The 48,528-nt window shown below is 63.6% G+C and carries 44 protein-coding genes and 1 pseudogene; 17 read left to right on the plus strand and 28 right to left on the minus strand.

The window, feature by feature from the left end:
• The 6 genes from V6M61_RS04605 to V6M61_RS04630 form a co-directional block, all read right to left on the minus strand.
• A partial coding sequence (locus V6M61_RS04605; RefSeq protein ID WP_332775391.1) for a CHASE3 domain-containing protein occupies nucleotides 1-1,326 on the minus strand: 1,326 nt, incomplete at its 3' end.
• Nucleotides 1,327-1,354: 28 nt separating this feature from the next.
• On the minus strand, nucleotides 1,355-1,903 hold the full coding sequence (locus V6M61_RS04610) for a chemotaxis protein CheW (protein ID WP_332775392.1): 549 nt from the start codon (nucleotides 1,901-1,903) through the stop codon (nucleotides 1,355-1,357).
• On the minus strand, nucleotides 1,900-3,399 hold the full coding sequence (locus tag V6M61_RS04615) for a CheR family methyltransferase (protein ID WP_332775393.1): 1,500 nt from the start codon (nucleotides 3,397-3,399) through the stop codon (nucleotides 1,900-1,902). Before V6M61_RS04615 ends, V6M61_RS04610 begins: the two co-directional genes overlap by 4 nt.
• Nucleotides 3,396-3,857, minus strand: coding sequence for a chemotaxis protein CheW (locus V6M61_RS04620; protein WP_332775394.1), 462 nt, complete (start codon nucleotides 3,855-3,857; stop codon nucleotides 3,396-3,398). The genes V6M61_RS04615 and V6M61_RS04620 overlap by 4 nt, the downstream gene beginning before the upstream one ends.
• 207 nt (nucleotides 3,858-4,064) lie before the next feature.
• Entirely contained in the window at nucleotides 4,065-4,532 is a 468-nt protein-coding gene (locus V6M61_RS04625; RefSeq protein WP_332775395.1) for a YbhB/YbcL family Raf kinase inhibitor-like protein, read from the minus strand.
• A gap of 361 nt (nucleotides 4,533-4,893) precedes the next feature.
• On the minus strand, nucleotides 4,894-5,679 hold the full coding sequence (locus tag V6M61_RS04630; RefSeq protein WP_332775396.1) for a sulfite exporter TauE/SafE family protein: 786 nt from the start codon (nucleotides 5,677-5,679) through the stop codon (nucleotides 4,894-4,896).
• Nucleotides 5,680-6,102: 423 nt separating this feature from the next.
• Between V6M61_RS04630 and urtA the strand changes: the two genes are divergently transcribed.
• From urtA to urtE, 5 genes are all read left to right on the plus strand, one after another.
• The gene (gene urtA / locus V6M61_RS04635; protein ID WP_332775397.1) at nucleotides 6,103-7,377 is read left to right on the plus strand and encodes an urea ABC transporter substrate-binding protein; all 1,275 of its coding nucleotides are present in this window, start codon (nucleotides 6,103-6,105) and stop codon (nucleotides 7,375-7,377) included.
• A gap of 133 nt (nucleotides 7,378-7,510) precedes the next feature.
• Nucleotides 7,511-9,097 (plus strand): urea ABC transporter permease subunit UrtB, encoded by a 1,587-nt coding sequence (gene urtB, locus V6M61_RS04640; RefSeq protein ID WP_332775398.1) that lies wholly within the window; start codon nucleotides 7,511-7,513, stop codon nucleotides 9,095-9,097.
• Nucleotides 9,094-10,314: an urea ABC transporter permease subunit UrtC gene (urtC, locus tag V6M61_RS04645; protein ID WP_332775399.1), complete on the plus strand. Its 1,221-nt coding sequence runs from the start codon at nucleotides 9,094-9,096 to the stop codon at nucleotides 10,312-10,314. Before urtB ends, urtC begins: the two co-directional genes overlap by 4 nt.
• A complete protein-coding gene (urtD, locus tag V6M61_RS04650) occupies nucleotides 10,311-11,192 on the plus strand; it encodes an urea ABC transporter ATP-binding protein UrtD (RefSeq protein WP_332775400.1) in 882 nt (293 codons plus the stop codon). The genes urtC and urtD overlap by 4 nt, the downstream gene beginning before the upstream one ends.
• Before the next feature lie 143 nt (nucleotides 11,193-11,335).
• Nucleotides 11,336-12,028, plus strand: a complete 693-nt coding sequence (gene urtE, locus V6M61_RS04655) for an urea ABC transporter ATP-binding subunit UrtE (protein ID WP_332775401.1) — start codon at nucleotides 11,336-11,338, stop codon at nucleotides 12,026-12,028.
• A gap of 66 nt (nucleotides 12,029-12,094) precedes the next feature.
• On the opposite strand, the gene V6M61_RS04660 is transcribed toward urtE, so the two are convergent.
• Nucleotides 12,095-13,129 carry a saccharopine dehydrogenase family protein gene (locus V6M61_RS04660; RefSeq protein WP_332775402.1) on the minus strand — a complete coding sequence of 345 codons (1,035 nt, stop codon included), beginning with the start codon at nucleotides 13,127-13,129 and terminating at the stop codon, nucleotides 12,095-12,097.
• Between the two features lie 113 nt (nucleotides 13,130-13,242).
• Here V6M61_RS04660 and V6M61_RS04665 point away from each other — a divergent pair, with 113 nt between their 5' ends.
• Both V6M61_RS04665 and alaC read left to right on the plus strand, forming a co-directional pair.
• Nucleotides 13,243-13,854, plus strand: a complete 612-nt coding sequence (locus V6M61_RS04665) for a TetR/AcrR family transcriptional regulator (protein WP_332775403.1) — start codon at nucleotides 13,243-13,245, stop codon at nucleotides 13,852-13,854.
• 203 nt (nucleotides 13,855-14,057) lie between these two features.
• On the plus strand, nucleotides 14,058-15,269 hold the full coding sequence (gene alaC / locus V6M61_RS04670) for an alanine transaminase (protein ID WP_332775404.1): 1,212 nt from the start codon (nucleotides 14,058-14,060) through the stop codon (nucleotides 15,267-15,269).
• 1 nt (nucleotide 15,270) lies between these two features.
• Here the strand turns inward: alaC and V6M61_RS04675 are convergent, their stop codons facing one another.
• From V6M61_RS04675 to gcl, 9 genes and pseudogenes are all read right to left on the minus strand, one after another.
• On the minus strand, nucleotides 15,271-15,732 hold the full coding sequence (locus tag V6M61_RS04675) for a hypothetical protein (RefSeq protein ID WP_332775405.1): 462 nt from the start codon (nucleotides 15,730-15,732) through the stop codon (nucleotides 15,271-15,273).
• A 188-nt stretch (nucleotides 15,733-15,920) separates the two neighbouring features.
• Nucleotides 15,921-16,751, minus strand: a complete 831-nt coding sequence (locus V6M61_RS04680) for an urease accessory protein UreD (protein ID WP_332775406.1) — start codon at nucleotides 16,749-16,751, stop codon at nucleotides 15,921-15,923.
• 123 nt (nucleotides 16,752-16,874) lie between these two features.
• Nucleotides 16,875-17,642, minus strand: coding sequence for an ABC transporter permease (locus V6M61_RS04685; protein ID WP_332775407.1), 768 nt, complete (start codon nucleotides 17,640-17,642; stop codon nucleotides 16,875-16,877).
• A 13-nt stretch (nucleotides 17,643-17,655) separates the two neighbouring features.
• Nucleotides 17,656-18,504 carry an ABC transporter ATP-binding protein gene (locus V6M61_RS04690; RefSeq protein WP_332775408.1) on the minus strand — a complete coding sequence of 283 codons (849 nt, stop codon included), beginning with the start codon at nucleotides 18,502-18,504 and terminating at the stop codon, nucleotides 17,656-17,658.
• A 71-nt stretch (nucleotides 18,505-18,575) separates the two neighbouring features.
• Entirely contained in the window at nucleotides 18,576-19,604 is a 1,029-nt protein-coding gene (locus tag V6M61_RS04695; protein WP_332775409.1) for an ABC transporter substrate-binding protein, read from the minus strand.
• Between the two features lie 164 nt (nucleotides 19,605-19,768).
• Nucleotides 19,769-20,059, minus strand: a pseudogene (locus V6M61_RS04700) (ionic transporter y4hA); the annotation flags it as partial.
• 222 nt (nucleotides 20,060-20,281) lie between these two features.
• Entirely contained in the window at nucleotides 20,282-21,184 is a 903-nt protein-coding gene (gene glxR, locus V6M61_RS04705; RefSeq protein ID WP_332775410.1) for a 2-hydroxy-3-oxopropionate reductase, read from the minus strand.
• Nucleotides 21,185-21,225: 41 nt separating this feature from the next.
• On the minus strand, nucleotides 21,226-22,002 hold the full coding sequence (gene hyi / locus V6M61_RS04710; protein ID WP_332775411.1) for a hydroxypyruvate isomerase: 777 nt from the start codon (nucleotides 22,000-22,002) through the stop codon (nucleotides 21,226-21,228).
• A 92-nt stretch (nucleotides 22,003-22,094) separates the two neighbouring features.
• Nucleotides 22,095-23,888: a glyoxylate carboligase gene (gcl, locus tag V6M61_RS04715; RefSeq protein ID WP_332775412.1), complete on the minus strand. Its 1,794-nt coding sequence runs from the start codon at nucleotides 23,886-23,888 to the stop codon at nucleotides 22,095-22,097.
• 111 nt (nucleotides 23,889-23,999) lie between these two features.
• Here gcl and V6M61_RS04720 point away from each other — a divergent pair, with 111 nt between their 5' ends.
• Complete coding sequence (locus tag V6M61_RS04720) at nucleotides 24,000-24,914, plus strand: LysR family transcriptional regulator (RefSeq protein WP_332775413.1); 915 nt, start codon at nucleotides 24,000-24,002, stop codon at nucleotides 24,912-24,914.
• Between the two features lie 208 nt (nucleotides 24,915-25,122).
• Here the strand turns inward: V6M61_RS04720 and V6M61_RS04725 are convergent, their stop codons facing one another.
• From V6M61_RS04725 to V6M61_RS04740, 4 genes are all read right to left on the minus strand, one after another.
• Nucleotides 25,123-26,346, minus strand: coding sequence for a M20 family metallopeptidase (locus V6M61_RS04725; RefSeq protein WP_332775414.1), 1,224 nt, complete (start codon nucleotides 26,344-26,346; stop codon nucleotides 25,123-25,125).
• The gene (uraD, locus tag V6M61_RS04730) at nucleotides 26,343-28,142 is read right to left on the minus strand and encodes a 2-oxo-4-hydroxy-4-carboxy-5-ureidoimidazoline decarboxylase (RefSeq protein ID WP_332775415.1); all 1,800 of its coding nucleotides are present in this window, start codon (nucleotides 28,140-28,142) and stop codon (nucleotides 26,343-26,345) included. Before uraD ends, V6M61_RS04725 begins: the two co-directional genes overlap by 4 nt.
• A 2-nt stretch (nucleotides 28,143-28,144) precedes the next feature.
• A complete protein-coding gene (gene puuE, locus V6M61_RS04735) occupies nucleotides 28,145-29,083 on the minus strand; it encodes an allantoinase PuuE (RefSeq protein WP_442957728.1) in 939 nt (312 codons plus the stop codon).
• A gap of 107 nt (nucleotides 29,084-29,190) precedes the next feature.
• Nucleotides 29,191-29,856: a GntR family transcriptional regulator gene (locus V6M61_RS04740; RefSeq protein WP_332775416.1), complete on the minus strand. Its 666-nt coding sequence runs from the start codon at nucleotides 29,854-29,856 to the stop codon at nucleotides 29,191-29,193.
• A gap of 73 nt (nucleotides 29,857-29,929) precedes the next feature.
• On the opposite strand from V6M61_RS04740, the gene uraH reads away from it, so the two are divergent.
• Together uraH and V6M61_RS04750 are read left to right on the plus strand one after the other, a co-directional pair.
• The gene (uraH, locus tag V6M61_RS04745; protein WP_332775417.1) at nucleotides 29,930-30,283 is read left to right on the plus strand and encodes a hydroxyisourate hydrolase; all 354 of its coding nucleotides are present in this window, start codon (nucleotides 29,930-29,932) and stop codon (nucleotides 30,281-30,283) included.
• An 84-nt stretch (nucleotides 30,284-30,367) separates the two neighbouring features.
• Nucleotides 30,368-31,363: a tripartite tricarboxylate transporter substrate binding protein gene (locus V6M61_RS04750; RefSeq protein ID WP_332775418.1), complete on the plus strand. Its 996-nt coding sequence runs from the start codon at nucleotides 30,368-30,370 to the stop codon at nucleotides 31,361-31,363.
• Between the two features lie 273 nt (nucleotides 31,364-31,636).
• On the opposite strand, the gene V6M61_RS04755 is transcribed toward V6M61_RS04750, so the two are convergent.
• A complete protein-coding gene (locus V6M61_RS04755) occupies nucleotides 31,637-32,143 on the minus strand; it encodes a hypothetical protein (protein ID WP_332775419.1) in 507 nt (168 codons plus the stop codon).
• A gap of 161 nt (nucleotides 32,144-32,304) precedes the next feature.
• Between V6M61_RS04755 and xdhC the strand changes: the two genes are divergently transcribed.
• Nucleotides 32,305-33,108, plus strand: coding sequence for a xanthine dehydrogenase accessory protein XdhC (xdhC, locus tag V6M61_RS04760; RefSeq protein WP_332775420.1), 804 nt, complete (start codon nucleotides 32,305-32,307; stop codon nucleotides 33,106-33,108).
• Nucleotides 33,109-33,376: 268 nt separating this feature from the next.
• Nucleotides 33,377-34,609, plus strand: coding sequence for a urate hydroxylase PuuD (locus V6M61_RS04765; RefSeq protein ID WP_332775421.1), 1,233 nt, complete (start codon nucleotides 33,377-33,379; stop codon nucleotides 34,607-34,609).
• Nucleotides 34,610-34,640: 31 nt separating this feature from the next.
• Here the strand turns inward: V6M61_RS04765 and V6M61_RS04770 are convergent, their stop codons facing one another.
• A complete protein-coding gene (locus V6M61_RS04770) occupies nucleotides 34,641-35,576 on the minus strand; it encodes a LysR family transcriptional regulator (protein WP_332775422.1) in 936 nt (311 codons plus the stop codon).
• 102 nt (nucleotides 35,577-35,678) lie between these two features.
• Here V6M61_RS04770 and V6M61_RS04775 point away from each other — a divergent pair, with 102 nt between their 5' ends.
• The 4 genes from V6M61_RS04775 (at nucleotide 35,679) to V6M61_RS04790 (ending at nucleotide 40,687) form a co-directional block, all read left to right on the plus strand.
• Nucleotides 35,679-36,770: a tartrate dehydrogenase gene (locus tag V6M61_RS04775; protein WP_332775423.1), complete on the plus strand. Its 1,092-nt coding sequence runs from the start codon at nucleotides 35,679-35,681 to the stop codon at nucleotides 36,768-36,770.
• A 52-nt stretch (nucleotides 36,771-36,822) separates the two neighbouring features.
• The gene (locus V6M61_RS04780) at nucleotides 36,823-37,815 is read left to right on the plus strand and encodes a tripartite tricarboxylate transporter substrate binding protein (protein ID WP_442957729.1); all 993 of its coding nucleotides are present in this window, start codon (nucleotides 36,823-36,825) and stop codon (nucleotides 37,813-37,815) included.
• Between the two features lie 77 nt (nucleotides 37,816-37,892).
• On the plus strand, nucleotides 37,893-39,218 hold the full coding sequence (locus V6M61_RS04785) for a glycerate kinase type-2 family protein (protein WP_332775425.1): 1,326 nt from the start codon (nucleotides 37,893-37,895) through the stop codon (nucleotides 39,216-39,218).
• 428 nt (nucleotides 39,219-39,646) lie between these two features.
• Nucleotides 39,647-40,687: a hypothetical protein gene (locus tag V6M61_RS04790; RefSeq protein ID WP_332775426.1), complete on the plus strand. Its 1,041-nt coding sequence runs from the start codon at nucleotides 39,647-39,649 to the stop codon at nucleotides 40,685-40,687.
• 117 nt (nucleotides 40,688-40,804) lie between these two features.
• Here the strand turns inward: V6M61_RS04790 and V6M61_RS04795 are convergent, their stop codons facing one another.
• The 4 genes from V6M61_RS04795 to mdlC form a co-directional block, all read right to left on the minus strand.
• Nucleotides 40,805-41,218, minus strand: a complete 414-nt coding sequence (locus V6M61_RS04795; RefSeq protein WP_332775427.1) for an acyl-CoA thioesterase — start codon at nucleotides 41,216-41,218, stop codon at nucleotides 40,805-40,807.
• Nucleotides 41,219-41,430: 212 nt separating this feature from the next.
• Nucleotides 41,431-42,429 carry a Bug family tripartite tricarboxylate transporter substrate binding protein gene (locus V6M61_RS04800; protein WP_332775428.1) on the minus strand — a complete coding sequence of 333 codons (999 nt, stop codon included), beginning with the start codon at nucleotides 42,427-42,429 and terminating at the stop codon, nucleotides 41,431-41,433.
• Between the two features lie 37 nt (nucleotides 42,430-42,466).
• Nucleotides 42,467-43,918, minus strand: coding sequence for an aldehyde dehydrogenase (locus tag V6M61_RS04805; protein WP_332775429.1), 1,452 nt, complete (start codon nucleotides 43,916-43,918; stop codon nucleotides 42,467-42,469).
• Nucleotides 43,919-43,969: 51 nt separating this feature from the next.
• A complete protein-coding gene (gene mdlC, locus V6M61_RS04810; protein ID WP_332775430.1) occupies nucleotides 43,970-45,592 on the minus strand; it encodes a benzoylformate decarboxylase in 1,623 nt (540 codons plus the stop codon).
• 111 nt (nucleotides 45,593-45,703) lie between these two features.
• Here mdlC and V6M61_RS04815 point away from each other — a divergent pair, with 111 nt between their 5' ends.
• Complete coding sequence (locus tag V6M61_RS04815) at nucleotides 45,704-46,597, plus strand: LysR family transcriptional regulator (protein ID WP_332775431.1); 894 nt, start codon at nucleotides 45,704-45,706, stop codon at nucleotides 46,595-46,597.
• Nucleotides 46,598-46,609: 12 nt separating this feature from the next.
• Here the strand turns inward: V6M61_RS04815 and V6M61_RS04820 are convergent, their stop codons facing one another.
• Entirely contained in the window at nucleotides 46,610-46,831 is a 222-nt protein-coding gene (locus tag V6M61_RS04820; protein ID WP_332775432.1) for an oxidoreductase-like domain-containing protein, read from the minus strand.
• Between the two features lie 182 nt (nucleotides 46,832-47,013).
• Nucleotides 47,014-48,528, minus strand: a 1,515-nt coding sequence (xdhB, locus tag V6M61_RS04825; protein WP_332775433.1) for a xanthine dehydrogenase molybdopterin binding subunit, incomplete at its 5' end; no start/stop codon positions are given.

Genomic DNA, 48,528 nt, shown 5'->3' on the forward strand with positions numbered 1-48,528 from the left:
CACGCCAAAGCCCTTGCCGTGCTCGCCCGCCTTGGCCGCCTCGATGGCGGCATTGACGGCCAGCAGGTTCGACTGGGCGGCCAGGTCCTCCACGCTCGCCATGATCCGGCCAATGGCCTGGCTTTGTTCGGACAGCCGCACCATGCTGGCGGCAATGGCCTCCATCTGCTGGCGGATGCGGCTCATGCCGGCGCCCACGTCCTCGGTGGACTTGCGCCCGCTCTGGGAGCTCTGGGCCGCCTTCTGCGCGCTGTCGGAGACCAGCCTGGCCTTCTGGCTGGCCACCTGGGCGGTTTGCCTAACCTCTTCGACCGTGGTCGTGGTCTCGCTCACCGCCGCGGCCGACTCGCTGGCGCTGGCGGCCAGTTGGGAGGTCGAGGCAACGATCTCGCTGGCGGCCGAGCCCAGCACGTTCGCCCCTTCCGTCAGCCCGCGAATCTGCTCGCGCAGACTCTCCGACATACGCGCAAAGGCGTTGCCCAGGATGTCTTCGGGGGATTGGGGCTGGATGGCCGCGCGCAGGTCGCCGGCGGCGATCTGCGCAGCCGCGCCAGCCATCGCACGCAGAGACTGGGTCATGCGGTCAAACGTCCGTGCCAGCGCTCCCACCTCGTCACTGCGCGTATCAACCGACACGTTGACACTCAGGTCGCCCACGGTGATCCGCTGCGCGATGGCCGTGAGGTCCTGCAGAGGCCGGGCGATGTTGCGCGTGATGGCGAATCCGGCCAGCGCGGCGAGCACCAGGGCGGCGAGGGTGCCCAGCACGATGGCCGATTTGGCGTTGTCGGCATCATTTTGCGCGGCTTCCACGCGCTGTCGGAGCAACGCTTCCTCGTCGCGCTCTATCTCGCCCAGGACCTTGTGGATTTCATCCGTGAGCGCCTTGCCCTTGCCGCTCTTGATTAACTGGGCGGCCGCCTCCAGCCCCTTGGCCCGGCGAAGCTCAATACTTTCCCTGGCAAAAGCGAGCCGGCTCTTGACGAGCGGCTCCAGCGCGTCCAGGCGTCGCTGCTGTTGCGGGTTGCCCGCCGTCAGTCTTCTAACCTCCTGGAGGCTTTTGTCAATTTTTCCCACCGCGGCTTGGTACGACTCAAGGAAATTCTCTTCCCCGGTGATGATGTAGCCGCGCTGGCCGGTCTCGATGTCTCCCAACTGTGACGGCACCCCGGCCAGGTCTGTGAGTAGTTGGTAGGTGCGCTTGCGCAGGTCCGATGCCTCGATCAACTGCACCGTGCTGCTATAGGAGAGCGCCCCGACAACCACAAAAATGGCCAGCGTCAGGCCGAACCCGGCTCCGATCTTGGTTCCGACATTCCATTTCATGGCACCGCCCTCCATTTTTGTTGGGCTTTTAGCTTTCCACGTCCTCTTGCACAATGATCTTCGGGTCCGCGAGAATGCGCTCCAGGTCGAGCACCACCAAGCGCTCGGCCGTCACGCCCTTCAGGTAGTCGGCCCGGATACCTGTGAGCGTCGGCAGCGAGGGCTGCAAATCCTCCAGCGCAACGCTGTGCACGCCCACGATGACGTCTGCCAGCAGGCCGAATTCAATATCGTCGCCGCGCACGAGAATGACGCGGTGCAAATCGGTCAAGCCCTGGTCGGGCAGGTCGAAGAATTTCTTGATGTCGATCACCGGCGTGATGCGGCCCCGTACATTCACAATCCCCAGCACAAATGGCGGGGTGCAGGGCAGCGGCGTCAGGTCTTTCAGCGGATACACCTCGCTGACATAGCGGGTCTCCAGCGCATAACGCTCCTGGGCCAGGCGGAACTCGAGAAGCTCGAGCGAGGTTTGCGCATCCGGCGTGTGCTCCGGGGGGCGGGCCAGCGCCTGCGCCCGCTCGCGCAGGATGTGCGCTGCATCGGGCCCGGGCGAAGGGAGGTTGTTTGGTTTCATGAAACGCTCTCCAAGGCGTTCAGGGCCGTGATGGTTTCGGTGAGCCGGCCGGCGCTCAGGCCGTCCGATTCCGGCAATAGATCGTCCGGTTGATAGCGCTGCAGCAGATGCAATGCGTTGGCGAAATGCCGGTCGGCCTCAGTGGTCTTTCCCTGGCTCCGCGCGAGGTGGCCCAGGGAGAAATGGGCCAGCACAAAGTCGGCTTGAAGATAAACCGCCCGCTGCAAGGAAGCGCGGGCTTGTTCGGGGTCGCCGCGCTCCTGCAGGATGATCGCGCGCAGGTAGTGGCCGGCAGGGTCCAGCTTGTCGGCGGCGATCCAGCGCTCGCACCAGGCCAGCGCGTCGGCCAGCTTGCCCTGATTGGCCAGGGCGCGCGCCAGCAGGTGGAGCAGGGCCGGTTCGGGCGAGCGTTGTGTCAGCGCGGCCAGCAGCGTGTCGGCCGCCTCTTCGTAGCGGCCCTGCTCGAAAAGCGTTTGCGCGCCGGCCAGGGGGCTGGGCAATGGTTCTGCCGCAACCGGCTCTGGTTGCCACGCCGTGGGATCGGGATCGGCCGGCAGGATGCCTGGCAAAGGCGCTTCGAGCACCGGAACCGGGAATGGCGGCACTGGCGCAACTGCCACCTCGACCGGTTGGGCGGGAGACGATGCACTGTTTTTCTGAAACAGGATTGCACCCGGGAAATTCACCGCGCTGAACCGGGGATACAAGGCCTGCGATGCCTCGGTTGGGCTGACCGCCAGCCACCCCCCTTCGACCAGCGCGTGGCTGAGGTTGCCGATGACCTTGGCGACCTGATGCGGCGTGAAGTACATCAGCACATTGCGGCAGAAAACCACGTCCATCGCGTTCGTGTTGCTCGCCAGTGAGGGATAGGCGTCCTCCACCAGATTCAGGCAGGCAAAGCTCACCAGCTTCCTGATCTCCGGAACAAGGGCGTAGCGGCCGTCGGCGCAGCGGTTGAAGTAGCGCAGCTTGAACCAGGCCGGTGCATTGCGGAACGACCACTCGCCGTAGAGGCCCGCGACGGCCTTGCGCAGAAAATTAACGTTGATATCGGAGGCCGTGATCGTCACGTCCCAATCCTGCAGGTCAGGCAATAGTTGATGCAACAAAATCGCCAGTGAATACGGCTCTTCGCCGCTGCAGCAAGCCGCGCTCCAGATGCGCAGGCGTTGCTCGCGGCCTCGCCGACGGCGGATCAGCTCGGGCAGGATGCTGCCGGCCAGTGCCTCCAGCATGGGCGGGTCACGAAAGAAGTAGGTTTCACCGACGGTGAGATGGCTTGCCAGCACCTGCAGCTGCGCCTGGGTCGGCGGCGCCGACAACAGCCAGTCAATGCATGCTGCGGTATCGTCAAAGCCAAACTCCTGCGCTGCGCCAAACAGGCCACGCTTCAGATCGTCCCAGCGCTCGCGCGGAAAATGCAGTCCCATCGCCGCGGCAATGAACTCGCTCAACTGCGACCACTGCGTCTGCAGGACTTGGCCGTGCATCATGGGGCCTGCTCCATGGCCGCATCCAGCGCGTGTGCCTCGTCCAGCGAGAGGAACTTTTCCAGGTCGTGAATCAGCACCAGGCCATCGTCGAGCTTGACCACGCCCTGGAACTGCTCAAGACCGGGTGTGATCAGGTGCGAGCTGACGACATCGGAGGCGTCCCGCTCGACCAGACCCTGAGCCTCATCGACCACCAAGGCCACCGATCGCTGCCGGGTTTGCGCGATCAGGAATTGGTCTGTGACACCGATTTGCCGTTGCGGCAACTGAAAACGCTGCCGGACATCGAGCACCGGGATCACGTCCCCCTGCAGGTTGAGGGCGCCGAACACGATGGCAGGCGCGTTCGGAATGGGGGTGACCTCTGCGGCGCAAACAATGCGCGTGACGCTGGACAACGGGAGGGCATAGCGCTGCCCGTCGAGGAAGAAAACAACCAGTCGTACAAGCTCACTCATTGCAAAACTATGGCCTCACATTTTTCTTGTTACTACCCAGAGTTCTGATGCGAGAAAACGGTAACACATATACATTTTTTTGCAAAGCCTAAGACTACTCGCCCCATTGAGGCGGCCAAAGGTCATTTCCTGCAGAAATAAGTGGCTTGGGTCATGTGTGAAAGCCTGGCGCCAGGCGTCGGTCGGACTTTCCCCGATAGCGCATACTCATGGGCGGCTCTTCTGGTAGGTGCCCACCAGTTCCGCCCGGGCCAGCACATGGCCCTGCATGGCTTGCTCGATGGCCGCCTTGGTCGGTTGATGGAGCGCGGGCAGCGTTGTATCGAGGGCGTACAGCTTGAAGAAATAGCGATGCCGCCCGATCGGCGGGCAAGGCCCGCCGTAGCCCTGGCGGTGCCAGTCGTTGAGACCTGCGCGAGTGCCGGCAGGCAGTGGATGGCCGCCCTCGGGCAATCCGGCTGCGCCCGGCGGAATGTCGACGAGCACCCAGTGCACCCAGGTTCGTTGCGGTGCGGCCGGGTCGGGTGCATCGGGGTCGTCCACGATCAGTACCAGACTGCGAGTGGCGTCCGGAACGCCACCCCAGAGCAGCGGCGGAGCGATGTCTTCGCCCTCGCAGGTATGGCGTCGCGGGATATCGCCCTGCGGCGCAAAAGCGGTTGAGGTCAGTTCCATGGGCGATCTCCTGAAATGGTGTGGTCAGCGCAGAGAGAGGGTAGAGCCTGTTCACAATCTACAGGGGGTCGCGTTGGGACGCAATCGGTTGCCCCAATGGGGATGCAAACGTGACCGCGTTTGCGTCGCCCCAACCCGAAGGGCAGGTGCCTTTTCGGGCGCTCTGCGGCGTTGCACTGCTTGCCAATAGCCGGGCTATTGGCGGCGCACGGCGCCTTGGCAAGCCCATCCCGAAAAGACACCTGCGCGACCCCAAATAAAGCGTTGAATCGACCATCAGTCCAATAGATTCGGGTGGGAGTCGCTATTGAATATGTAGCGCTCGACTTGCCGTCAATGCAAGATGGGAGGCCTGACCCCCTCAGAGCAAGATGCGTATGCCGGCGATGGCGAGGAACACTGAGAAAGCGCGCTTGAGTGCATCCACCGGGAGCTTGTGCGAGATCCATGTGCCCAGAGGCGTGAAGGCGAGACTGCAAACCGATATGCCCAGCCACGCCGGCCAATAGATGTAGCCTGCGCTGTAAGCGGGGAGGTCGGCCCGGCCCCAGCCCGCCGCCAGAAAGCCGATCATGCCGGCCAGGGCCAGTGGCGCACCGCAGGCAGAGGCGGTGCCCACGGCGGACTTGATATTCACGTTGCACCAGGCGAGAAAGGGCACGACCATGCTGCCGCCGCCTACACCGACGATGGCCGATGTCCAGCCGATCAAGCCCGCCGTGGCCGTGGTTCCCGGCGAACCGGGCAACGCTCGTTGAGGTGAAGGCCGCAGGGAGAAGGCCATCTGCACCGCCAGGATCAGCAGGAAAACGCCGAAGGCCGCCCGCAAAACCCGGGCTGAAAACAGTCCCGACATGAGGCCGCCGATCACCGCGCCGATCACGATGCCGGGAACCAGCTTGCGCACAAGAGCCCAATTGACCGATCCACGGCGGTTGTGGGAAATTGCCGATGAGATGGAGGTGACGACGATGGTGGCGAGGGAGGTTCCCAACGCCATATGGACTGCAACCCCGGGATCGAAGCCCTTGAGGTGAAAGATGTAGAGAAGCCCGGGCACCACCACCTGGCCGCCGCCGACCCCGAGCATTCCCGACAGCAAGCCCGCACCTGCGCCGAGCAGCACATAAAACGACAATACCTCCATTGACGACCTTCTCTGTTTTGACAGCATCAAATCGTTGGCATCCGGGTGGACTGTCGCCCCTCGCAACCCGCTCATGAGCTCGCCCTGCCATTGCAAAAAGTCTACGTTTGAAACGTTTCAAGATGAAGGCAACTAATGCGCAGGAGCTTGCTGACGCCGCACTTACTCAGCAGTCCGAAACGAAGGCGACACCATCCATGCTGTCATTCTGAGCAACGCGAAGAATCTTGCCAGCATACCGAGATCCTTCGCTACGCTCAGGATGACAAAGCATGTCGCACTATTTTCGAACTGCTGAGTAACCCCATACGCCACCCGGCGTATTCCCCAATTCCCCTCCGGTCCCCAGAATCGGTTCATCGCTGCGTAAAAGCCTCTTGTGCGCAGCGAAATGCGAACCACCACCCTACCGGAGAAGCACTCATGCAACGTCGTTTTACCCTCAAGGCGCTTACCGCTGCCGTCGCCCTGGCAGGCATTTCCGTTCTGCCAGCCCATGCCCAGTCGGGTGGCACCATCAAGGTTGGCATTCTGCACAGCCTGTCGGGCACCATGGCGATTTCTGAAACCGTGTTGAAAGACACCGTTCTCATGGCCATTGACGAGATCAACGCCAAGGGCGGCGTGATGGGCAAGAAGCTGGAGCCGGTGATTGTGGACCCGGCCTCCAACTGGCCGCTGTTTGCCGAAAAAACCAAGCAGCTGCTGGGCCAGGACAAAGTCTCCGTGATCTTCGGTTGCTGGACTTCGGTGTCCCGCAAGTCGGTGCTGCCCGTGGTTGAAGAAATGAACGGCCTGCTGTTCTACCCCGTGCAGTACGAGGGTGAAGAGCTCTCCAAAAACGTGTTTTACACCGGCGCCGCTCCCAACCAGCAGGCCATTCCTGCGGTGGACTACCTGATGAGCAAGGCCGGCGGCGGTGCCAAGCGCTGGGTGCTGCTGGGCACCGACTATGTGTACCCCCGCACCACCAACAAGATCCTGCGTGCCTACCTCAAGAGCAAAGGCGTGGCCGACAAGGACATCGACGAGAAATACACCCCGTTTGGCCATTCGGACTACCAGACCATCGTGGCTGATGTGAAGAAATTCTCTGCCGGCGGTAAAACGGCGGTGGTGTCCACCATCAACGGCGACTCCAACGTGCCTTTCTACAAAGAGCTGGGCAATGCGGGTCTGAAGGCCAAAGACGTGCCGGTGGTGGCCTTCTCGGTCGGTGAGGAAGAGCTGCGCGGTGTGGACACCAAGCCGCTGGTGGGCCACCTGGCCGCCTGGAACTACTTCCAGTCGATCAAGAACCCGGCCAATGACGAGTTCCTTAAAAAATGGGCCACCTATGCCAAGGCCAAGGGTATTGCCGGCCACAAAGACAAGCCTTTGACCAACGACCCGATGGAAGCCACCTACATCGGCATCAACATGTGGAAGCAGGCGGTTGAAAAAGCCAAGTCCACCGACACCGACAAGGTCATCGCCGCCATGGCCGGCCAGACCTTCAAGGCCCCGTCGGGCATCGTCTCGAAGATGGACGAGAAGAACCACCATCTGCACAAGTCGGTGTTCATCGGTGAGGTCAAGGCCGACGGCCAGTTCAACGTGGTGTGGAAGACCCCCGGCCCGGTGAAGGCCAAGCCATGGAGCCCGTACATCGAAGGCAACGACAAGAAGCCTGATGAGCCGGTCAAAGGCAAGGTATGAGCGTCGTGACGAAGTAAGTGCTTAATGGCACGGAAGGATGGGCCGCTGGCTGCCTATCCTGCCGTGCTGTCAATACTCCAGAGAGTTGCAGTTTGGGTGCAGCTGGCTGTGCCCAATCTACAGGTTCTTTTCCATGCTGATTCGCTGTTTACTGTTAATTGCTACTATTTTCATAGCTGCCAGCGCGCATGCATTAAGCCTGGAAGAGGTCAAAGGCATGACGCTGGGCGAGACTGAAAGCCGTGTCGAGGCCTTGACCAAGGCGGCGGCGAATGCGAGCGACAAGGCCGATGAAAAAACCATCGCCTTCATCCAGGCGCTGGCCGATGACGCGGTCAAGACGGCGGGCGGCAAGGTGTTTGTCGTCAAGGATGGCAAGGCCTTTGACCCGGTGACGGGCGCAGAGCAGACCCTGCCAGCCGATGCCGAAGACGTGATCAATCCCAACCTGATGCGCAGCGAGCTGGATACCGCGCTGGCGGCGCTCAAGTTGTTTTCCAAGGACGAGAAGGTACGCCGAGACGCCATCAAGACCCTGGGCGGTGAAAGCGACGAGTCGCGCCTGCCGTTGATTGAGAAAGCCTACGCGGCCGAGACTGTGCCGCAACTCAAAAGCCAGCTGGCGCTGGTGCGCGCGGCCATCCTGTTGGGCAGCAGCGATAAAGGCAAGCGACTGGAGGCGGCAGCCTTGCTGGCTGCGAGCCACAACCCAAATACCAAGACCGTGTTGATCGAACGTCTGGGCACCGAGACCGATGCCGAGGTCAAGATTGCCCTGCAGGCTTCGCTGCACAAGGTGGAGGCCTCGCTGGCCTGGGGCGACAGGCTGGGCGCCGTGTTCAGCGGCATCAGCCTGGGCAGCATTTTGCTGCTGGTGGCACTGGGCCTGGCCATTACCTACGGCCTGATGGGTGTCATCAACATGGCGCACGGCGAGCTGATGATGATTGGCGCTTACGCCACTTATGTGGTGCAGGGCCTGTTTCAAAGCTACCTGCCGGGCGCGTTTGACTGGTACCTGCTGGCGGCGGTGCCGGTGGCTTTCATGGCGTCGGCGCTCATGGGGGCGGTGCTGGAGCGTGGTGTGATCCGCTTTCTGTACGGCCGCCCGCTGGAGACCTTGCTCGCCACCTGGGGTATCAGCCTGATGCTGCAGCAGCTGGTGCGCTCGGTGTTTGGTGCGCAAAACGTCGGGGTGGAGAACCCGGTGTGGATGAGCGGCGGCGTGCAGGTGCTGGGCAACCTTTCGCTGCCGTATAACCGGCTTGTCATCATCGTCTTCGCCGTCGCCGTGCTGCTGGGCATGGCCTGGCTGATCGGCAAAACGCGCCTGGGCCTGTTTGTGCGCGGTGTCACGCAAAACCGGCCGATTGCCTCGTGCATGGGGGTGAACACGGCACGGGTCGACACCTATGCGTTTGCGCTGGGCTCCGGCATTGCGGGCCTGGCAGGTTGTGCGCTCAGCCAGGTGGGCAACGTGGGGCCGGACCTGGGGCAGGGTTATATCGTCGATTCCTTCATGGTGGTGGTGCTGGGCGGCGTGGGCCAGCTGGCCGGCACCGTGTATGCGGCGCTGGGTCTGGGTATCCTGAACAAATTCCTCGAAGGCTGGACCGGAGCGGTGCTTGCCAAGATTGCCGTGCTGGTGCTCATCATCATCTTCATCCAGAAGCGGCCGCAGGGCATTTTTGCGATGAAGGGCCGGAGTGCGGAGATATGAGCGCCGTGCTGCCGCCGATCGAAGAAGGCTCCTTCTCCCGCTTGCGGGAGAAGGCGGGGGATGAGGGTGTTGCGCGCCCCGACCCTCACCCCAGCCCTCTCCCGCTAGCGGGAGAGGGAGTCAGATTGCCCGCGCGCGCGCCGCTGCTCACCCGCACGGGATGGTCCACCTTCCTGGTCACCCTGATCCTGGTCTGCGCGGTCGCACCCGTGCTCAACCTGCTGGTGCCGGACGGCAGCGCGTTCCACATGAGCGACTACGCTGTCGCCCTGATCGGCAAGATCATGTGCTACGCCATCTGCGCGTTGGCCATGGATTTGATCTGGGGCTATACCGGCATCCTGTCACTGGGCCATGGCGTGTTTTTCGCGCTGGGCGGCTATGCCATGGGCATGTATTTGATGCGCCAGATTGGCCGCGACGGCAACTACAAAAGCGACTTGCCGGATTTCATGGTGTTCCTCGACTGGAAAACGCTGCCCTGGCACTGGACCTTCAGCGACAGCTTCATCGCCACGCTGATCCTGATCGTGGCGGTGCCGGGCCTGGTGGCCTTCGTCTTCGGCTACTTCGCTTTCCGCTCGCGTATCAAGGGGGTTTATTTTTCCATCATCACGCAGGCCATGACGTTTGCGGCCATGCTGCTGTTTTTTCGCAATGAAACCGGCTTTGGCGGCAACAACGGCTTTACCGACTTCAAGCGGATTTTGAACATCCCCATCGCCACACCGTCCATGCGCATGGTGCTGTTTGTGCTGACTGGCCTGACGCTGCTGGGCTTCTTCCTCTTTGCCAGATGGCTGGTGGGCAGCAAGTTTGGCCGCGTGCTGCAGGCCATACGCGATGCCGAGACGCGCGTGATGTTCTCGGGCTACAACCCGCTGGGCTACAAGCTCACGATCTGGGTGATTTCTGCGGTCATGTGCGGCGTGGCCGGCGCGCTGTATGTACCGCAGGTGGGCATCATCAACCCCGGTGAAATGAGCCCGGCCAACTCGATTGAAATCGCCATCTGGGCCGCGGTGGGCGGCCGCGCCAGCCTGATTGGTCCCATCGTCGGCGCCTTTATCGTCAACGGCGCCAAGAGCTGGCTGACGGTGGCCTATCCCGAGTTCTGGCTTTACTTTCTGGGCACGCTGTTCATTGCCGTCACGTTGTTCCTGCCGAATGGGGTGGTTGGTCTTGTGAAGAAACTCGGGAAGGGGGGCAAGCAATGACCCCGGACCTTTTGGAGCAGGGCGCGCAACGCATTGAAAAACGCATGGCGGCGCTGGCTGCCAACCGGGGGAATACCGAGTCGGGAGGGCGTTCGGCCGGAATGGGCCGCATCGCCACAGCCGGTGAGGTGGATGTCACGCACGGCCGCATCCTCTACCTGGAAGACGTGAGCGTGAGCTTCGACGGCTTCAAGGCCATCAACAAGCTCTCGCTGGACATCGCACCCGGCGAGCTGCGCTGCATCATCGGGCCCAACGGCGCGGGCAAGACCACGATGATGGACATCATCACCGGCAAGACCCGGCCCGACGAGGGCACGGTGTTTTTCGGCAGCACCATCGACCTGCTGCGCCACAAGGAGGCCGAGATCGCACAGCTGGGCATCGGCCGCAAGTTCCAGAAGCCTACGGTATTCGAGCAGCTCACGGTGTTCGAGAACCTCGAGCTTGCGCTCAAGACCAACAAGGGCGTGAAGGCCTCGATGTTTTTCCGTCTTGACTCGGTGCAAAGCGACCGACTGGCCGAAATTCTGCACACGATTCACCTGGCCGACAGCGTCAGCGCACAAGCCGGCAACCTGAGCCATGGGCAGAAACAGTGGCTGGAAATCGGCATGCTGCTGATGCAGGACCCGAAACTGCTGCTGCTCGACGAGCCGGTCGCCGGCATGACCGATGAAGAGACCGCCCGCACCGCCGAGCTGTTTCTTGCGCTCAAGGGCAAGCATTCACTGATGGTGGTGGAGCACGACATGAGCTTCATCAAGAGCATCTCGGACATCGTCACCGTGCTGTGCGATGGCGCGGTGCTGGCGCAGGGCACGCTGGACCAGGTGCAGGCGGATGAGCGCGTCATCGAGGTTTATCTTGGAAGATAAGGCTCCCCCCCGAAACGCCTTCGGCGCCTCCCCCTCGAGGGGGCGCACCCAGCGGTCCGGCAAAGCCGGTCCCGCGGGTGCCCTGGCATTGGCCCAGCGGGTTCGAGCACCGCGGGTGTCGCGTGGTGAAGTGGATCACTGAGATGCTGAACGTCAAAAACATCAACCAGTACTACGGCGGCTCCCACATCCTGCGTGATGTGAGCTTGCAAGCGCACCTGGGCAAGGTCACGGTGCTGCTGGGCCGCAACGGCGTTGGCAAGACCACGCTGCTCAAGTCGCTGATGGGGCTGGTGCCCATCAAGACCGGCAGCATCGAGTTCGACGGCAAGCCGGTTCACAGCGCGACGCCTTACGAGCGTGCCCGCGCCGGCATTGGTTTTGTGCCACAGGGCCGGGAGATCTTTGCACGCCTGACGGTCGAAGAAAACCTGCGTATGGGCCTGGCCTACAAGCGCGCGAGCACGCCGATTCCCGCCGAGCTGTATGAGTTGTTTCCGGTGCTCAAGCAGATGCTGAACCGGCGCGGCGGCGATTTGTCCGGCGGGCAGCAGCAGCAGCTGGCCATCGCCCGTGCGCTGGCGGCCAAACCCAAGCTGCTGATCCTCGACGAGCCCACCGAGGGCATTCAGCCCAGCATCATCAAGGACATCGGCCGCGTGATCCGCATGCTGGCCGACCGGGGCAATATGGCGATCCTGCTGGTCGAGCAGTACTACGACTTCGCGCAAGAGCTGGCCGACGACTACCTGGTAATGGAGCGCGGCGAGTTCATTGCGCGCGGCCAGGGCAAGGACATGGAAGCGCAGGGGGTGCGGCAGCTGGTGGCGATATGAGTGCCGTTGGCGTCGGGCCGCGCAGGAAGGGATCGAGCCTGTCATTTCAGCGGGCTCGAAGAAAACTCATCGTATTTCCAATGAGAGATGCTCAGGACAGAGCGACGCCAGGAAGTCGCGCGCGTCAAATGCCTCTCCAGCGGTAAAGACGCCGGCTGTTTTGACCTGGCCGCTGACGACTCGCGCCATCGCCTCCACGACGAGAGGGGCGCTGAACGCATAAATGTCTCGCCCGCTGGCAACTGCCCGGCGCTCCTCGCCTCCTCGGCGCGCAAGCACTTCAACCAGAAATGTTTGTGACGACCGACCGCTTTCGTCGCTTGCCGTCGGCGCCAGCTGATTCGGATCGGTCAGGTCCTTGACTGCTGCGACCGTCATGTACGAGCGAATCTCGGGCGTCTTCAGGTGACGCGAGATCGTCACGGTGTCGGCCATGGTGAATTCTGCGATGACCGGCTGCTTTCCCATCGGCGCGGGAAACGTCCAGTCAACGACCGGCGCTGCCCCCGTGATATACGATAGTTTTCCGTTCGCGAAGACAACCCGGCGGCCGTCCCGGCGTTGCTTCGAAACCTGCCCTGCGATCAATGTCCCGGGCGTCGGCCTCCAGCTGTCAAGTCCATAGGCGATGGAAATTTCATCGGCCGAAGTCCAGTCGCCCATCGCCGCGGTCGCCAACAGATCACCCAGCCCCCCGTAGAACGCCATGGCGTGCACCACCACAATGCCTTCTTCGCGTGCGCGATCAGCGAACAGCTCGAAGGTGTCAATGTTGGCTTCTATTTCCGCCGCAACGTCCAGATAGGGAATCCGGGCGCGCAATGCGGCTTCGATCAGGGGTGCGGAGGTGCTGGCAAAGGGGCCGGCACAGTTGATGACCGCCACGGCACCCACCAGCGCACGATCGAGCGAGGCAGGCTCATCGACCGATGCGGGCCGCACCGCGAGCCCGGGATGTTCCGCCCCGATGGCGCTCAGCTTCTCGGGATCGCGTCCGGAGAGGATGGGCGTCCAGCCGCGCCTGCGCAACTCCGAAACCACGAACCGCCCGGTGTGCCCATAGGCGCCATACACGGCCACAGCTTGTTTTTTTGATGTCATCACGGAAATCCCTTCAATGGAGAGCCATCCGTTGCAAGACGCTACAGATCTGTACTCTTTCAATGAGTGTAGAGTACAGATCTGTAGCGTGTCAAGAGTTTAGAGGAAATGCAATGAAAAAGCGTACTGCCGAGACCACCAAAGTGAGTGATGAGCGTGGCGCACCGAGCGTGCGGGAACGCGTCCTTGAGACCGCGGCGACGCTGTTCTACCAGGAAGGCGTCAGAGCCGTCGGCGTCGATCTTGTGGTCGAACGATCCGGCGTCGCCAAGACCAGCCTCTACCGGCACTTCGCCACCAAGGACGATCTCGTGGTTGCATTTCTCGAGCGCGAGGATGCCGAGTATTGGAGTGACTGGGAAAGTGCCGCGGCGCAAGGCAAGGATGATGCCGAAGCGGAACTTCAGGCGCTTCTGCGCTGGATCGCCGAGCATATCGCCGGGCCGAAGTACCGCGGCTGCCCGTTTCTCAATGTGGCGACCGAGTTCCCGGCTCCAGCCCATCCCGCCCGCGCAGTCGCCAGAAGGAACAAGGTGGAACTGCATCGCCGTCTCGGCGTGCTGGCCAGGAAAATGGGGGCTCGCAAGCCTGACGAGCTGGCCGACCAGCTTGTGCTTCTCATCGATGGCGCCTATATGAACGGTCCGCTTCTCGGCAAGAAGGGGCCGGCGCACTCGCTCGTGGCGGCGGGACTGGCGTTGGTCCTTGCTGCTCAACGTCGCTGATGTTCGAGGCAACAACCGAACGCACCGCACTGCCGCAATGGGCCCGTTGTTGACCGCCACGAACGACCGCTGACTGGCAAGTCAACCATTAAAATTCAACAACCAGATAACCGGCATCGCTGTCGGTTACGATGGCGGTGGGCCGGCCTCATTGGCGGGCCACGTCGCTCGGACGGTTCCGGGCGCTTACGTGAAAGTTCAACATGACCGCTTCCTCCTCCGGCAAGCGCCGCTTTGCGCGCATTGACCGCCTGCCTCCCTACGTCTTCAACATCACAGCCGAGCTCAAGCTGGCGGCGCGCCGGCGTGGCGAAGACATCATCGACATGAGCATGGGCAACCCCGATGGCGCGACGCCACCGCACATCGTGGCCAAGCTCACCGAGGTCGCGCAGCGGCCCGACACGCACGGCTACTCGGCCAGCAAGGGCATTCCACGCCTGCGCCGCGCCATCGCGCACTGGTACCAGAGCCGCTACCAGGTGGCGATCGACCCCGACACCGAGGCCATCGTCACCATCGGCTCCAAGGAAGGCCTGGCGCATCTGATGCTGGCCACGCTGGACCGCGGCGACACCGTGCTGGTGCCCGACCCGAGCTACCCGATCCACATCTACGGCGCGGTGATCGCGGGGGCCGACATCCGCTCGGTGCCGCTGACGCCCGACACGGATTTTTTCGCGGAGCTGGAGAAGGCGATTCGAGGCAGCTACCCCAAGCCCAAGATGATGGTGCTGGGTTTTCCGTCCAACCCCACGGCGCAGTGCGTGGAGCTGGAGTTCTTCGAGAAGGTGATCGCGCTGGCACGCAAGCACGACATTTTTGTGGTGCACGACCTGGCCTATGCCGACATCGTGTTCGACGGCTGGAAAGCACCTTCGATCATGCAGGTGCCGGGTGCCAAGGACATTGCGGTCGAGTTCTTCACGCTGTCCAAGAGCTACAACATGGCGGGCTGGCGCGTGGGCTTCATGGTGGGCAACCCCGACCTGGTGGCCGCGTTGGCCCGCATCAAGAGCTACCACGACTACGGCACCTTCACGCCGCTGCAGGTGGCAGCCATCGCCGCGCTGGAAGGCGACCAGAGTTGCGTACAGGAAATCGCCGCGCAGTACCAGAGCCGGCGCGATGTGCTGTACAAGGGCCTGACCGACGCCGGCTGGCCGGTGGACTGCCCCAAGGCCTCGATGTACATCTGGGCCCGCATCCCCGAGGCCTATCGCAAGCTGGGTTCGTTGGAGTTTGCCAAGCAGTTGCTTGAAAAAGCCAAAGTCTGCGTGTCACCCGGCATTGGCTTTGGCGACCATGGCGACGACCATGTGCGCTTTGCGCTGATCGAAAACGAAGCCCGCATCCGCCAGGCCGTGCGCGGCATCAAGGCCATGTTCAAGGCCGACGGGCTGGTCAGGTCCTGACTTACTGCTGCTGCGGCTGCGGCTGCGGCTGCGGCTGCGGCTCGAGGGTGACCGGGGTCGCGTCGGGTGCGGTGACCACCGTCTCGATTTCACGGAGCACGCCACCACCGGCCACGCTGCCATCAATCTTGCCGCGGCCTGTAACTCGTGCCTGGCAGGCGGCTTTGTCGTCATCGCCTTTGAACACGTCGCAGCGTTTCAAGGCGTTGGCCGCGAACTGGGCGCTCGTGTTGTCGAGTTTGCCGGCGCGCTTGTCGGCGGCGGCGTTCCTGGTCTCTGTCAGGCAAGTGGCCTTGTCTTGCTGCGTCTTGCCGCTGGTGCAGGCGGCTTTTTCGCGTTGCGTGTTGCCTGAGGCATCAATGCCCGTGGTGCCGGAGGCGACCTGCGCCGTGGCCGCGGTGATTGCCAGAAGGGCTGTCAAGCCGAAACAGGCCAGGCTCTTGTGTGTACTGAATGCAGTCATGTCAACTCCTTGTTGAAACGATGACTCCAGTTTAGAAACGCCTGCCGGTCTGCCGTGAGAGGAAACCTGACCGGTCGGGCAGGGCGTAAGGCCGATTTGGCTGTAGGACGGGTCTGACACAGGCGTGCTTTAGCGCCGGACTTTAGGAAGAAAGTTGACGAAAAACGGGCCGGATCGAGGATCGGGCGTTACATGGACCAGATGCGCGGGATGGACGGCGGTTTTTGCCAGAAATGGCTGCGCCAGACGGTCCACACCTGCCTGAGCAGGTCCATGGCCGGCTCGACCAGCGGTGCCAGCACCCGCACGACGACGATCTGGGCATCCGGGCTGGTGGCGCCTGCGGTGGCACTGAGCGGGTGCGCTTCCATGACTTGCCGGGCGATGTCCAGCGCGTCTTGCCGGCGCTGGCGTGCCAGCTTGCTGCCCGCCACAAAAAAGAGCGAGGCCATGCAGCGCTGGCCGGCCAGGCCCAGCGGGCTGTCCATCAGCAGGGAGTCGTCGGCCTGGATGCGTGCGCGCTCCAGCCACACGCCGGGCACTTCAATGTGCTGGCAAAAGCTGCCCTGCGCGAACGGCTGGCCGGCGTTCGGCAGGCCCAGAGCCGTCACGTCCCAGCCGATCAGCTCGGCCCCCGGGGCCAGGTCCATGGTGAGGCGGTTCTCGGCCAGGCAGCCGCTGTAGCAGATCGCCTCCAGTGGCAGCCACTCCATGCGGGCATCGGCTTGCAGCGCCAGGTGGGTGCGCTGCAGCGCGGGCTCTCCCAGCGATTTGTAAAAGCGGGTGGCGCCGGGTGTGGTGACCAGCCCGTGCGCGCCAGTGGCTGCCTTGAACGTCATGTCCAGCGTGTCGCCCCCCACCAGACCGCCGGGCGGGTGCACCAGCACGTTGTGGCAGACGGTGTCGCCCTCTGGGTAAAGGCTTTGCAAAATGCGCAGCGGGCCGTCGTGGCGGAAGCGGGCGACCGTCTTGCCGGCTTGCAGCGTGTAGTCAAGCGTCAGGGTCGCGTTCCAGGTCATGGCTGAAGTTTAACGCTGCGATGACGGCAATTTGCTATTAAATCAGGAGCTGTTTGCGTAGATTTTGCGCCGGTTAGAGCCATTTTTCTTATAAATTTTCTGACTTGAGCGGTTGACGCCGTTTCAGCCGCCTTGCGAGCCGCGGTGTGCCCAGGCCGTGGTGTGCTTCTCGATGTAGCTGAACAGCTCGTACATCAGCATGGCCATGGCGCCAATCACCACCAGCCCGGCAAAGGCCAGCGCCAGCCGCTGCTGCGAGCCGGCGCTTTGCATGAGGTAGCCGATGCCGGAGTCGCCGGCCGTCATCTCGGCCAGCACCGTGCCTACAAACGCCAAGGTGATCGTTACTTTGAGCGAGCCGTAAAAGTAGGGCATGGAGCGCGGCAGCCCGACCTTGACCAGCACGTCCCAGCGCTTGGCGCCCAGCACGCGCAGCACGTCTTCGAGTTCGGGCTCCAGCGTGGCCAGACCCGTGGCCATGTTGACCGTGATCGGAAAAAAGGAGATCAGGAAGGCGGTGAGAATGCCCGGGCCCACGCCAATGCCGAACCAGACGATGAGAATGGGCACGATGGCCGCCTTGGGCACGGCGTTGAAAGCCACCAGCAGTGGGTATACCGCCGCATAGGCCAGCCGGGACGAGCCCACCAGAAAGCCCAGCAGCACACCCACGACGATGGACAGGCCAAAGCCCAGCATGGTGACCCAGAAGGTTTTCCAGGCGGCTTGGGCAATGGGCCCTGAAAATTCAGCCAGCGACTGGGCAATGGCCAGCGGCGCCGGGAAGATGAATTCGGGAATGTCAAACGCGGTGCATGCCAGCTGCCAGAGCATCAGCATGCCGAGCAGCAGCACCAGTGGCGACCAGCGTTCCATTTGTTTCTTGTTCATGGTGGGGCAGACTTCAGGCGTTGGTCACGGTAGCAGCGCCGGCCACGCTGCGCACGGCCCCGATGTGGCCGCGCAGCTCGTGCACGATGTCGCTGAACTCTTTGGTGTAGGTGATTTCAAGATCGCGCGGGCGCGGCAGGGCTATCTCTTTCTTCACCACAAAGCGGCCCGGGCTTTTGCTCATGACATACACCGTGTCGGCCAGGAACACCGACTCGCGCAGGTCGTGCGTGACCAGAATCACATTGAAGCGCTGTTCGGTCCAGAGGTCCCGCAGGATGCACCAGAGCTCTTCGCGCGTGAACGCGTCCAGCGCGCCAAAGGGCTCGTCCAGCAGCAGCATCTTGGGTTCATGGATCAGCGCGCGGCAGATGCTCACCCGCTGCTGCATGCCGCCCGAGAGCTGCCAGGGGAATTTGTCTTCATAGCCACCCAGGCCCACTTTCTGCAGCAGCTTGCGGGCGCGCTCTTCGTAGGTCTTGCGCCGGGCCTTGAAGTTGCTGCGGTAGGGCTCCACAATTTCCAGCGGCAGCAGCACGTTGTCCACCGTAGTGCGCCAGGGCAGCAGGGACGGCGCCTGAAAAGCCATGCCCGAGATTTTGAGCGGTCCGGTCACCGGCTGGCCGTCAATCATGATGCGCCCGCGCGAAGGCATCCTGAGCCCGGTGGTGAGCTTCATGAAGGTCGACTTGCCGCAGCCCGACGGGCCGACGATGGCGATGAACTCACCCTCACGCACCTTCAGGTCAATGGCCTCCACGGCGAAATGGCTCTGCGCGAGCAGTTCTTCGTTGTAGGCGAGCCAGACATCGTGGAAATCGACAAATGCGCTGGTGCGGGGGGCTGAGGTGCTGGCTTGCATCAGGTTTCCAGGTCAAAACAAAGCCCCGCCCCTGTCAATGGGGCGAGGATTGCTATCAAAAATGTAGCAAATTACTTCTTCGGCAGGATGTTCAGATCGGCCGCAGTGGGCAGGAAGGAGCCATTCCAGATGGCGTCGGGGTTGATGCGGGTTTTGGTGCCAAAGGCATCCGATACCTGCGATGCCATGAGCGTCAGGCGCGGGCCTTTGATTTGGCCAAAACCTTCGGCACGGGCGTCGGGGCTGTTGACGACCGTATCGATCGCCAGCTGCAGGCGTCGGGTTTCGAGGGGCACATTGATGATGCCGTCGCGCGCCTTGACGTCTTCAATGGCCGCGGCAGGGTTGGCGATGACGTCTTTGGCGCCCTTGGCAAAGGCCTGCAGAAAGGCCTTGACGGCCGCCGGGTTGTCCTTGATCAGCTTGGGCGATGCGATGACCACGTTGCCGTACAGCTTGACGCCATGGTCGGCATAGGGCAGCACCATCACGTCTTCGGCTTTCACGCCGCGTGCTTCCAGGTTGAGCAGCGAGGTGAAGGTAAAGCCGGTGATGGCATCCACATCGCCACGGGCCAGCATGGTTTCGCGCAGCGGCGGGTCCATGGTGGTCCACTGCACGCCCGTGATGTTGTTGGCCTTGGCAAAAATCGGGAAGGCGCGGCGTCCGGCATCAAACACCGGGGCGCCGAGCTTCTTGCCGCTGAGGTTGGCCGTGGTCTTGATGCCCGATTTTTTGAGCGCCATGACGGAAGCCGGCGTGTTGTTGTAGACCATCATCACGGCAACAGGCTTGTTGGGGGCGTCCGGGTTGTTGGCATGAAACTCCATCACGGCCGCCAGATCGGCAAAACCCATGTCATAGGTGCCCGAGGCCACGCGCTGCACCGCGCCGCCCGAACCGTTGCCGGCGTCTACCGTCACGTCGAGCTTGTTGGCCTTGAAATAACCTTTGGCGACCGGGGTCAGAAACAGCGCAGCCGGGCCTTCAAAGCGCCAGTCGAGCTGGAATTTGATGGGCGTGTTTTGGGCATGGGCGACGCCAAAGGCTGCCGTGGCGAGCAGCGCTGCAGTGGTTTTTAGAAAAAGTCGCTTGGACATGGGGGCTCCTGAGAATAAAAATGGGGATGACCGACTGGTAGCAATAACAATGCCCGCAACGCTTCGGGTGCGCCATTCGTGCGCTGTATTTTCGGCGAACTTCGACCCGGGGTTGCTGGTTTTCCCTAGGTGATTACCCCCCAGCGCATCGGGCCTGCGGTGCTTCAGGGAACGATGGTGGTGAAGAGATAGACCGCGAAAAGCACCAGGTGCACGATGCCCTGGAGCACGGTGGTGCGGCCGGTGCCCAGTGACAGCGTGGCCACCAGCAGGGACAGCAGCAGGACTGTCGATTTGATGTCGATCCCGAGGACCAGCGTCCAGCCCGTGGCCAGCGAGACGATGGCCACGGCCGGAATCGTCAGCCCGATACTGGCCAGCGCCGAACCCAGAGCCAGGTTGAGGCTGGGCTGCAGGCGATTGGCCCGTGCCGCACGCAGGGCCGCCAGGACCGAAGCCAGCGGCCCGGCTGCTATCAGCACGCTGTAAAAGCCGGGCAGGCCCAGAGCCCGGCGCCTGCCAGCAGCAGCCAGCCTGCAACGGGCGCAAGAATGGACCAGAGAGGGAGGGAAGCGAGGGCGGGGTGTTGCTTCATGCCGCCGATCATATCGGCATGGGCATGGGCATGGGCTGTGAATGTGCGGGCCAGCCTCCCGATCGGCTGGCCCGCAGCGCGTTCAGGCGTCGGGTGCGACCGGGTGCTGTGCCATGGTTTCAAGCGCCCGCACCAGGGCCGAGTGGTCGGCCTGGCCATGGCCCAGCGCCACGCAGGACTGCATGAGCTGTGCCGCGTTCGCGGTCTGCGGCAGCGCCACGCCCAGGGCGCGCGCGCTTTGCAGGGCGAGGTTCAGGTCCTTCTGGTGCAGCGCGATCCGGAAACCCGGGTTGAAAGTGCGCTTGATCATGCGCTCGCCATGTACTTCGAGGATGCGCGACGAGGCGAAGCCGCCCATCAGTGCCTCGCGCACCTTGGCCGGGTTGGCGCCGGCCTTGGAGGCGAACACCAGGGCTTCGCCAACGGCGGCGATGTTGAGTGCCACGATGATCTGGTTGGCCACCTTGCAGGTTTGCCCGTCGCCGTTGCCGCCGACCAGCGTGATGTTCTTGCCCATCAACTCAAACAGCGGCTTGACGCGCTCGAACGCCGCATCCGGCCCACCGACCATGATGGTCAGGCTGGCGGCCTTGGCGCCGACTTCTCCACCGGACACCGGTGCATCGAGGTAGTCGCAGCCGAGGGCATTGATTTTTTTCGCGAACTCTTTGGTCTCCATCGGCGAGATCGAGCTCATGTCGACCACGGTTTTCCCTTTGGACAGGCCGGCTGCCACACCGTTCTCGCCGAACAGCACTTTTTCCACATCGGGCGTGTCGGGCACCATGATGAAGATGATGTCAGCCCGCTCGGCCACGCCCTGCGCGGTGGTGCAGATGGTGACGCCGCCATCGGCCAGCGCCGAGGGCACATTGCCCACGGTGTTGACGAACAGCACATGGCCGGCCTTGAGAAGGTGGCCCGCCATCGGCGCGCCCATGATGCCCAGGCCGATGAAGCCGAGTTTGAGTCCTGATTTGGTCATGAAAGTTTCCTGTTGATCCGTTCGCCTTGAGCGGTGTTTTGTTAAGCCAATGCCTTGATCCAGCCGAGTCCTTCGGCGGTGGTGGTTTTGGGTTTGTATTCGCAGCCGATAGCGCCCTTGTAGCCTATGGCGTCGATGTGCCGGAGCAACCAGGCGTAGTTGATTTCGCCGGTGCCGGGTTCGTTGCGGCCGGGGTTGTCGGCCAGCTGGATATGGCCGATGCGGCCCAGCTGGTTCTTGATCGTGCTGCCGAGTTCGCCCTCCATGCGCTGGGCGTGGTAGATGTCGTACTGCAGAAACAGGTTGTCGGAGCCAACCTCGTCGATGATGGCCAGCGCCTGGTCGGTGCGCGTGAGGAAGAAGCCCGGAATGTCGTAGTGGTTGATCGGCTCGATCAGCAGGCGGATGCCGACTTCCTTGAGCGCAGCCGCCGCGAACTGGAGGTTGCCGACGAAAGTGGCATGGGCATGTTCGCGCTGCACGCCTTCGGGCACCTTGCCCGCCAGGCAGTTGACCTGTTTGCAGCCCAGCGCCGTGGCGTAGGCGATGGCGCGGGCCACGCCTTCACGGAACTCGCTCACGCGGTCCGGGTGGCAGGCGATGCCGCGCTCGCCGGCATCCCAGTTGCCGGCCGGCAGGTTGTGCAGCACCTGGGTCAGCTGGTGCTGCTTGAGGGCGGCGACCAGCTCTTCCTTGGGGTAGGCGTAGGGGAACAGGTATTCCACGGCGTCGAAGCCGGCGGCGCGGGCTGCGGCGAAGCGCTCCATGAAGGGCACTTCGGTGAACAGCATGGTGAGGTTGGCGGCGAATTTTGGCATGTCGGTCCTTTCAGTGGATCCGTCATCCTGAGCACAGCGAAGGATCTCAAGCGCTGGAGATTCTTCGCTTCGCTCAGAATGACAGGCGGGTTTCAGTCGAGCAGAGCGTTGGCGACTGCCGTCGGCGCGTCGGATTTCTTCACCGCGAGCTCCTCGAATTCATTGATGTTGTTGATCTCGGTGCCCATGGCGATGTTGGTGACACGCTCCAGGATGACTTCGATGACGACGGGGACCTGGAACTCCTTCATCCAGGCTTCAGCCTGCTTGATGGCGGGTGCCAGTTCTTCCTGCTTGTGCACGCGCAAGGCCTTGCAGCCCAGGCCTTCAACCACCTTCAGGTGATCGACGCCATAGCCTTTGACGGCCACGTCTTCCTCGGGCGTGTTGATGTTGTCAAAGCCCAGCTGCACGCAGTAGTCCATCTCGAAGCCGCGCTGGGCCTGGCGGATCAGGCCGAGGTAGGAGTTGTTGACCACGACGTGGATGTAGGGCAGCTTGAACTGCGCGCCCACGGCCAGCTCCTCGATCATGAACTGGAAGTCGTAGTCGCCCGACAATGCCACGATCTTGCGGCTTGGGTCGGCGGCGCGCACGCCCAGCGCAGCGGGCACGGTCCAGCCCAGCGGGCCGGCCTGGCCGCAGTTGATCCAGTTGCGTGGCTTGTAAACGTGCAGGAACTGCGCGGCCGCGATTTGCGACAGGCCGATGGTCGACACATAGCAGGTGTCATCGCTGAAGGCGCGGTTCATGCACTGGTAGACGCGCTGCGGCTTCATCGGCACGTGGTCAAAGTTGGTTTTGCGCAGCAGCGTGCGCTTGCGCTCCTGGCATTGCGCCACCCATTCGCTGCGGTCCTTGAGCCGGCCGGCGGCTTTCATTTCGCGCGCCACCTGCACGAACAGTTCCAGCGCGAGCTTGGCGTCCGAGACGATGCCGTAGTCGGGTGCGAAGACACGGCCGATCTGCGTGGGCTCGATGTCCACGTGCACGAACTTGCGGCCCTTGGTGTAAACCTCGACCGAGCCGGTGTGGCGGTTCGCCCAGCGGTTGCCGATGCCCAGCACGAAGTCGGACTCGAGCATGGTGGCGTTGCCGTAGCGGTGGCTGGTCTGCAGGCCGCACATGCCGGCCATCAGCGGGTGGTTGTCGGGAATGGTGCCCCAGCCCATCAGCGTGGGGATCACGGGGATGCCGGTGATTTCGGCGAATTGCACCAGCAGATCCGAGGCATCGGCGTTGATGATGCCGCCGCCGGACACGATCAGCGGCTTGTCAGACTCGCCCAGCATGGTCAGGGCTTTTTCGATCTGCGCGCGCGTGGCGCCCGGCTTGTAAACCGGCAGCGGCGAGTAGGTGTCGGGGTCGAACTCGATCTCGGCCATCTGCACGTCGAAGGGCAGGTCGATCAGCACCGGGCCGGGCCGGCCCGAGCGCATCAGGTGAAAGGCCTGCTGGAAGGCGCGCGGCACCTGGGCCGGCTCGCGCACGGTGACTGACCATTTGGTGACCGGCTTGGAAATCGACTCGATGTCGACGGCCTGGAAGTCTTCCTTGTAGAGGCGGGCGCGCGGCGCCTGGCCTGTGATGCAGAGGATGGGAATCGAATCGGCCTGGGCCGAGTACAGACCGGTGATCATGTCGGTGCCGGCCGGGCCCGAGGTGCCTATGCACACGCCGATGTTGCCGGGGCAGGCACGGGTGTAGCCCTCGGCCATGTGCGAGGCGCCCTCGACGTGGCGCGCCAGGATGTGGCTGATGGTGCCCTGCTTGCGCAGCGCCGAGTACAGCGGATTGATCGCCGCGCCGGGAATGCCGAACGCCTGCGTGACGCCTTCTTTCTCCATCACCCAGACGGCGGCCTGGATGGCTGTCATTTTTGCCATGATTGATCTCCTGTGTTGATTGAACTTTAGGGACCAATCGGCTTTGGCAGAAGGCGGCTGGAGACCATAAAACCTATTCCTGAGTGGAATAAATAGCTCTATGATGAGCCCATGGACAGATTGCAGGCAATGCACATGTTTGTGCGCGTGGTGGAGACGGGCAGCTTCTCGAAAGCGGCCAAGGAGTTCGCCACCACCCAGCCCACCGTGACCAAGCAGGTGGCGGCCACCGAGGCGCGCCTGAAGGTGCGGCTGCTCAACCGCAACACGCGCGGCGTGAGCCTTACCGAATCGGGGGCGCTGTATTACGAGAAATGCAAATCAATAGTGCGCGAGGTCGAGGAGGCTGACAACATCGTGCAGCTGCGCCAGACACAGGCGCAAGGCCTGCTGCGCATCGGCACCTCGGTGGCGTTCGGCCGCCGCGTGATCGTGCCGCTGGCGCTGGACTTCATGGCCAAGCACCCGCAGGTGCAGGTGGACCTGAGCTTCGAAGACCGCTACACCGATCTGGTGGCGCAGGGCATCGACGTGGCCGTGCGCATGGGCAAGCTGGCCGACTCGACGCTGGGTGCGCGCTTTCTCGGCATGAACCCGTGGGTGCTGGTCGCTTCGCCCAAGTACCTCAAGAAGCAGGGCACGCCGAAACGACCGGCCGAGCTGAGCAGCCACAACGCGCTGATCTACAGCAGCGTGCAGGGCGATGATGTCTGGCGTTTGTTCACGCCCAAGGGAGATCCGGTGACGGTGCCGGTGACGGGCCGGCTGCGCTCCAACAACCTCTCGGCCGTGCTCGCCGCGGCACGTGGCGGCCTGGGTATTGCGGCGCTGCCGCGCTATGTGGCCGAGGATTCGCTGGTCTCAGGCCACATCGTCGAAGTGCTCAGGGATCACGCGCTGCCCGAGCAGGAAATCCACGCCGTGTTCCCCTCGCCCAAACTGGTGCCAGGCAAGGTCCAGGCCTTCATCGCCTTTTTACAGGGGCGTTTTGGCGAGCGCTGGTGGGAGACTTTGCCGAAAGTCTGAAACGGCCTGGCTGAAAATTTTCACTGAACAAATTGGCCTCCTGCCCTCGTGGAGATTGCGCAAACAGCTATAAAATTGATAGCAAATCGCGTCAGTCAACGAATCGGCCTTGTCGGTGAAGTAAAAACTGATTCACCCGGAAGGTGCGGGCCGCCAGAAAGCAAAACTCCCGCCGCAGCGGGAGTTTTGAGGGGGTGGGGCCGTGCCGTCAGGCCAGCAGGTCCCGCAGCGTACGTGCGATCACCTTGGTGGCGCGGCGCAGGTCTTGCAGCTCCAGCCGCTCGTCGGCGCGCTTGGCGTGTGACTCGAGCACGGTGCGCGGGCCGGCGCCGTAGATCACGCCGGGGATGCCGGCCTCGCCATACAGGCGCACGTCTGTGTACAGCGGCGTGCCCATGGCGGGAATCGCCTGGCCGAACAGTTGCTCCCCATGCTTCTGGATCGCTTCGACCAGCGGCTGGTTGTCGGGCAGGGGTTTCATCGAGTTGGCCAGCAGCAGGCGCTTGATGTCCACCGTGATGCCGGGCAGCCTGGCGGCCGCATCGGCGATCACCTGGCGGATCGTCGCTTCGACTTCCACCGGATTTTCCTCGGGAATCATGCGGCGGTCCAGCTTGAACACCACCTTGCCGGGCACCACGTTGGTGTTGGTGCCGCCTTCGATGCGGCCGACGTTCAGGTAGGGGTGCTTGATGCCTGCGACCTGCGACGTCACCTGCTTGTAGAGCGTGTTCTGGGCGTAGAGTGCATTGAGGATCTGCACCGCGCCCTGCAGTGCATCGACGCCGGTGTCAGGGATGGCAGCGTGGGCCATCTTGCCGTGTACCGTCACTTCCATCTGCAGGCAGCCGTTGTGCGCGGTCACGACCTCGTAGCTAAAGCCCGCGGCAATCATCAGATCGGGTTTCGTGAGCTTGTTTTTGAGCAGCCAGCCCGGGCCCATTTCGCCGCCGAATTCCTCGTCGTAGGTGAAGTGCAGCTCCACTGCGCCCTTGAGCTTGGCGTCCAGCGCTTCAAGCGCGCGCACGGCGAAGGTGAAGGTGGCGAAGTCGCATTTGCTGACCGCCGAGGCGCGGCCATAGATCTTGCCGTCCTCAATCACGCCGCCATAAGGGTCCTTGGTCCAGCCTTCACCGGGCGGCACCACGTCGCCGTGGGCGTTCAAGGCGATCGTGCGGCCTTCACCGTAGCGGCGGCGCACGATCAGGTTGGTGAGCGACTCCAGGCCATAGGCCTGCACCTCGGCCTGCGGCACGGCGTGCTTCTCGGCCTCGAAGCCGAAGCCTTTGAGCAGCTCGGCCGTGCGTTCGGCGTGCGGCGCATTGTTGCCGGGCGGGGTGTCGGTGGGCACGCGGATCAGCTCCTGCAGGAAGCGCACCTCCTCGTCGAAGTGGGCATCGATCCAGGCGTCAAGTTTGTCGTAATCGCTCATTTCATTTCCGTGGCAAGGTTGTTCAGGAGAAGCTGGAAGGCTTCGACGGCGAGCTGCATGTCGTCGCTGGTCGTGCTTTCCAGCGGGTTGTGGCTCAGCCCCGAGTTCTGGCCGCGCACGAACAGCATGGCCTGGGGCATCACCTCATGCAGCTTCATCGCGTCATGGCCGGCGCCGCTGGGCATGCGGTACAGCGGCACGCCCAAAGTGTCCACTGCGCGTTCCCAGCGCTGCTGCCATTCGGGCGCGCTGGGCGCGGCGGCGGCGCGCATGGCTTCTTCCACCGTGTAGCGCAGGCCGCGGCGCTCGCAAATGGCCTTGAGTTCCGCCATCACATCGGCCACCATGGCGTCGCGCTGCGGGTCGGTCGGCGCGCGCAGGTCCAATGAAAAAAGGCAGCGACCCGGCACCACGTTGATCGAGCCGCTGGGCACCTGCAGCATGCCGATCGTGCCAACCGAGTCACCATCTTTTGCAGCGCGCTTCTCCACATACAGCGCGAGCTCGGCCACGGCGGTGGCGGCGTCGCGACGCCGGTCCATCGGCGTGGTGCCGGCATGGCTGGCCATGCCGATCACTTCGCAGAGAAAGCGCACGCCGCCGTTGATCGAGGTCACGATGCCCAGCGGCAAGTCGATCTCGTTGAGCACCGGGCCTTGTTCGATGTGCACTTCGACAAAGCCCAGGTAGTCGGCCGCATTGCGGCGCAGCTTGGGAATGTCGGCTATGCACAGGCCTGCGTGCTGCATGGCGTCCCGCATGGTGATGCCATCCGCATCCTTCTGGTCCAGCCATTGCGGCTTGAAATCGCCTATCAGCGCGCCCGAACCGAGGAAGGTGGCCTTGTAGCGCTGGCCTTCCTCTTCGGCAAAGGCTATCACCTCGAAGTTGAACGGCAGGCGCTTGCCCTGATGAGAGAGTTCGCGCACGCAGGCCATGGGCGTGAAGATGCCAAGGCGCCCATCGTACTTGCCGCCGTTGCGCACTGTGTCGTAATGGCTGCCGGTCATCAAGGTCTTTACTCCCTCTCCCTCTGGGAGAGGGTTGGGGTGAGGGCCCGCCTTGTAGCGGCCGACCACATTGCCCACGGCATCGATCTCCACCTCGTCGAAGCCGCAGTCGTGCATCCAGTGCGAAATGCGCTGGGCGCAGGCGCGATGCGCATCGGTGAGGTAGGTGACCGTGAGCTGGCCCTTTTCGGCATAGCCGGGGTCGCTGTGCTGCGCCAGTTTTTCCTGCCAGTCCCAGACCAGGTTGCCCAGCGTGGGCTGGGCACCGAACTTGTCGTTCAGGCGAATCTCGACGATGCGGTGGATGTTGCGCAGGCACTCGGCGAGCTCGAAGTCCGGGTGGTTGTCCAGCCGGCGCTCGAAGGTCTCGATGATTTCCTGCTTGGTCAGGCCGGTGCCACGCGGCCCGCGCACGGCCAGAATGAAGGGAAAACCGAACTTGGCGTTGTAGTCGGCGTTGAGCTGCTGGATTTTGGCGAATTCTTCCGCGCTGCAATTCGTGAGGCCGGCCTTGCTCTGCTCGTGGGTCGATTCGGTGGTCAGCGTCTTGCTGACCATGGCCTTGCCGGCCAGTTCAGGGTGGGCGCGGATCAGCTTGAGCTGGGCCTCGCGGCCGGCGTCGGCGACGATGCGCGCCATCGCATGCTTGAGCTGCGGCAGCGATTTGAACGGGCGCTGCGCGAGCGCGGCCTCGGCGATCCAGGGCGAGTGCTCGTACAGGCCGTCGAGCAGTTGGGCGGCTTCGGGGGCGGGAGCCGCATTGAGTTGTTCCAGGGTGAGAGCCATGATCAGCCTTTGAAGGGGTGGACTTGTTTCCAGTGCCGCGCGATGTCGATGCGGCGGCACACCCACACGCGATCGTGCTTCTGCACATGGTCAAGAAAGCGTTGCAGCGCCACAATGCGCCCGGGCCGCCCAAGCAGGCGGCAATGCATGCCGATGCTCAGCATCTTGGGCCGGTCGTCACCATCCGGCGCGCCTTCAGCGTAAAGCGCATCGAAGCTGTCGCGCAGGTAGGTGAAGAAGTCATCACCCTGCGAGAAGCCCTGCGGCAGCGAGAAGCGCATGTCGTTGGTGTCCAGCGTGTAGGGCACGACCAGCTGCGGCACTACGCTGCCATCGGTCTTCTGGACCTTCATCCAGAACGGCAGGTCGTCGCCGTAGTAGTCGCTGTCGTACTCGAAACCGCCGTAGTCGGCCACCAGGCGGCGTGTGTTGGGGCTGTCGCGGCCGGTGTACCAGCCCAGTGGCCTTTCGCCTGTGAGCTCCTTGATGATGTCCATGCCGACGCGCATGTGCTCGCGCTCGGTCGCCTCGTCGACATTCTGGTAGCTGATCCAGCGCCAGCCGTGGCAGGCAATCTCGTGGCCCAATGTCTTGAATGCGGCGGTCAGCTCGGGGTGGCGCTGCAGGGCCATGCTCACGCCGAAGACCGTCAGCGGCAGGCCGCGCTTTTCAAACTCGCGCAGCAGGCGCCAGACGCCCACGCGCGAGCCGTATTCGTAAATGCCTTCCATGCTCAGGTGCCGGTCGGGAAAGCTGGGCGGGTTGAACATTTCCGAGAGGAACTGCTCCGAGCCTGCGTCGCCGTGCAGCACCGCGTTTTCGCCGCCTTCCTCATAGTTCAGCACGAACTGCACGGCGATGCGGGCATTGCCGGGCCATTGCGCATGCGGCGGGTTGCGGCCGTAGCCGGCTAAATCGCGCGGGTATATTGTTGCCCCCACGCTTGCCACTGCGTGTGCTGCGCTGCCCCCCGGGGGGGCTATTTTTCCTAGGGGCGGCCCGTCGGAAAAATGCTTTGCCCCCACGCTCGTTGTTGTCTGTTTTGTGTTCATGACAGTGCCATTGAAATATCGTTGGTCGGGACCTTGCGGTCGAAGGTCAGGTTTTCCTCGACATGCAGCAGGTGTTCGTTCATCAGGCGGACGGCACGTTCTTCGTCCTTGGCGGCCAGGGCCTTGACGATCTCGGCGTGCTCATCGTTGGAGTGCTCGGCGGCGCTGCGGGTCTGGTACATCAGCGTGATCAGTGCGCAGCGCGAGATCAGTTCGCCCAGCATCTGCGCCAGCACCTCGTTGCCCATCAGTTCGGCCATGCGCACATGGAAGTCGCCCAGCAGCTCGGTGCGGCCGGCCACGTCTTCTTTTTCGACGGCCGCCTTTTCCTGGGCCACATGCTCCTTGAGCGCGCGGATTTTGGCTGGCGTCACTTCGCGCACGAAGGCGCGGGTCATTTCGGCTTCCAGCATGCGGCGCACGGCAAATACCTGGCGGGCTTCGTTGGCCGCCGGGGCGGCTACAAACGCACCGCGCGCGGGCTCGAGCCGTATCAGCCGGTTTTGCGCCAGCTGGAACAGGGCCTGGCGCACCAGTGTGCGTGACACGCCGAAGTGGTCGGCGAGCTTCTGCTCGGCCAGCTTGGTGCCCGGATGCAGGCGGTGATCGACGATGGCGCGGGTCAGCGACTCGACGATAAAACTCGTGGTGGAAGACTCCATGCGATGCATGATAGCCTGAAATCGGAAAAGTGTATACACTTCTGTCTACCGTATTTACCCGAAGGAGACATTCATGGGCTTGAGCACACATGTACTGGACACCATGCACGGGAGTCCGGCCGCCGGCATGCAAGTGGCGCTGTACACCACCGACGGCGACCAGGCGACGCTGGTCAAGCAGTTCCAGCTGAACCACGACGGGCGCAACCCCGACGGCCCGCTGTACGACAACCAGAGTCTCAAGAAGGGGACTTACCGTCTGGTGTTCGACGTGGCGGGTTACTTCAAGGCGCGGGGCGTTGCATTGCCTGAGCCGAATTTCCTCAACAAGGTGAGCCTCGATTTCGGCGTGGCCCACACCGACCAGCACTACCATGTGCCGCTGCTGGTGAGTCCCTGGAGCTATTCGACGTACCGGGGCAGCTGACAGCCGGCGCAGTCCTGAGTGATGAGAAGGTCATGAAAGAGTCATGGGAATCGGGTAAAACCGCGTCACACAACTGGTTTGCCCATGAACTCAAAATCAACTGCCCGTCTTAGCCGCCGTCAGGCCCTTGTCTTGTCCGCAGGCGCCGCCGCCAGTCTGGTCGCTCCGCATGCCAGGGCCCAGGGCTATCCCGACCGCCCCGTCAAGATCATCGTGCCCTTTGCCCCTGGCGCCGGTACCGATGCCATGGCCCGCCTGGTTGCCAAGCACCTTGGCGAGGTGATGGGGGGCACGTTTGTGGTGGACAACCGTGCGGGGGCTTCGGGCGCCATTGGCACGCAGCTGGTGGCGCAGGCGCCGCCCGATGGCTACACGCTGCTGCTGGTGGCTTCGCCTTTTACGACCGTGGCCGCTTCGCTGCCCAGCGCCAACTACGACCCGCTGCGCCAGTTTGCCCCGGTGGGCATGATCGCCACTGGCCCGCTGGTCTGGGCCGCCAATGCCAATTTGCCTGCCAGCAACATGAAAGAGCTGGTGACGCTGGCACGGCAAAAGCCGGGCGCGCTGAACTACGGCTCGGCCGGCGCCGGCGGGGTCAACCACCTGGTGCTGGAGCTGCTGAAATCACGCACGGGCACCTTCATCACCCATATTCCCTACCGCGGCGTTGCCCCGGCCACCATGGACATGATCGCGGGCCAGGTGCAGCTGATCACGGGCACCATTCCTGCCTTGCTGCCTTTCATCAAGGACGGCCGCATCAAACCCCTGGCCGTGACCAGCGCCAAGCGCTCCAGTGCCTTGCCCGATGTACCGAGCATGACCGAGGCCGGACTGTCAGGGATTGATGTCGTCAATTACTTTGCCCTGATGGCGCCCGCCGGCACACCGGCTTCCATCATCACGCCGCTCAATGCGGCCATCAACAAGGTGGTGACCTTGCCCGAGGTGGTGGCGCGGTTCAAGGCCGATGCGGTAGAGGCCGCACCCGGCTCGCCCGCGCTGCTTGGCCACTTTATTGAGGCCGATTACCGCGCCTGGCGCAATGTGGTGAAGACGCAGAATCTCAAGATTGAATAACTGAGCCCCCACGGTCGCTCACTGCGTGTAGCTCCCTGCCCCCCGAGGGGGCCGCTGCGCCTGCGGCCCGGCGAAGCCGGTTCCGCGGCCCCTGCTGGTGAAGAGGTCCCCTTTGATCGCCAAGTAGGCATTAGGCGACGGTGGCGTAAATCACGTCACGGCGCGCAACGCAGAACTTCAAGGTCGAGCCGCGGAACCGGCTCTGCCGGGCCGCAGGCGGGCGGCCCCCACGGGGGGCAGCGCAGTACGCGAAGCGACAAGCGTGGGGGCTTATTACAACTGCCCCTCGGTCAGCGTATCCAGCTGGAATTGCCCGCTTTTGTGCCACAGCCAGGTGTCGGTGTAAACCACCTTGCCCAGCCGTGCGGGTGCGGGAAACGGGGAGGCGCTGCGGATGGTGCGCTCGATCTCCGCGATGACTTCCGGCGCATGTTTGGGCGCGCGCATCCAGTCCAGGCGGGTCACGTGACCGCTCCGGTCAATTTCCACATTCAGCACGCCAATGGCATACAGCAGAGGGGGCATCTTGCCTTTGTAGATGCGGTTCGTATTGAGTCCGTAAATATGCGAGGCCCCGTCTTCGCGGTAGGCACGCGGCGACACGGCGGCCGAACTTCGGGCCGGCGCAGGGGCTGCTGCCGGGCTGACTACCGGGGCCTCGGGCAGGGATGAGGCCGGGGGAGGTTCTTCGGGCGCTGTTTTACAAGCAGTTACCAGCGCAGAAACAGCGGCAGACAGAAGTGTGAGCAACCAGAAGCGGCGTTCGGGAGAGGTGGTCATGCGGGTCCTTGCGGTTTTCACGGGGTGCTTGGTGCTTGGTACTATGGTGACAAGGTGCAATCCCGGGTCAAAATCCGGACTGCAGTTGTGCTTGGCCGGATTGTGCCGAAGATTGAATCGACTGATCAAACCGTTGTGTAACCCTAGGTTTTTTTTGTACCGTGACTGATAACAAAGCTATTTTCCTGACCCGACTGGCGCAGCAGCCCGCGGTGCTGGTGCAGGTGGCGTCCACCCAGGGCTCCGTGCCGCGTGAGGCCGGTACCTGGATGGCCGTCTTTGCCGATGCCGTGGTGGGCACGATTGGCGGCGGCCATCTCGAGTACCAGGCGCTGGAGGTGGCCCGTGAGCGGCTGCAGGGCGCACCGGATGCGGGCCTGGTCCGGTTTGCGCTGGGGCCAGCGCTGGGCCAGTGCTGTGGCGGCGTGGTGCATCTGCGGTTTGAGCGGGTTGGCGCGGCTGACCTGCCGGCCCTGACGGCGCGGCTCGATACAGGCCGGCTGCCCGTCGCCCTTTTCGGGGGCGGTCATGTCGGCAAGGCGCTGGTTAGCGTGCTGGGCAGTTTGCCGTTTGCCGTGACCTGGGTTGATAGCCGCGATGAAATCTTTCCTGAGACCGTGCCATTCAATGTGAGTTGCGAGTATTCCGACCCGGTGCAGGCGGCCGTGAAAGACCTGGCGCCGGGCTCGCGGGTGCTGATCATGAGTTTCAGCCACGCCGAAGACCTGGACATCGTGGCCGCGTGCCTGAAGCGCCAGCGCGACCAGGCGGATTTGCCCTACATCGGCCTGATTGGCAGCCAGACCAAGTGGGCCACTTTCCGGCACAGGCTGGAGGCGCGCGGATTCAGCGACGACGAACTGGCCCATGTCACCTGCCCGATTGGCGTGCCCGGCATCACCGGCAAGGAGCCGGAAGTGATTGCGGTGGCGGTGGCGGCGCAGTTGCTGCAGACCTTGGGCTAGCCCCCACGGTCGCTCACTGCGTGTAGCTCCCTGCCCCCCGAGGGGGCCGCGTTTCGCCTTGGGGCGGCCCGGCGGCGAAACCTAGGGTTTACGCTAGGTCTGCAGGCATAGGAATGACTGGAATGCAAGAGCAAAAGTGTATACACTTCGGTAGACAGGTCGCAGCGGAGCACACATCTTGTTGTTCGTGGCCAAACTTCTGCTCAGAGCGCCCGCAGTGGTGAGCAGGTTGCAAACAAGCGGCTTTGCGCCGCGAGGTTGAGAGACTATGGAAAGTTATCTTCTCGACTGGGCCAACCTGCTGCTGCGCTGGGCCCACGTCATCACCGCCATCGCCTGGATTGGCTCCTCGTTCTACTTCGTTTTTCTGGACAGCAGCCTGACCGCGCCAGAAGAAGAGGAGCTGAAAAAGCAGGGCGTCAGCGGCGAGCTCTGGGCTGTGCACGGCGGCGGTTTTTACCACCCGGTCAAGTTCAACGTCTCGCCGCCCAAGCTGCCCGAGCATCTGCACTGGTTTTACTGGGAAAGCTACACCACCTGGCTGACCGGCTTTGCGCTGTTCACCGTATCCTACCTCTGGAGCGCCAGCACCTACCTGATCGACAAGTCGCTGATGAACTGGTCGTCGGGTGCGGCCATCGGCGTGGCGCTGTCGTTTCTGGTGGTGTTCTGGATGCTGTACGACGGCATCTGCCAGCTGTTTGGTCGGCGCAAAAACGGGGATGCCATCGTCGGCGCGCTGGTGCTGGTGCTGGTGTGCATCGCCTCCTGGCTGGCCTGCCACTGGTTTGCCGGGCGTGCCGCCTTCCTGCTGGTGGGCGCGATGCTGGCCACGAGCATGAGCGCCAACGTGTTTTTCTGGATCATTCCGGGCCAAAAAAGGGTGATCGCATCGATCAAGGCCGGCGAGCCGGTTGATCCCGTCCACGGCCAGCGCGGCAAGCAGCGCAGCGTGCACAACACCTACTTCACGCTGCCGGTGCTGTTTGCCATGCTCAGCAACCACTACAGCTTCACCTACAGCCACCCGCAGAACTGGGTCATCCTGATCCTGATGATGTTTGCCGGCGCTGCCATCCGCCAGTTTTTTGTGCTGCGCCACGGCTACAAGCTGGGCCGCAACCGGCACCCGATCGGCTATGCACTGATCGGCATCGCGGTCATCGTGGCCGTGATCGTGTGGCTCCAGCCGCCTGTGGCCCATAAAGCTGCTACTAATTCAATAGCTGCCGGCGCAAATTCTGCCGGGGCTAAAGGCCAATCTGACTATCAATCCGTGCAGAAAGTGCTGGAGCAGCGCTGCTACCTGTGCCATGGCGCCCAGGTGCAGATGAAAAACTTGCGGCTCGATTCACCGGAGCTGGTCAGCCAGAACGCACAGGCCCTGTACCAGCAGGTGGTCGTGACCAAAATCATGCCGATGAACAACGCCACCAACATGACCGATGCCGAGCGGCTGCTGGTCAAGCAATGGTTTGAGGCCGGCGCCAAGGTTCAGTAGCGTTGTGCGGCGCTTGCCCCTGCCTACCAGGCTACCAATCAGTCACCAAGCCGGCGGCACGGGTTGACGATTTTTCAAAGTGGTTTGCCAGGAAGTCGACAAAAGCCCTGACGCGCGCTGACAGTTGGTGCCGCTGCGGGTAGACCGCATGGATGTCGGCGGGCGGTGTCCGGTAATTTTCCAGCACCGGCTGGAGCCGGCCGCTGCGCAGGTATTTGGCGATGTCCCATTCGGCCCGCATCAGGATGCCGTGCCCGTCCAGGGCCCAGTTCACCGCAATTTCGCCATCATTGGTGCTCAGGTTGCCGCGCACCTTCACGGTCTCCGTGCGCTTGCCCGTGCTCAGGCGCCACACGCCGTAAGCCTCATCCCCCTGTCGGATCCCGATGCAGTTGTGCCGCGTCAGGTCGTGCGGGACTTTGGGGGCGCCATGCCTGGCCAGATAAGCGGGGGCGGCACACAACAGGCGGCGATTGGGTGCGATTTTTCGGGCAATGACGCGCGCGTCCGGCGGTTCGCCAAAGCGGATGCAGACGTCGAACGCGTCTTCGGTCAGGGGCGGGGGATTGACCGACAGCTGCAGTTGCACCTGGACTTCCGGATGGCTTTTGACGAAGCGCGAGATCAGCGGCGCCACGTGGCTGCGTCCAAAACCCAGGGTGGCATTCACGCGCAGCAGGCCTTTGGGCGCGGCCACGGCATGGGACACCAACTGCTCCATGTCTTCGATGTCGGCCAGAATGCGCCGCGCGTGGGTGAGGTAAATCTCGCCTTCTGGCGTCAGGCTGGCGCGGCGGGTGGTGCGGTTGAGCAGTTGCACGCCCAGCCGGGCCTCCATTTGCGCCAGCCGTTTGCTGATGGCGGCCGTGGTGACGCCGAGCTCGCGGGCGGTGGCCGAAAAGCTGCCGCATCGGACCAGCAGGCTGAAAAAAGCCATCTCTGAAGGCGGTGCGGCGGACGCAGTCATTCTTAACTTGAAGTAAACAATGGCATCACTTTAAGTTCTTTTGATCGACAAGGCAATCGGTACAGTTGTCAGCAGGACAACTCACAACAGCCCAGGAAATTTATGAAGACCTACAAAATCGCCTGCATTCCCGGTGACGGCATCGGCAAGGAAGTGGTGCCGGCCGGCCAGACGGTGCTGCAAGCGCTGGCCGCCACGCAGAACAAATTCAAATTCGAGTTCAGCTCGTTTGACTGGGGCGGCGACTACTTCCGCCGGCATGGCGTGATGATGCTGGAAAACGGCCTGGATGACCTGCGCGCCATGGATGCCATTTTGTTCGGCTCGGCGGGCGACCCGCACATCCCCGACCACATCACGCTGTGGGGCCTGCGCCTGAAGATCTGCCAGGGGTTCGATCAGTACGCCAACGTGCGGCCCACCCGCATCCTGCCGGGCATTGACGCGCCGCTCAAGCGCTGCAAGCGCGAAGACCTGAACTGGGTCATCGTGCGCGAAAACTCCGAAGGCGAATACGCCGGTGTCGGCGGCCGGGCCCACCAGGGCCATCCTATTGAGGTGGCGACCGATGTGTCGATGATGACGCGTGCCGGCGTCGAGCGCATCATGCGCTACGCCTTCAAATTGGCGCAATCGCGCCCGCGCAAGCTGCTGACCGTCATCACCAAATCCAACGCCCAGCGCCACGCCATGGTGATGTGGGACGAAATCGCCGTGCAGATAGCCAAGGAATTCCCCGACGTCACCTGGGACAAGGAACTGGTCGATGCCGCCACCGCCCGCATGGTCAACCGCCCGGCCTCGCTGGACACCGTCGTTGCCACCAATCTGCATGCCGACATCCTGAGCGACCTGGCGGCCGCGCTGGCAGGCAGCTTGGGGCTAGCCCCCACCGGCAACATCGACCCCGAGCGCCGCTACCCCTCCATGTTTGAGCCCATCCACGGCTCGGCCTTCGACATCATGGGCAAAGGGCTGGCCAATCCGGTGGGCACCTTCTGGAGCTGCGTGATGCTGCTGGAACACCTGGGCGAACAGGCTGCGGCGCAGCAACTGATGCACGCCATCGAGCAGATCACGGCCGATGCCTCGCTGCATACCCGCGACCTGGGCGGCACCGCCACCACGGCGCAGGTGACTCAAGCCGTGTGCGACCGCGTCAGCACCGCCGCAGCGCAGCCGCTCGCGGCCTGATTTCCACGAAACCCGAAGGAGACAAAACATGTGTTCGCAAGACAAAAAACCAATGTGGCAGACCGCTGCCATTCGTGCCAGCCTGCTGGCGTTCAGCCTGATCAGCGGTTCGGCGCTGGCCCAGGCCGCTTCGACAGGCTCAGGACAGGCCTGGCCGGCCAAACCCATCAGCCTGATCGTGCCGTTTCCGGCCGGCGGCACGACCGACGTGCTGGCGCGTGCTGTCGGGCAGGAACTCTCCAAGAGCCTGGGTCAGCCCGTGGTGGTCGAGAGCAAGCCCGGCGCCGGCGCCACGCTGGGGGCCGATTACGTGGCCAAAGCCAGGGCCGACGGCCACACCTTGCTGATGGGGGCGGTGCATCACACGATTGCCACCAGCGTCTATAAAAAACTGCCTTACGACTTCCAGAAAGACCTGCTGCCCGTCACAACCGTGGCGCTGGTGCCCAATGTGCTGGTGGTCAACCCCGGCGTGCCTGCCAAAAGTGTCAGCGAACTGCTGGCACTGGCCAAAGCCTCGCCGGGCAAGCTCACGTATGGCTCCAACGGCAACGGCACCGGGCAGCATTTGATTGGCGCACAGTTTGAGGGCATGGGCGGCGTGCAGATGCTGCATGTGCCTTACAAGGGCAGCGGCCCGCTGACCACCGATTTGCTGGGCGGGCAGATCACCATGTCCTTCGACACCATCACGCCGGTGTTGCCGCACATCAAGGCGGGCAAGCTCCGCGCGCTGGCAATCACCACCGGCAAACGCTCCACCGCCTTGCCGGATGTGCCGACGCTGGATGAGGCAGGTCTCAAGGGCTTCAATCTTGGCACCTGGTTTGGCGTCCTGGCACCGGCTGGAACGCCCAGGGAAATCGTGACCCGGCTCAACACCGAACTGGTCAAGATCATCCAGTCGCCGGATTTCAGGAAACGAATGGAAGACATTGGCGCCGAGCCGATCGGCAACACGCCGGAGCAAATGGCCAAACAGATCAGGGACGATACCGATCGGTTCGCCAAGCTCGTCAAGGACGCAAAGGTCACTATCGAGTGAATTGAGTGGATCAGTTTTAACCGGGGTGCGTGGTTACCAGCGGGTTACAGCGGCACAATGCTCTTCTGGAGACCCCTATGACCGCCCCCAATCCCGCCACCGAGCCCCGCCAGTTTCTCGAACATCTCTACAACGCTGCCGTCAGGCGTGCGCTGCCGCTGCACAACACGGCGGCGTATTTGCCCAAGCCACCCAAGGGAAGAACGATTGTCCTGGGCGCCGGCAAGGCGGGCGGCTCCATGGTGCAGGCGGTAGAGGCCCTCTGGCCTCTTGACGCCCCGCTGGAAGGTCTGGTGGTCACGCGTTACCACCATATTCCGCCGCGTCCCGAGGGGCTGAAGCGGCGCATCGAAATCGTCGAGGCCGCCCATCCCGTGCCCGACGCGGCCGGCCTGGCCGCCGCGCAGCGCATCCTGGCGCTCACGCAAGGGCTGACCAAGGACGACCTGGTGCTGTGCCTGATCTCGGGTGGCGGCTCGGCACTGCTGACCTTGCCGGCCGAAGGCTTGAGCTTGGAAGAAAAGCAGCGCATCAACAAAGACCTGCTGAACTCGGGCGCCAACATCGCCGAGATGAACTGCGTGCGCAAGCACCTCTCGCGCATCAAGGGCGGGCGGCTGGCCGCGGCCTGCGCGCCGGCGCAGGTGGTCACGCTGACCATCAGCGACGTGCCGGGCGACGACCCGTCCATCATCGCCAGCGGCCCGACCGTGCCGGACGCCAGCACCTGCGCCGAGGCCGTGGCCATTCTCCAGCGCTACGGCATCGCGATTCCGGGCGGCCTCATGAGCCTGCTGGAGCAGGGCGCGCTCGAAACACCCAAGCCCGGCGATGCGGCTTTTGACGGCCATGAAGTGCACATGATCGCCACGCCGCAGCAGTCGCTCGAAGCGGCGGCGGCAGCGGCGAGCGCCGCCGGCATCGAAGCGCACATCTTGAGCGACGAGATCGAAGGCGAATCGCGCGAGGTCGGCAAGGTGCATGCGGCGCTGGCGCGCGCCGTGGCGCATCGTGGCCAGCCGTTCGCCAGGCCCTGCGTGATTCTGAGCGGTGGCGAAACCACGGTCACGGTGAAGAAGCAGCCCGAGGGCACGCCGCGCGAGCAACGGGGAAGAGGCGGGCGGGCCGGTGAGTTCTGCCTGGGGCTGGCGCAGGCGCTGCAGGGTCAGGCCGGCGTCTGGGCGCTGGCTGCCGACACCGACGGCATCGACGGCATGGAAGACAACGCGGGCGCTTTCGTGGCGCCCGACACGCTGCAGCGCGCGCTGGCGCAGGGCATGAAGATCGACGCCTACCTGGGCCGCAACGACGCCTATGGCTACTTCCAGCCGCTGGGCGACCTGGTGATCACCGGGCCCACGCACACCAATGTCAACGATTTCCGGGCGATCCTGGTGCTGTAAGAGCCTGTTCACGCTTTATTTGGAGTCGCGTTGGGACGCAATCGGGATGAGTTGGCTGTCAAGACCACGCCGCATGGGCCTATGCCCATGCAAGAGGTTTGGTTGCCAAATCGCCCGACCGCACAGCCGGTCGGCTGTGCGTCGTGCGGCTGCCCCAATGGGGATGCAAACGCGACCGCGTTTGCGTCGCCCCAACCCGAAGGGCAGGGGCCTTTTCGGGCGGTCTGCGGCGTTGCACTGCTTGCCAATAGCCGGGCTATTGGCGGCGCACGGCGCCTTGGCAAGCCCATCCCGAAAAGACACCTGCGCGACTCCAAATAAAGCGTGAACAGGCTCTTACGACTCCGGGAGGTCAATGGCTTGAATACTTACGTGTTGTAACGGGCGGGAAGCGTTAAAGTCTGGAGCTGTTCGCATGAGGAGCTTGCATGTCCACCGGGAAATCGACACCGCCGTCCGCCAGTGCCCCCAACAAGGCCGCGCTCGAGAGCGCGATCGACAAGCTCGCCAGGCGCGCCAAGGAACTGCGCACTTTCGATCTCTCGGGCATCGAAGGGCGCTGGGATTCGCGCATCGAGGCACTGCAAAAGAGAACCAACACGACCCTTGCCGACATTCTGGGCGCAGGTTCGCCCGAGTACAAGCGGCATGCGATCGGCGCCCTCGACTCGGCCCTGGATTCGAATTTTGGCGACCGCCTCTCGCTGGACGAAGTGCGGCAAGGCATCAAGAAAAGCATCGACCAGGCGCTCGACAATCTGGTTGTGGTCAAGAAGCTGCTGACCGACCGCCTTGAAGGCAAGGTGCTTGCCGAGCCACCAGCACCAGCACCAGCACCAGAGCCAGAGCCAGAGCCAGAGCCAGAGCCAGAGCCAGAGCCAGAGCCAGAGCCAGAGCCAGAGCCAGAGCCGCCACCGCCACCGCCACCGCCACCGCCACCGCCACCGCCGCAGGCGGTTGCGCCTGTGCGGGCACCGTCACCTGCACCGACGGCCGCGCCAACGCCTTCACCTGCCATTGGAGTCATCATGCCCATGTCCAAAACCGATCCTGCTTCCTCTTCCATCGCAGCGCAGCAAGCCGTCCCCGGCGGACGCGTGGCCGTCCTCGGCTGGGGCGGCGACGCTGCGGGCCAGGCGTGCGAGTTTGTGGAGCAGTTGGGGCTGGAGGCTGCGGTGCTCGACGCCGTCTCCGTTGATCAACTCGAAACGCTGCGCAACGTGGCGTTCCTGCTGCTCTTGCCGGGCAAAAACCCCGAGGCGCCGGCAGCCATGCTGGCCATCGGATTCATGCTCGCCGTGCTCGGCCGCAGCCGCATGGCCTGCCTGCTATCCGAACAGGATGCCATGCCGGCCGCCTTGACGGGCGCGACACGCATCACGGTCGACGAGGATGGTTTATGGCAGCTGCTGCTGGCGCGCGAGATGAAGCGCGCGGGCCTGGATGTGGACCTAAACCGCGCCATATAAGGCTCTTGGCGTTGCCGCAGGCTGCGGCGCGGCCCTTATTGAGCGGCGTCCGGCCGCCCGAAGCCGCGAAGGCCCCCTCGGGGGGCAGCGAGGACACGCAGTGCCGAGCGTGGGGGCTTATTCGCACAACTGCCGGATCTGCGCCGGAATCTCCCAGGCGAACAGGCGGCCATCGTCCTTGCGGCCGGCGAAGATGCGCACCTCGTCGCACTCCATGATCAACTCGTCGTCCCGCATCACCCGGTAGCGCTGCACAAAGCTCTTGCCGCGCCACTCGGCGATCGAGGCATGGATGGAAAGCAGGTCGCCGTAGCTCGCGGTCTTGATGAACTTTGCATGCGTGTCCACCAGCGGCGTGCCGATCACGCCCAGCGTCGCTTCGGTCTCATGCCAGGGCGGCACGCCGCATTCGATGAAGAAGTGGCGCGAGGCGGCGTCGATCCAGCGGAAGAAGTTCGGGAACCAGACGATGCGCGCGGGGTCGCAGTCGCCGAATTCGACGCGCACGGTGTGGGTGATCTGTTTGCTCATGGATTCATTATGTCGTCACGGCTTCGACCCTTCGTCAGGCTCAGGATGGGCCAGGCAGCGCCCCCTCGGGGGGGGCAGCGCAGTACATGCAGCGAACATCGTGGAAGGTCTTTTTCAAGCAGGGGCCGCGGAACCGGCTTTGCCGGGCCGCAGGCGCAGCGCCCCCTCGGGGGGCAGCGCAGTACACGCAGTGACAAGCGTGGGGGCTTTATTTAATCACCCTTGATGTTGCGCGCCCGAATCAGCGCACCGAAACGCGTGCCGTCGATGGCGGCGCGCATGCTGAAGTCGGCCGGGGACATTGGTGCCGGGACGCCGCCTATGGACATGATGCGGTCTTTCACCGCCGGTGTGCCGAGGATTTTGTTGATCTCCCGGTTCAGGCGGCTCACCACCTCGGGCGGCGTGCCGGCGGGGGCATAGAAACCGAACCAGGTGTCGGCATCAAAGCCCTTCAGGCCGGCTTCTTCCAGCGTCGGCACATCGGGGAACAACGGCGAGCGTTTCGAGCTGCCCACGGCCAGCAGCTTGAGTTTGCCGGCCTTGACATGCTGCAGGCCAATGCCGGGGTCGAACATGAAGTCGAGCTGTCCGCCCAGCAGGTCTTGCATGGCGGGCGCCGCGCCGCGGTAGGGCACATGCACCGCAAACAGGTTTGTCTGCGCCTTCATCATCTCGGCCGCCAGGTGCGGGGAGCTACCGTTGCCGGGCGAGCCGAATGACAGCTTGCCGGGGTTGGCCTTGAGGTAGGCCAGGAACTCCTTGACGTTGTTGACTGGCAGCGAGGGCTTGACTTCCAGGAACACCAGCACGCGCGCGGCCGCTGCCACCGGCACCAGGTCCTTGGCGGGATCAAAAGCCATCTTGGGATACAGGTGCGGATTGACCGAGACCATGCCGCCCGAACTCATCAACAGCGTGTAGCCGTCAGCGGGGGATTTGGCCACCGCCTCGCCGCCAATGTTGCCGCCGGCGCCCGCCCTGTTTTCGACGATCACGGGCTGGCCCAGGGCCTGCTGCAAAGGCACGGTGACTGCGCGCGCGATCTGGTCGGCCGCCCCACCCGGCGGGAAGTTGACGATGACCTTGATGGGTTTGCCGGGCCAGGTGTCGGCTAAAACCGTGGCTGGCAGATTGGCGATGCAGGTGATGGCTGCAATGGCACATGCGGCAAGCAGGTTGCGACGGTTTTGTTGGATGGGCAGATGCATGATTTTTGTCTCCAGAAGTAGTGTGTTGTCAGGTGCTTTAGAACGGGTAGTGCCGCGGCGTGGTCTGCACCGTGATCCAGCGCAGATCGGTGAATTCAGCGATGCCGGTCTTGCCGCCGAAGCGCCCGAAGCCGCTGCCCTTGACGCCGCCAAACGGCATCTGCGCTTCGTCGTGCACTGTCGGGCCGTTGACGTGGCAAATGCCGGATTCGATGCGCTGGGCCACCTGCATCGCGCGGGCGATGTCGCCACCGAACACGGCGGCCGACAGGCCAAACTCGTTGTCGTTGGCGCAGGCCACGGCTTCTTCGACACCGTTGACGCGCACGATGCCCTTGACAGGGCCAAAGGTCTCCTCGCTGTAAATCCGCATGGCCGGTGTGACATGGTCCAGCAAGGTGGCCGGCATGAGGGTGGTGTCGGCCCGTCCGCCGCAAACCAGCCTGGCACCCTTGGCCAGGGCGTCGTCAATCAGTGCATTGCAGCGCTGCACGGTGGCCATGTCCACCACGGAGCCGAGTACCACCGGGCCTTTGCGCGGGTCGCCCAGCGGCAGGCTTTGGGCCTTGGCCGCCAGCCTGGCGACAAAGTCGTCGGCTATCTTGTTGTCGACGATGATGCGTTCGGTGGACATGCAGATCTGGCCCGAGTTGGCAAACGCGCCGAAGGCCGCGGCTTTGACTGCCGCATCGATGTCGGCATCGTCCAGCACCACCAGCGGTGCCTTGCCGCCCAGTTCCAGCACGGCAGGCTTGAGGTACTTGGCGCAGGTGCCTGCAATGATTTTTCCGACATGGGTGGAGCCGGTGAAGTTGACGCGGCGCACTGCCGGGTGGGCAATCATGGCTTCGACCACGGCGCCGGCGTCGGCCGGGGCATTGGTGACGAAGTTGACCACCCCCTTGGGAAAGCCGGCTTCCTGCAAGGCTTCGACGATCAGGCCGTGGGTGGCGGGGCATAACTCCGAGCCTTTGAGCACCACCGTATTCCCGCAGGCCAGCGGCGTGGCAATGGCGCGCACGCCCAAAATGATGGGCGCGTTCCACGGTGCTATGCCCAACACCACGCCCGCAGGCTGGCGCAGCCCCATGGCCAGGCTACCGGGCACGTCAGACGGGATGACTTCACCGCTGATCTGCGTGGTCATGGCCGCCGCTTCTCCCAGCATGCCGGCGGCCAGATGCACGTTGAAACCCACCCACAAACCGGACGCGCCGGTTTCTGCGGCCATGGCCTCGGTAAAGGCCTGGGCTTTGGATTCGAGGGTGTGGGCCGCTTTCAACAGCAAGGCGCGACGCTCGCTGGGGCCGGTCTGGCTCCAGCGCTTGAAGGCGTGGGCAGCAGCCTCCACGGCGGCTATTGCATCGGCTGGCGTGGCTGCCGGCGCGGTGGTTGCCACGCTGCCGTCCAGCGGGTTGCGACGCTCGAAAGTGGCGCCGTTGCCGGCCTGTTGCGGCTCACCGTTGATGAGCATGGAAATGGTGGTCATTGAAAGTCTCCGGGCTGGTTGAAAGGTTGCAAATTGAAATTCGGTGCCAGGTCAAGCCACGTCTACCTCGACAAGGATGGGGTGGGGGGAGGCGAGGGCTTCGCGTAGAACGGCGTGAAGTTTTGCTGCATCGCGCACATGGACGGCATCGCAGCCTTGACCCCGGGCCAGCGCCAGGAAGTCGAGGTCGGGCAAGTCGGTGCCTGCCAGTTTGTCTTCGGGCTGGAAGCCAAAGGTGGGTGCGAATTCCTGCAAGGCCGCGTAGCGGCGGTTTTTCAGGATGATGAAGGTGATGGGCAGCTTGAGCTGCGCGGCACTCCACAGGGCTTGGATTGAATACATGCAGGAACCATCGCCGATCAGCCCGATCACCTTTTTGTCCCGCTTGGCGAGCGCCACGCCCACCGCCGCAGGCAGGCCGTGGCCCAGGCCGCCGCTGCACATGGTGTAGAAGGTTTCGCTTTGCAGGATGGGCAGGTAGTTCTGCATCGCGGAACGCGAACTGGGCGCCTCTTCCACCACGATGGTGTCGGCTGCGCGCACTTCGGCCAGGGTCTGCATGACATAGGCCACGCTCATCAACGCGGAGGGCTCGGCCCTGGGGCGTGGCATGCGGGGTGCAGGCAAAGCCCTGGCCTTAGGCGCTGGCCGGGCCAACAGGTCTTGTACGCCTAGGCGAATACCGCCCACGGCAGAAGTACCCACGGGCGCCCAGGCGGCGATGCTGGGGTCTTCAATCAGTTGCACCAGTTGGGCGCCGGCTGGCACATGCGGGCCAAAGCCTTCAACGTGGTAGGTGAACGCCGCGGCGCCCAGCGCAAAGATGACATCGTGGCCCGCCAGCAGGCTCACAATTTTTTCGCGCATGGCCGGCAGGAAGCCGGCAAACAGGCGATGGTCTTCGGGAAAGCCACAACGCCCCGACATCGGCGCCACCCAGACGGCGGCGTTGTGCCGTTCGGCCAGCGCGACGACGTCCTGCCAGGCCTCATCGCGGTCCACCGCTGCGCCAACCACAAAGGCAGGACGTTCGGCCGCATCCAGCGTGTTGCCAATCGCATCCAGCACGCGCGGCTCGGGGCGTGTTTCGGTGCTGACCACGCGTGCCTGCACCGGTTCGCACGGTTTCTCCCAATCGTCAGCGGGAATCGACACCAGCACCGGCCCGCGCGGCTGCTGCATGGCGATGTAGTAGGCGCGCGCAATGGCCAGCGGCACGTCCTCGGCACGTGCGGGCTCGATGCTCCATTTGACATAGGGTTTGGGCAGCTCGGTGGCCTGGCCCGAGAACAGGAAGGGGTCAAACGGCAGGATGGAGCGTGCCTGCTGCCCGGCGGTGATCACCATCGGCGTGCGGTTCTTGTGGGCCGTGAAGATGTTGCCCATGGCGTGACCCACGCCGGCCGCCGAATGCAGATTGACAAACGCGGCGTTGTGTGTGGCTTGGGCATAGCCGTCGGCCATGCCGACCACCACCGACTCCTGCAAACCCAGGATGTAGCGAAAGTCTGGCGGGAAATCCAGGAACAGCGGCAACTCGGTGGAGCCGGGGTTGCCAAAGATGGTGTCAATCTTGAAGGCGCGCAGCAAATCCAGTACGGCTTCACGCACGCTGGTGCTGGAAGTGGGGCGGTGTGTTGTTGCTACCGAGGGGATGGCATTGGCCTGGGGCATCTGAAGGGTCCTGGGGTTGAGGCTGGGATGCGTCGATGACGTCGATGAGGAATCTTCGGCTCAGGCGTGTCATAAATCAATAAAATGACAAGACTAAGTAGTATTAGTCTTATGCATATAAAAGACGTTGACCTGAATCTGCTGCGGCTGTTTGACGCGGTCTACCGCACCCGCAACGTGAGCCGCGCGGCCGAGCTGCTGGACCTGACACAGCCCGCCGCCAGCCAGGGGCTGACGCGGCTGCGGCTGCTGATCAAAGACCCGCTCTTTGTGCGCGCCGGCGGCGGTGTGCAGCCCACCCCGAAGGCTGACAGGCTGGCCGACGCGGTGCGCAGTGCGCTCGGCACGCTGGAGGAAGCGCTCAACGAGTCGGCCGACTTCGACCCGCTGCAATCGCGCCGGATCTTTCGCATCCACATGAGCGACATTGGTGAAGGGCGCTTCCTGCCCGAGCTGATGGTGGCGCTGCGCGAGCTGGCGCCCGGGGTTCGCATTGAAACCCTGCCGCTGCCCAAGGGCGAGATCACCAACGCGCTGGACAGCGGGCGCGTCGATTTCGCGTTCGGCTTCCTGCCCACCATCAAGGACACCCAGCGCACGCAACTGCTGAAAGACCGCTACATCGTGCTGCTGCGCGCAGGCCATCCGTTCACGCGCAAGCGCCGCAGCGGCCAGGCGCTGCTTGCCGATTTGCGCAAGCTTGAATTCGTTGCCGTGCGCACCCACGCTGACACCCTGCGCATCCTGCAACTGCTGAACCTGGAGGACCGGCTGCGCCTGACCACCGAGCATTTCATGGTGCTGCCCTCCATCGTGAAGGCGACCGACCTCGCCGTCGTGATGCCGCGCAACATCGCGCGCGGCTTTGAAGGCGGCTACGCCATCGTGGAGCCGCCATTGCCGCTACGAGACTTCACGGTGTCGCTGCACTGGAGCCGGCGCTTCGAGGCCGACCCCGGCAACCGCTGGCTGCGGCAGACGATCGTGGATCTGTTCGCGGAGTAGGGCGAGCCGGCGTCAGCCCGCGCGCCCGGCTTCGAGCTTTTGCAGCGCTTCCTCGCGCCAGTACTCGACAGCGGCGAACCAGCCTTCCCAGACGCAGCCGTTGCAGCCGCGTCCGCAGCAGGTGGTGGGCTCGGGCGGCGGTGGGCGCAGGCTGAGGCCTTGTTGATCTGCCAGGGCAGACAAAGAGGCCGTCAACTGCCGGGCAGATGGGAGATCGGTCACGCGGGTCAGCATGACCGAACTGTAACGTGGGTAACTAGCCCCCACGCTTTTCACTTCGTGTAATGCGCTGGACGTGCCGCTGCGAGACGCAGCGGCTCTTGCGTCCGTCCAAGCCTGCGCAGGCAGGCTTGGAGCCGCGGACATCAGCCCCGAGGGGGCCGTCGCTTGCTCGGGGCGGCCCTTCGCGGCGCTTGTCAGGCCTGGAGGCTGCTCAGCACATTCTCGGCCGTCGCCGGGGCATTGAGCACCACGGGCTGGCCGTCGCCCTTGGCGGCGGCCACGGCGTCGCGAATCGCCTCCCATACGCTGATGGCCAGCATGAAGGGGGGCTCGCCGACGGCCTTGCTGCCGAACACGTTGTCTTCGCGGTTGGGCTCGGGCCACAACGCGATCTTGAAGTGTTCGGGCACATCACCGGTCGTCGGGATTTTGTAGGTGCTGGGCGCGTGGGTGCTGAGGTAGCCCTTGTCGTTCCAGACCAGCTGCTCGGTGGTCAGCCAGCCCATGCCCTGCACGAAGCCGCCTTCGATCTGGCCGATGTCGAGGGCCGGGTTGATCGAGGTGCCGACATCGTGCAGGATGTCGACCTTGAGCAGACGGCTCTCGCCGGTCAGGGTGTCGATCGCCACTTCGGAGCAGGCCGCGCCGTAGGCAAAGTAGTAGAACGGCCGTCCCGTCAGCGTGTGCTTGTCGTAGTGGATCTTGGGTGTCTTGTAGAAGCCATCGCTCCACAGCTGCACACGGGCGTGGTAGGCCTTGTCGACCAGTTGCTCAAAGCTCTGCGTTCCCTGGGGCGAAGTGACCTGGCCCTGGGCGATCACCACGGCCTCGGGGGCACAGCCCTCGTGCTCGGCCACATATTTCACGAGGCGCTCGCGCACCTGGCGCGCGGCAAACTGCGCGGCGCGGCCGTTGAGGTCGGTGCCGCTGGAGGCTGCGGTGGCCGAGGCATTGGGCACCTTGCTGGTGTCGCTGGCCGTGGCCAGCACGCGCTCGAAGGGAACGCCCAGCTCGTCGGCCACGATCTGCGCGACTTTGGTGTTCAGGCCCTGGCCCATTTCAGTGCCACCGTGGTTCACCTGCACGCTGCCGTCGGTGTAGACATGGACCAGCGCACCGGCCTGGTTGAAGAAGGTCGCGGTGAAAGAGATGCCGAACTTCACCGGCGTGATGGCGATGCCGCGCTTGATCACCGGGCTGCTAGCGTTCCATGCCGAAATGGCCTCCCGCCGGCGTCGGTACTGCGCAGTTAGCTCCAGTTTTGATAGCAGCGGTTCGAGGATGTTGTCTTCCACCTTCATCTGGTAGTGGGTGGTGTTGCGGTCTTCCACGCCGTAGAGGTTGCGCATGCGCACATCCAGCGGGTCCAGGCCCAGCTGGCGTGCGATATCGCCCATGATGGCTTCGATCACGATCATGCCCTGCGGGCCACCGAAGCCGCGAAACGCGGTGTGGCTTTGCGTGTTGGTCTTGCAGCGGTAGGACGCAATCTCGACGTCGCTCAGGAAGTAAGCGTTGTCACTGTGAAAAACAGCGCGGTCGGCCACAGGGCCGCTCAAGTCCGCGCTAAAACCGCAATTGGCCGCCAGCATGAGCTTGAGGCCGGTGATGAGGCCGCTGTCGTCGAAGCCCACCGTGTAGTCATAGGCAAACGGGTGGCGCTTGCCGGTGACCATGAAGTCGTCGTCGCGGTCCATGCGCAGCTTGAC

Origin of the sequence: Polaromonas sp. (genome assembly GCF_036676035.1) — a bacterium.
GTDB lineage: Bacteria > Pseudomonadota > Gammaproteobacteria > Burkholderiales > Burkholderiaceae_C > Polaromonas.

Excerpts from the sequence above, each read along its gene's own strand:
- alaC (WP_332775404.1), top strand. The coding sequence starts at position 14,058 with ATGACCGCTTCCTCCTCCGGCAAGCGCCGCTTTGCGCGCATTGACCGC.
- V6M61_RS04615 (WP_332775393.1), bottom strand. The coding sequence starts at position 3,399 with ATGATGCACGGCCAAGTCCTGCAGACGCAGTGGTCGCAGTTGAGCGAG.
- V6M61_RS04775 (WP_332775423.1), top strand. The coding sequence starts at position 35,679 with ATGAAGACCTACAAAATCGCCTGCATTCCCGGTGACGGCATCGGCAAG.
- V6M61_RS04630 (WP_332775396.1), bottom strand. The coding sequence starts at position 5,679 with ATGGAGGTATTGTCGTTTTATGTGCTGCTCGGCGCAGGTGCGGGCTTG.
- V6M61_RS04625 (WP_332775395.1), bottom strand. The coding sequence starts at position 4,532 with ATGGAACTGACCTCAACCGCTTTTGCGCCGCAGGGCGATATCCCGCGA.
- urtB (WP_332775398.1), top strand. The coding sequence starts at position 7,511 with ATGCTGATTCGCTGTTTACTGTTAATTGCTACTATTTTCATAGCTGCC.
- V6M61_RS04780 (WP_442957729.1), top strand. The coding sequence starts at position 36,823 with ATGTGGCAGACCGCTGCCATTCGTGCCAGCCTGCTGGCGTTCAGCCTG.
- hyi (WP_332775411.1), bottom strand. The coding sequence starts at position 22,002 with ATGCCAAAATTCGCCGCCAACCTCACCATGCTGTTCACCGAAGTGCCC.
- V6M61_RS04750 (WP_332775418.1), top strand. The coding sequence starts at position 30,368 with ATGAACTCAAAATCAACTGCCCGTCTTAGCCGCCGTCAGGCCCTTGTC.
- mdlC (WP_332775430.1), bottom strand. The coding sequence starts at position 45,592 with ATGCCCCAGGCCAATGCCATCCCCTCGGTAGCAACAACACACCGCCCC.
- V6M61_RS04765 (WP_332775421.1), top strand. The coding sequence starts at position 33,377 with ATGGAAAGTTATCTTCTCGACTGGGCCAACCTGCTGCTGCGCTGGGCC.
- urtD (WP_332775400.1), top strand. The coding sequence starts at position 10,311 with ATGACCCCGGACCTTTTGGAGCAGGGCGCGCAACGCATTGAAAAACGC.
- V6M61_RS04755 (WP_332775419.1), bottom strand. The coding sequence starts at position 32,143 with ATGACCACCTCTCCCGAACGCCGCTTCTGGTTGCTCACACTTCTGTCT.
- urtA (WP_332775397.1), top strand. The coding sequence starts at position 6,103 with ATGCAACGTCGTTTTACCCTCAAGGCGCTTACCGCTGCCGTCGCCCTG.
- V6M61_RS04695 (WP_332775409.1), bottom strand. The coding sequence starts at position 19,604 with ATGTCCAAGCGACTTTTTCTAAAAACCACTGCAGCGCTGCTCGCCACG.
- V6M61_RS04740 (WP_332775416.1), bottom strand. The coding sequence starts at position 29,856 with ATGGAGTCTTCCACCACGAGTTTTATCGTCGAGTCGCTGACCCGCGCC.
- urtC (WP_332775399.1), top strand. The coding sequence starts at position 9,094 with ATGAGCGCCGTGCTGCCGCCGATCGAAGAAGGCTCCTTCTCCCGCTTG.
- V6M61_RS04795 (WP_332775427.1), bottom strand. The coding sequence starts at position 41,218 with ATGAGCAAACAGATCACCCACACCGTGCGCGTCGAATTCGGCGACTGC.
- gcl (WP_332775412.1), bottom strand. The coding sequence starts at position 23,888 with ATGGCAAAAATGACAGCCATCCAGGCCGCCGTCTGGGTGATGGAGAAA.
- V6M61_RS04785 (WP_332775425.1), top strand. The coding sequence starts at position 37,893 with ATGACCGCCCCCAATCCCGCCACCGAGCCCCGCCAGTTTCTCGAACAT.
- uraH (WP_332775417.1), top strand. The coding sequence starts at position 29,930 with ATGGGCTTGAGCACACATGTACTGGACACCATGCACGGGAGTCCGGCC.
- V6M61_RS04720 (WP_332775413.1), top strand. The coding sequence starts at position 24,000 with ATGGACAGATTGCAGGCAATGCACATGTTTGTGCGCGTGGTGGAGACG.
- V6M61_RS04660 (WP_332775402.1), bottom strand. The coding sequence starts at position 13,129 with ATGACATCAAAAAAACAAGCTGTGGCCGTGTATGGCGCCTATGGGCAC.
- V6M61_RS04820 (WP_332775432.1), bottom strand. The coding sequence starts at position 46,831 with ATGCTGACCCGCGTGACCGATCTCCCATCTGCCCGGCAGTTGACGGCC.
- V6M61_RS04680 (WP_332775406.1), bottom strand. The coding sequence starts at position 16,751 with ATGACCTGGAACGCGACCCTGACGCTTGACTACACGCTGCAAGCCGGC.
- uraD (WP_332775415.1), bottom strand. The coding sequence starts at position 28,142 with ATGGCTCTCACCCTGGAACAACTCAATGCGGCTCCCGCCCCCGAAGCC.
- V6M61_RS04800 (WP_332775428.1), bottom strand. The coding sequence starts at position 42,429 with ATGCATCTGCCCATCCAACAAAACCGTCGCAACCTGCTTGCCGCATGT.
- V6M61_RS04770 (WP_332775422.1), bottom strand. The coding sequence starts at position 35,576 with ATGACTGCGTCCGCCGCACCGCCTTCAGAGATGGCTTTTTTCAGCCTG.
- V6M61_RS04690 (WP_332775408.1), bottom strand. The coding sequence starts at position 18,504 with ATGCAAGCCAGCACCTCAGCCCCCCGCACCAGCGCATTTGTCGATTTC.
- V6M61_RS04725 (WP_332775414.1), bottom strand. The coding sequence starts at position 26,346 with ATGAGCGATTACGACAAACTTGACGCCTGGATCGATGCCCACTTCGAC.
- V6M61_RS04610 (WP_332775392.1), bottom strand. The coding sequence starts at position 1,903 with ATGAAACCAAACAACCTCCCTTCGCCCGGGCCCGATGCAGCGCACATC.
- V6M61_RS04685 (WP_332775407.1), bottom strand. The coding sequence starts at position 17,642 with ATGAACAAGAAACAAATGGAACGCTGGTCGCCACTGGTGCTGCTGCTC.
- V6M61_RS04675 (WP_332775405.1), bottom strand. The coding sequence starts at position 15,732 with ATGACTGCATTCAGTACACACAAGAGCCTGGCCTGTTTCGGCTTGACA.
- V6M61_RS04805 (WP_332775429.1), bottom strand. The coding sequence starts at position 43,918 with ATGACCACCATTTCCATGCTCATCAACGGTGAGCCGCAACAGGCCGGC.
- V6M61_RS04665 (WP_332775403.1), top strand. The coding sequence starts at position 13,243 with ATGAAAAAGCGTACTGCCGAGACCACCAAAGTGAGTGATGAGCGTGGC.
- glxR (WP_332775410.1), bottom strand. The coding sequence starts at position 21,184 with ATGACCAAATCAGGACTCAAACTCGGCTTCATCGGCCTGGGCATCATG.
- V6M61_RS04815 (WP_332775431.1), top strand. The coding sequence starts at position 45,704 with ATGCATATAAAAGACGTTGACCTGAATCTGCTGCGGCTGTTTGACGCG.
- V6M61_RS04790 (WP_332775426.1), top strand. The coding sequence starts at position 39,647 with ATGTCCACCGGGAAATCGACACCGCCGTCCGCCAGTGCCCCCAACAAG.
- V6M61_RS04620 (WP_332775394.1), bottom strand. The coding sequence starts at position 3,857 with ATGAGTGAGCTTGTACGACTGGTTGTTTTCTTCCTCGACGGGCAGCGC.
- urtE (WP_332775401.1), top strand. The coding sequence starts at position 11,336 with ATGCTGAACGTCAAAAACATCAACCAGTACTACGGCGGCTCCCACATC.